Source organism: Cyclobacterium qasimii M12-11B (assembly GCF_000427295.1).
Classification (GTDB): Bacteria; Bacteroidota; Bacteroidia; order Cytophagales; family Cyclobacteriaceae; genus Cyclobacterium; species Cyclobacterium qasimii.
Map to the genome: position 1 here is coordinate 57,672 of NZ_ATNM01000191.1, position 57,671 is coordinate 115,342.

General features: G+C 39.5%; 40 protein-coding genes (2 of these 40 cut by a window edge). 9 read left to right on the forward strand and 31 right to left on the reverse strand.

Features of this window, described 5'->3' with window-relative positions; all coding sequences use genetic code 11:
* Positions 1–298, forward strand: the 3' end of a protein-coding gene (locus ADICYQ_RS23000; protein ID WP_020889272.1) for a lactonase family protein. Its footprint begins 788 nt before the window's first position; the window shows 298 of its 1,086 coding nt (coding positions 789–1,086); its start codon lies off the left edge, out of view; the stop codon is at positions 296–298.
* 161 nt (positions 299–459) lie between these two features.
* Here ADICYQ_RS23000 and ADICYQ_RS23005 read toward each other — a convergent pair whose 3' ends face one another.
* Together ADICYQ_RS23005 and ADICYQ_RS23010 are read right to left on the reverse strand one after the other, a co-directional pair.
* Positions 460–1,617, reverse strand: coding sequence for a sialidase family protein (locus ADICYQ_RS23005; protein ID WP_020889273.1), 1,158 nt, complete (start codon positions 1,615–1,617; stop codon positions 460–462).
* Positions 1,618–1,804: 187 nt separating this feature from the next.
* On the reverse strand, positions 1,805–4,618 hold the full coding sequence (locus tag ADICYQ_RS23010) for a M16 family metallopeptidase (RefSeq protein WP_020889274.1): 2,814 nt from the start codon (positions 4,616–4,618) through the stop codon (positions 1,805–1,807).
* A 270-nt stretch (positions 4,619–4,888) separates the two neighbouring features.
* On the opposite strand from ADICYQ_RS23010, the gene ADICYQ_RS23015 reads away from it, so the two are divergent.
* Positions 4,889–6,091: a DUF6807 domain-containing protein gene (locus ADICYQ_RS23015; protein WP_020889275.1), complete on the forward strand. Its 1,203-nt coding sequence runs from the start codon at positions 4,889–4,891 to the stop codon at positions 6,089–6,091.
* Positions 6,092–6,203: 112 nt separating this feature from the next.
* Here the strand turns inward: ADICYQ_RS23015 and ADICYQ_RS23020 are convergent, their stop codons facing one another.
* From ADICYQ_RS23020 to ADICYQ_RS23080, 14 genes are all read right to left on the reverse strand, one after another.
* Positions 6,204–8,558 carry a TonB-dependent receptor gene (locus tag ADICYQ_RS23020; protein WP_020889276.1) on the reverse strand — a complete coding sequence of 785 codons (2,355 nt, stop codon included), beginning with the start codon at positions 8,556–8,558 and terminating at the stop codon, positions 6,204–6,206.
* A gap of 200 nt (positions 8,559–8,758) precedes the next feature.
* A complete protein-coding gene (locus ADICYQ_RS23025) occupies positions 8,759–9,826 on the reverse strand; it encodes a glycoside hydrolase family protein (protein WP_040417847.1) in 1,068 nt (355 codons plus the stop codon).
* Between the two features lie 172 nt (positions 9,827–9,998).
* Complete coding sequence (locus ADICYQ_RS23030) at positions 9,999–10,334, reverse strand: tRNA-binding protein (RefSeq protein ID WP_020889279.1); 336 nt, start codon at positions 10,332–10,334, stop codon at positions 9,999–10,001.
* Positions 10,335–10,422: 88 nt separating this feature from the next.
* Positions 10,423–11,163, reverse strand: coding sequence for a rhamnogalacturonan acetylesterase (locus ADICYQ_RS23035; protein WP_020889280.1), 741 nt, complete (start codon positions 11,161–11,163; stop codon positions 10,423–10,425).
* A 269-nt stretch (positions 11,164–11,432) separates the two neighbouring features.
* Positions 11,433–11,879 (reverse strand): YceI family protein, encoded by a 447-nt coding sequence (locus tag ADICYQ_RS23040; RefSeq protein WP_152520519.1) that lies wholly within the window; start codon positions 11,877–11,879, stop codon positions 11,433–11,435.
* A 107-nt stretch (positions 11,880–11,986) separates the two neighbouring features.
* Positions 11,987–13,273 (reverse strand): hypothetical protein, encoded by a 1,287-nt coding sequence (locus ADICYQ_RS23045; RefSeq protein WP_020889282.1) that lies wholly within the window; start codon positions 13,271–13,273, stop codon positions 11,987–11,989.
* A gap of 19 nt (positions 13,274–13,292) precedes the next feature.
* Positions 13,293–13,526, reverse strand: a complete 234-nt coding sequence (locus ADICYQ_RS30510; protein WP_081652423.1) for a YceI family protein — start codon at positions 13,524–13,526, stop codon at positions 13,293–13,295.
* Complete coding sequence (locus ADICYQ_RS23055) at positions 13,450–13,872, reverse strand: hypothetical protein (protein ID WP_020889284.1); 423 nt, start codon at positions 13,870–13,872, stop codon at positions 13,450–13,452. The genes ADICYQ_RS30510 and ADICYQ_RS23055 overlap by 77 nt, the downstream gene beginning before the upstream one ends.
* Before the next feature lie 474 nt (positions 13,873–14,346).
* Positions 14,347–15,882 carry a sulfatase gene (locus ADICYQ_RS23060; RefSeq protein WP_051160334.1) on the reverse strand — a complete coding sequence of 512 codons (1,536 nt, stop codon included), beginning with the start codon at positions 15,880–15,882 and terminating at the stop codon, positions 14,347–14,349.
* Between the two features lie 86 nt (positions 15,883–15,968).
* Positions 15,969–16,763 (reverse strand): DUF1961 family protein, encoded by a 795-nt coding sequence (locus ADICYQ_RS23065; RefSeq protein ID WP_020889286.1) that lies wholly within the window; start codon positions 16,761–16,763, stop codon positions 15,969–15,971.
* 23 nt (positions 16,764–16,786) lie between these two features.
* The gene (locus ADICYQ_RS29125; protein ID WP_020889287.1) at positions 16,787–17,191 is read right to left on the reverse strand and encodes an amidohydrolase family protein; all 405 of its coding nucleotides are present in this window, start codon (positions 17,189–17,191) and stop codon (positions 16,787–16,789) included.
* The gene (locus ADICYQ_RS23070) at positions 17,188–18,465 is read right to left on the reverse strand and encodes an N-acyl-D-amino-acid deacylase family protein (RefSeq protein ID WP_020889288.1); all 1,278 of its coding nucleotides are present in this window, start codon (positions 18,463–18,465) and stop codon (positions 17,188–17,190) included. Before ADICYQ_RS23070 ends, ADICYQ_RS29125 begins: the two co-directional genes overlap by 4 nt.
* Before the next feature lie 225 nt (positions 18,466–18,690).
* The gene (locus ADICYQ_RS23075) at positions 18,691–20,871 is read right to left on the reverse strand and encodes an acylase (RefSeq protein ID WP_020889290.1); all 2,181 of its coding nucleotides are present in this window, start codon (positions 20,869–20,871) and stop codon (positions 18,691–18,693) included.
* Between the two features lie 747 nt (positions 20,872–21,618).
* Positions 21,619–22,332: a 3-keto-disaccharide hydrolase gene (locus ADICYQ_RS23080; protein WP_051160335.1), complete on the reverse strand. Its 714-nt coding sequence runs from the start codon at positions 22,330–22,332 to the stop codon at positions 21,619–21,621.
* A 135-nt stretch (positions 22,333–22,467) separates the two neighbouring features.
* Between ADICYQ_RS23080 and ADICYQ_RS27495 the strand changes: the two genes are divergently transcribed.
* A complete protein-coding gene (locus tag ADICYQ_RS27495; protein ID WP_020889293.1) occupies positions 22,468–22,632 on the forward strand; it encodes a hypothetical protein in 165 nt (54 codons plus the stop codon).
* A gap of 57 nt (positions 22,633–22,689) precedes the next feature.
* On the opposite strand, the gene ADICYQ_RS23085 is transcribed toward ADICYQ_RS27495, so the two are convergent.
* Positions 22,690–23,580 (reverse strand): endonuclease/exonuclease/phosphatase family protein, encoded by an 891-nt coding sequence (locus ADICYQ_RS23085; RefSeq protein ID WP_020889294.1) that lies wholly within the window; start codon positions 23,578–23,580, stop codon positions 22,690–22,692.
* 454 nt (positions 23,581–24,034) lie between these two features.
* A complete protein-coding gene (locus tag ADICYQ_RS23090) occupies positions 24,035–25,591 on the reverse strand; it encodes a neutral/alkaline non-lysosomal ceramidase N-terminal domain-containing protein (RefSeq protein WP_040417849.1) in 1,557 nt (518 codons plus the stop codon).
* A 407-nt stretch (positions 25,592–25,998) separates the two neighbouring features.
* On the opposite strand from ADICYQ_RS23090, the gene ADICYQ_RS23095 reads away from it, so the two are divergent.
* Positions 25,999–27,039 carry a carbon-nitrogen hydrolase family protein gene (locus tag ADICYQ_RS23095; protein ID WP_020889296.1) on the forward strand — a complete coding sequence of 347 codons (1,041 nt, stop codon included), beginning with the start codon at positions 25,999–26,001 and terminating at the stop codon, positions 27,037–27,039.
* A 128-nt stretch (positions 27,040–27,167) separates the two neighbouring features.
* Here ADICYQ_RS23095 and ADICYQ_RS26390 read toward each other — a convergent pair whose 3' ends face one another.
* Positions 27,168–29,117 (reverse strand): sensor histidine kinase, encoded by a 1,950-nt coding sequence (locus ADICYQ_RS26390; protein WP_262485387.1) that lies wholly within the window; start codon positions 29,115–29,117, stop codon positions 27,168–27,170.
* An 879-nt stretch (positions 29,118–29,996) separates the two neighbouring features.
* Between ADICYQ_RS26390 and ADICYQ_RS23105 the strand changes: the two genes are divergently transcribed.
* Positions 29,997–31,028: a DUF4221 family protein gene (locus ADICYQ_RS23105; RefSeq protein WP_020889299.1), complete on the forward strand. Its 1,032-nt coding sequence runs from the start codon at positions 29,997–29,999 to the stop codon at positions 31,026–31,028.
* A gap of 123 nt (positions 31,029–31,151) precedes the next feature.
* On the opposite strand, the gene ADICYQ_RS23110 is transcribed toward ADICYQ_RS23105, so the two are convergent.
* Complete coding sequence (locus ADICYQ_RS23110) at positions 31,152–33,914, reverse strand: outer membrane beta-barrel protein (RefSeq protein WP_020889300.1); 2,763 nt, start codon at positions 33,912–33,914, stop codon at positions 31,152–31,154.
* 709 nt (positions 33,915–34,623) lie between these two features.
* Here ADICYQ_RS23110 and ADICYQ_RS23120 point away from each other — a divergent pair.
* From ADICYQ_RS23120 to ADICYQ_RS23140, 4 genes are all read left to right on the forward strand, one after another.
* A complete protein-coding gene (locus ADICYQ_RS23120) occupies positions 34,624–35,577 on the forward strand; it encodes an amidohydrolase family protein (RefSeq protein WP_020889302.1) in 954 nt (317 codons plus the stop codon).
* A gap of 794 nt (positions 35,578–36,371) precedes the next feature.
* Positions 36,372–36,725 (forward strand): hypothetical protein, encoded by a 354-nt coding sequence (locus ADICYQ_RS23125; RefSeq protein WP_040417851.1) that lies wholly within the window; start codon positions 36,372–36,374, stop codon positions 36,723–36,725.
* 463 nt (positions 36,726–37,188) lie between these two features.
* Positions 37,189–37,818, forward strand: coding sequence for an ATP-binding cassette domain-containing protein (locus tag ADICYQ_RS23130; protein ID WP_020889305.1), 630 nt, complete (start codon positions 37,189–37,191; stop codon positions 37,816–37,818).
* Positions 37,819–38,223: 405 nt separating this feature from the next.
* Positions 38,224–38,889, forward strand: a complete 666-nt coding sequence (locus ADICYQ_RS23140; RefSeq protein WP_020889306.1) for a hypothetical protein — start codon at positions 38,224–38,226, stop codon at positions 38,887–38,889.
* Between the two features lie 266 nt (positions 38,890–39,155).
* Here the strand turns inward: ADICYQ_RS23140 and ADICYQ_RS23145 are convergent, their stop codons facing one another.
* The 11 genes from ADICYQ_RS23145 to ADICYQ_RS23195 form a co-directional block, all read right to left on the reverse strand.
* Positions 39,156–39,707, reverse strand: coding sequence for a transposase (locus ADICYQ_RS23145; protein WP_020889307.1), 552 nt, complete (start codon positions 39,705–39,707; stop codon positions 39,156–39,158).
* A 180-nt stretch (positions 39,708–39,887) separates the two neighbouring features.
* Complete coding sequence (locus tag ADICYQ_RS23150; RefSeq protein WP_235114872.1) at positions 39,888–41,372, reverse strand: neutral/alkaline non-lysosomal ceramidase N-terminal domain-containing protein; 1,485 nt, start codon at positions 41,370–41,372, stop codon at positions 39,888–39,890.
* 67 nt (positions 41,373–41,439) lie between these two features.
* On the reverse strand, positions 41,440–42,354 hold the full coding sequence (locus ADICYQ_RS23155; RefSeq protein ID WP_020889310.1) for a TIM barrel protein: 915 nt from the start codon (positions 42,352–42,354) through the stop codon (positions 41,440–41,442).
* A 25-nt stretch (positions 42,355–42,379) separates the two neighbouring features.
* On the reverse strand, positions 42,380–43,228 hold the full coding sequence (locus tag ADICYQ_RS23160) for a sugar phosphate isomerase/epimerase family protein (RefSeq protein ID WP_020889311.1): 849 nt from the start codon (positions 43,226–43,228) through the stop codon (positions 42,380–42,382).
* A 36-nt stretch (positions 43,229–43,264) separates the two neighbouring features.
* Positions 43,265–46,291 carry a PVC-type heme-binding CxxCH protein gene (locus ADICYQ_RS23165; protein ID WP_020889312.1) on the reverse strand — a complete coding sequence of 1,009 codons (3,027 nt, stop codon included), beginning with the start codon at positions 46,289–46,291 and terminating at the stop codon, positions 43,265–43,267.
* Positions 46,292–46,342: 51 nt separating this feature from the next.
* Positions 46,343–47,842 carry a hypothetical protein gene (locus ADICYQ_RS23170; protein ID WP_040417936.1) on the reverse strand — a complete coding sequence of 500 codons (1,500 nt, stop codon included), beginning with the start codon at positions 47,840–47,842 and terminating at the stop codon, positions 46,343–46,345.
* Between the two features lie 14 nt (positions 47,843–47,856).
* On the reverse strand, positions 47,857–49,269 hold the full coding sequence (locus ADICYQ_RS23175) for a glycosyltransferase family protein (RefSeq protein WP_051160337.1): 1,413 nt from the start codon (positions 49,267–49,269) through the stop codon (positions 47,857–47,859).
* 117 nt (positions 49,270–49,386) lie between these two features.
* Positions 49,387–50,925: a hypothetical protein gene (locus ADICYQ_RS23180; protein WP_020889315.1), complete on the reverse strand. Its 1,539-nt coding sequence runs from the start codon at positions 50,923–50,925 to the stop codon at positions 49,387–49,389.
* 105 nt (positions 50,926–51,030) lie between these two features.
* Positions 51,031–52,620, reverse strand: a complete 1,590-nt coding sequence (locus ADICYQ_RS23185) for a hypothetical protein (RefSeq protein WP_020889316.1) — start codon at positions 52,618–52,620, stop codon at positions 51,031–51,033.
* A gap of 93 nt (positions 52,621–52,713) precedes the next feature.
* Positions 52,714–54,339 carry a RagB/SusD family nutrient uptake outer membrane protein gene (locus ADICYQ_RS23190; protein ID WP_040417854.1) on the reverse strand — a complete coding sequence of 542 codons (1,626 nt, stop codon included), beginning with the start codon at positions 54,337–54,339 and terminating at the stop codon, positions 52,714–52,716.
* A gap of 11 nt (positions 54,340–54,350) precedes the next feature.
* A protein-coding gene (locus ADICYQ_RS23195; RefSeq protein ID WP_081652425.1) for a SusC/RagA family TonB-linked outer membrane protein crosses the window boundary here: on the reverse strand, positions 54,351–57,671 show its 3' portion. 129 nt of this gene lie beyond the right edge of the window; 3,321 of the gene's 3,450 nt are visible here — the last part of the coding sequence; the start codon falls outside the window, past its right edge; its stop codon occupies positions 54,351–54,353.

Sequence of the window (57,671 nt, forward strand, 5' to 3'; positions counted from 1 at the left end):
TTTTTCTATGGATGGCCGATGGTTATATGCAAGTAATCGAGGACAGGACAATTTAGTCGTATACAAAGTAGATCAAGCTACAGGTTTGTTAGAAACCCAAGGGCATGTACCTACGGGAGGCATACATCCTAGAAATTTTAAAGTAGATGAAAAAGGGGCCTTGGTTTTTGTAGCCAATATGGAAACAGACAATTTAGCCATCTTCACCCTGGACAGCGATACTGGAATGCTTAAAGCTACCGGGAAAAACATTGAAATTCCCAGACCAGTATTTATTGATCAATTGTTTATAGAGTAATTCCATTTCACTAATTTCCATAATGCTGGAAAAAAAATTGGCTTTGATGGATGTTAGCTAACGAACGGTACTTATTAACCTCTTTTAATTCAGGTTAAAATATTAAAACCCCTCTCTGCCATTATGCGGAGAGGGGTTTTTGTTCTTTAGGTCTTTTTATCTTATCGCAAGTTATCCAAAGACAAACGAGCCAACACTAACTTTTCATAAGCATTCTCTTCTCCTTTTTCATACAAACATAGAAATTCGCCATTGGGCAAAGCTGCCAAAGCAGAATAAGCCGATGGGCCTGTATAGAGCACTTTGGATGCGGCCCAAGTCCTGCCGCTGTCCCTACTTAGCTTGATGGTCATGTTCTCTCTTTTTGTGCTTGCAGGATTGGAAAACAAAGCCAAATCACCAGTCCTATCCTCTGGCCAGGAATAACGTATGAAAGCAGCCTGACAGACCGGCTCAATTAAAGCGCTTGCCTCTACCGGATCAGACCAAGTAACTCCACCATCTCTGCTAACAGACAATGCCCTCCTATTTTTACCAAAATAAGACCGCATGTTCATTAATAGGGTACCATAACCATCTGCCATTTCTATCAGTTGACTTTCATTCATTTTAGGTTTGATCGATCCACCAAGTTCCCAGGTAGCTCCATGGTCATCACTAAAAATGACATGGGCTCCGTATTCAAAAGGCCCTCCTCTTACATTTCCATTAGGGTCATCATAACTGTGATTGGCAGGAATTACCAAACGCCCTTTATTCGGGCCATGCTTGATTTGTATTCCCATTCCCGGGCCAGTAGCGTACCAACCCCAGGTCGGATCCTTGGTGGTTTTGGTAATGTCTAATGCTTCGGACCAGCTGTCCCCATTATCAGTGGATTTCATCACAAAAACCCTGCGGGTATCCTTGCTTTTTTTGGCAATTATGTCTCCTTCATGGTCATCTCCCCTATTCCAGGTAAGCAATAAATGGACTTCTCCAGTGGTTTCATCAAGCACAGGGTTAGGGTTCCCACAAACAGTTTCCCCTTTATCCCAAATAACTTTCTGTTCTGACCAGGTAAGTCCTCCATCAGTGGATTTTTTCATTAAGACATCTATGTCTCCGGTGTCTGAACTTCCTGATTTTCTCCCCTCAACAAATGCCAGAACAGAACCGTCTGCCGCTACAAGAAGCGAAGGAATGCGATAGGTATGATAACCACCTTCACCTGCAACGAAGAGGTCTTGCTCCGTAGGTGTATTCAATTGTACATTCTCTTTCATCTGAGTAGCATCAGCGAAATAAAAAGAGATAAGCGTTATTAGAAAATTGATCATTGGGGTTTTGTAATGGTTAATTGTTAATTGTTAATGAAAAATTACGTTTTGATAAATCGAAATGCTTTTATGAGAAGGCCTTAGTCAGCTTACTTGATTTCACTGCCTTCGATAAGTTTATATTGCTGATAAATGTTACTATTCAACGTATTTCAGTTTGGGTTGAAGCATAATTATCTTGTTTCTATTACTCTTCGAAATTGGCTGGGTACCTGGTGATTTCCAATAGGTATGGCTTTTGCAAAAATTCATTGGCAACTTGTTTAACCTCTGTAGCAGTGACACCTAATACACGACCCTCTGCTCCTAATACCGTATTCAAAGGAAGTCCTCCATTGATGGCTGCATTTAACTGTCCGTGCCAAAAGCCATTGCGTTTTAGATTTTCTTCCAGGTCCAAACGCTTGGTTTCCCTGACCTTTTCTAAATCAGCCTCATCAGGACCTTCCTCCTGAATCTTTTGAATTTGCTCCCAAACAGCCGCTTTCAATTTATCTACTGACTCCGGTCCGCAAGGAAATGAAATGGAGAAGTTAAAGCGTTCTTCAGGAACCCTGCTTAAACTTCCTCTAGCGCCAACACCATATACACCACCGATTTCTTCCCTAAGGGTTTCGATCAATTTAATGGTAAGAATTTCTCCCAAATAAGAGAGTTGCTGGGATTTCTCTAAATCATAAGCCGTTTCACCACTGAAATATAGAATTACCTGACTTTTATCGTCAACTCCTACTTTTATGTTTTCTTTTCGATCCTGAGGTGGAGTTAAACCCAAATCGATAAAGTCTTCTTTTCCCGTGGAATCTCCAGGCAAACTACCTAAATATTGGGCTACCAAAGGAAGCATTTTCTCCCTATCAATATTGCCTGTAAACAGTACATTAAAGTCACCAGCATTGGCAAATCTTTCCTTATAGATTTTAAGACTTTTGCTAAGGTCTATGGAGTCCAATTGCCCAGCAGTATAAATACCTTTCCCCCTAGGATTGCCATTGCTGATTATTTCATTGACCCTTTTATTGAACTGAAAATCAGGATTTACACTCGCGCTTTCCAATTGATTTTTTTGATTCGCTAAAAACACCTCCCAAAGTGATTTGTCCATCCTTGGGGAAGTGAAATACAAATGAATCAGTTGTAGGGCCATTTCGAAATCTCCAGGTGTTGTGGCTCCCGAGATACTCTCCGAATAAGTACTAATATTAGGCGTAACCTGAACATTCTTACCCGCCAATACTTTTTTAAGTTGGGAAGGAGTAAAGTCACCTATGCCCATAATATTTATGGCTGATCCAGCATAATTCGCACTGTAATGATCCTCGAGGGAATACAAAGAGGTTCCTCCCTCACTGCTTGCAGAGAAAATTATTTCATCATTTTTAAAGTCTGTAGGCTTAAAATAAACCTTCATTCCATTGCCTAGCAACACCGTCGTCACATCTACCTCTTCATCGTGAGACACATTTACCACCTCACCGGATTTGGGTTTGGTCAGCATCAATTCTTCTCTTACCAGGTCTTCTTTATAAGGGGTCGTTTCAATTGCATCTGCATTTTCCAAGAGTGCCAACAGTTCAGCTTCAGGAGTCAAGGTTTCCTTATCTTTTTCTGGTGCGGTCACGATGAGAACAATGTTTTCTTTCCTGATCAGCTCCCTGGCTATGTCATTTACTTCTTCAAGGGTGATTTTTGGGATGATGTCCTGATAAAAATCATACCTGCTTTCCGGGCCATCAGCAAAGCTGTTGTTTAGGAAATGGGAAACATACCTACCTACCAAAGTCCTGGACTCCACTTTGTCCATTTCCTTAAATGATTTTTCCGAACTATTTAATAAGGAACGTTTGACCCTGTCCAGTTCACTCTGGGTAAAGCCATAGTCAACGACTCTTTGATTCTCTGTAAGAAAAGCCAGAAACCCATCTTTGAGTTTTCCTGGGCCTACAACACCTGATATGGTAAAGAAATCCAGGGGTCTCACAAGGTTACCATACCTGGCACCAGCAAAGATGAAGGGGGCATCGGGTTTTTGTCTGATCTCATCCAACCTTTGTGTGATCATTCCTCCAAACATCGTTCTAAGGATTCTGCCTTTATAATCTTTGTAGCTGTTAGATGGCCTGGCGTCCTGCTTGTAATAGAGCTGCACCTGTATGCCTGGTGCTTCCTCATCTGTAATTATTTTTACAAAGTTTTCTTTGTGTGTGGGTACATTGTAATACTCTCTTTTCCGAGCATTTAAAGGGTTTTTCAAATCTGAAAAGTAGCTTTTTATCAGTTCTTCTACCTTGTCAGGATCCACATCCCCTACCGCTACCACAGCCATGAGATCGGGTCGGTACCAGTCCTGATAAAACTGCCTGACCAAGGAATCTGCTGCGTTCCTAATAATATCCATTTCACCTATTGGCATGCGGTCAGCATAGCGACTTTGATGTAGCAGAACTGGCAAATAGGCATCCCTTAACCTTTGGTTTACTCCCTGACCAGTACGCCATTCCTCAACTACTATCCCTCGTTCTGCCTCTATATCATCTGAAGCCAATAACAGTCCTCCTGCCCAATCCCTCATTACCTGAAAGCCATTGTTTAGCTTTTCTTCCTCATCTGTGGGAATCGGCAACATATAAACCGTCTCATCAAAGCTTGTGTAGGCATTCAGGTCACTTCCAAAAGCAACTCCTATGGATTGTAAGTAACTAATAAGGTCATTTTTTTCAAAATGCTCAGATCCATTGAAGGCCATGTGTTCGAGAAAATGAGCAAGCCCCAACTGGTTATCATTTTCCTGCATTGCACCTGCTTTAATGGCCAGACGCAATTCTAATTTATTCTCAGGCTTGGGATTGTATTGAATGTAATATTCTAAGCCATTTTCTAATTGCCCGGTACGGACTTTCTCGTCTAATGGGACCAATTCATCGAGCGATTCCTGAGCATAACCAATCGGCTGAAGGAGGCACAATAAAAACAGTAGAAACAATGGCTTTAATATCTGCATCTGTATGAATTAAATTCAGTAAAGTTTAACCCGGATTATGCAATAGACAATCTATTACGTGCTGAAATCAGAATCTAAGAAGTTCAGGCAATTCTATTGTATAAACAGGGTTTTAAATTCTCCTAAATAACGTAAAAAACACCTTAATATCCATAAAAACCTGTTGCCATCCATAAAAACATATCTTTCCTGATCAATTTGTAGTAGGATAAATGTCTATTCCTAACGATATTGAATCTTCTAATTATCTTGATGTATTCAACTGAAAATATGACTTTTCGATTATTTCTACTGCCTGTAGTTCTCGTATGGATTACGGCCTGCTCCTCAGCTCCAATTTTAAATATTGAAATAAATGCGGATGGCATTGAAAGGGAAAACTATCCTTTGACCATCCCACTCGATACAGATTTGGCATTAGCGGGTGATTATTTACTCAAAAATGAAACCAGTGGTAAAAATTACCCCGCTCAAATACTTCCATCTGGGGACTTAATGGTTTTTATTGACCAAATGCCTGCCGACACCAAAGCTGTTTTTGGCCTGTCAAAAGCTACAGGTACAGAAAAGCATAAAATGGAAATAAATAAGACCGAAGAAGGCATAGAAATTTTATCCGGACAACAACCTGTTCTTTTTTACCAAACTGCCGTGGCCAACCCTCCAAACGGATTACCAGATTATTACAAGAGAAGTGGCATGATCCATCCTCTGTATAGTCCCAGTGGTCAAATACTCACTGATGCCTTCCCTGCAGGACATACCCATCACCACGCTATTTTCAATGCTTGGGTAAACACTCAATTTAAGGGCGAAAAAGTAGACTTCTGGAACCAACATTCCGAAACGGGTACAGCGGAACATGTAAGTTTGAATACAGCTGAGGCAGGATCTAGCGCCGCAATTATCGAAAGTCAATTGAGGCATTTAAGCCTAAAAGAAGGAGAAGTACTCGGTGAAAAATGGACCATTATGGTTTATCCGACCGATGATTATTTCCTATTTGACTTATCCTCTGAACAGACCAATACCAGTTCAGACACGCTATTTATATTGGAATACCATTATGGTGGAATGGGTTTTAGAGGAAGTAAGGAGTGGAATAAAGTAGACAGTGTTCACTTTAGCAATACCTGGAAAATCCTTACCTCTGAGGGATTTACAAATGAAGATGCCAATCATACCCATGCTTCTTGGGTTACTGCATCGGGTGAAGTTGACAATAATATTGGAGGTGTAACGGTATTTGGATTCCCTGATAACTTCAGGTATCCACAAGCCATTCGTGTTCACCCTACAATGCCTTACTGGGTTTATGCACCCATGGTGGATGGTGAATTTTACATCGCTCCCGGAGCCAGCTATAAAAGCAAGTTCAGGTATTATATACCCAATGGCAAGCCTAATCTGGAAACCATCGAAAAAATCGATATGAATTTAAAATCTCCTATTAAGGTAAAGGTATTGAAGTAGCTTTTTGGGGTTATCTGAATTGCCCAATTGACGCAAAATATGAATTTAACACCCCCTTTGTTGTTAACTGTAACGACAAAGGGGGGTATTAAAAAAGGCTGAATTAATCCCGTTAAAAATTGACCGTGTAACTCATTACTGGAAACATGGACAATTGTGGAATTTTATCGATTTCTTTTTTTACGTTGTTGTAGTAGTAATCAATCGTAGTATTGCTGTTGGTAAGGTTTTGAATATCCAACTTCATTTCATGACTTAGCTTTCGTTTATTGACACGATAACTTAATGCCAAATTAAGGTAGAATACATCTTTCGCTTTATTTCCCAGGTATTGACCTTCATTCTCGACTTGCTTTTCCTGTATTATAGATTCTTCTAAATCAATAGAGGTATACCTTCTACCTCCCAATAGGCTGACTCTTGAGTTTATTCCTATGGTTTTGTCATTGGAGTTTTTTTGGCCCACAGTAAATTCCTTTCCAAAGAGAAAATTACCTACATAATTCCCATTGTACCTCGAGTTTTTCCAACCACCAGCTATTGCTTTGTATTTCGAATCGTAGAGGGAAGTTGTGAGTAAGAAGTAAAATTGATTGCTAAAATATCGCTCTAGCGTAACCTCCAAACCAATATTCTTTCCCTCCCCTTCATTCACCATGGCCTTATCCACAAAATAATCATCCTGATTGATTAATGAATAAAGACTCCCAACTTTGTCCTCTACTGGGATATTATACAAATGCTGGTAGTAGGCTTCAACCTTTAAAAACAAGTTGCTATTCAATAAATTCTCATAGCCCAAGACATAGTGCGAAGCCTGCATCAGCTCCAAATGCTTGTTGGGCATAGAGAAATTTCCATTGGGTTGGTATACCAATGCATAATGATTGGGAAGAGAGGCCATTTTACTATGTAACCCAAAAGCTGCATTCACATTTTGTGTTTCATCCAATTGGTATTTCAGCGCTAATCTGGGCTCCATGTATACCTTTTCATTCAAACTGCTTTTAGAGACATGCACACCATTTACCGCAGTTAGAAGTGCTGAAATTCTCCATTTCCAGTTGAAATAACCCTCAGTAAAATCAGCAGCACCTTGATTTTCCTGGCCTTTCAAATATTGGTTTTGAGGAATGCTGAAATAGACATTTTCAAAATCAAAATTATTATGCGCGTACATTAGCCCTACCTGAAAATTGTGCTTGGAATTAATCTTATGGTGTAATGTGGACAATACCCTTGTCGTTTGATTGTTTAACCCAGCGTTATAAAATTCTTTTAATATTTCCGCTTCATAGGGCCTTTTTTCAATCAAATCACTTCCATTAAAACCGTAAGAAACAATTGATTTTAAGTAAGTATTGCCTCCCAAGGGAATAAAATGCTTGATCCCGGTAACAGCCAGTTGGCTGTATTGAGAACCATCTTCCAGGATGATGTCCTCGTCTTCCTCGTCCGTGGTGACAAAACCTATATTACTCGCTCCCCCTAATCCAAACAAGGTGAAGATTCCCGCTTTTTCCGTTGGGAAATAGAATTTAAAACTTAAGTCCTGGTACCTTGGAACACCCCCGAAATCCACTAGGCCAATATCATCCAACAAGGAAAGGGTGGAATAACGGTAGTTTATCAGGTAGCTGCTTTTGTTCTTTTTGCTGATGGGACCTTCTGCCGTAAAATCAAGCCCCAGAACTCCTAATGAGAAACTGTATTCTTGTTTTTCATCATTGCCTTTTCTGAGCTTCATGTCAAAAATACCTGATAAAGCATTGCCATATTGAGAAGCAAAGGCGCCTGAATAAAATTCTGAATTGGCCAACATTTGGCTATTCAGTGCATTGATAGGGCCACCTGTCAACCCTTCAATGGCAAAATGATTAGGGTTGGGGATTTCTATATCTTCCAATCTCCACTGTATAAAACGAGGGTTATTCCCTCTCACGATGATATCATTATTCCCAGAACCTTCATTGGTTATTCCAGCAAAAGAAGACACCAGGCGTGCGGGATCACTTATGGCTCCTGCATGCCGTTTTGATTCTTCAATGGAAAGTTGTTTGGTTGAACTTATTGCCATTTCATTGGTAGATTCCCCTCTTTTGTAAGCCCTTATTTCCACCTGGTCCAATTGCTGAAAAGATTCCTTCATCTCTATATTTAAGACAGTCTCCTTACCAGAAATCAACAAAATATTTGGAATCGTAACCCTTTCATAGCCCAGACTAGAAACTACCAAGGTTATACGTCCAACTGTTACATTCTCAATTTTAAAATTCCCATCAATGTCTGAGGTAACTCCAATTAATGGGTTAGAATTGTCAATCGTAATATTTGCAAAAGGAATGGCACTTTTGCTGTCCGTGTCTACAACCCTCCCTCGAATGGTTTGAAAAGGGCTTTGTGCAAAAATTGCATTGGCGAACAAAAAGGCGGTCAAAATAAATAAGCCAAATACTCCAGGTTTCATAAGATAAGTTTCTTTTGTTTATCTAATGACAACCGAATGCGTGTTCCCCCTTAGCAGGAGATTAAAAAAAATTGAAATTGGAAAATAATTTTAAAACCAAAATTTGTTCTAAACCAGTCAATCAGTACCACATTCCCTAAAAATTCGATTTAAAGTTAGATAAAGGACTTCAGGAGAATAGTGATAAGGCTACAAAAAAACTATTGCCTCTTTTGGTTTAGCTCTTTTGAAGTAGCCAAAGCAATTACCCTTCCTTCGCTACCTACTGCATTGTAAAAGTGATACACTACACCTTTCCATTTTATCACCCATGGCTTATGGGCATACTTTTTGTCGAAATCTTCTGAGGGCGCTATTAGGTCTTCGCCTTCCCAATCGGTCCAATTGATTAGATCGTAAGAGCAGGCAAACCTTTCGAAGGCACCAGGTTTCCAAAAGGCCCCAAAGTAAAACATGATATAGATATCATTGAACTTTGCAATTTGGGCATCTCCACAAATGCCATTGCCTCTTGTGATAACAGGATCATCACCAAAGCGCTGCCAAGACAACATATCATCAGAAACAGCCATCCCAATACTTTCATAGTTGGCAATATCGCCTTTGGCATTGTAATACATTACAAAAGGATGTCCTGTGTGCTTTTCATTGTCACGAATAACCAGGCTTTTGTATATCGTTTTGTTTTCAAACCAACGAACACCCTCATCCTCAGGGGATAAAAGTGGGGTATTGTTGGTATTCCACTCTTTTGAATCTATTAGTGAGTCGGTGTTTGCCATGCCGATTTTAAGGGTACCGGATTCATAACCAGTAGAATTACCTCCCAAATAGCTCATCCAGTATTGGCCCTGGTATTTTTCCACACTATAATCACCACCCCATTCCGTATTTACAAGCGAAACATAGCCAGCTTTCTGGTTCGCATCCCAGGTATCTTCCGTAAAAGACAATATTTTCCCTTTAGACTCCCATTGTATTAAATCCTGACTTTCAGCCAGCCATGTTTCATAACCCTGCCCATCAAATACAATATAGGTCATGTACCAAACTTCATCTTTGCGGAAAATGGTTGGCGAGTCAATCATTTTACTCGTATCCGGATGCTGAAATACCACCCCCTGTTTAAAAGGTGTTTTTACCTCTTCAAATATTTGCTCCATTACCTCCTTAGAAACTTCATTGTTGGAAGTAACTTCCTTTGGATTGCAACAGGTTAAGGATATGGCGGTAAGGGCAACAGCTAAAGATAAAAATAGAGACTTCATTCTAAAATATTATTTTTCGGTTTACTGATCTTTGGAAGATTAAGGAAGGATTGCGTCGGTATATCCTTTAGACAATTTAAAAGGCGGAATATAGGGCAAAAAACAGGGTTATCTACATCAACGTATCCGATCTTTTCATAATTTTACAATAGTGGCTATTATTTTTCTCACATTAACCAATCCTGGTACCATTCGGTACTGCACTTTCCGGCTGAATTAAGGTAACCTCTTTATGCTCACCAAGCCCACCCAATACCAGGCATTCACTCATCATATTGGCGATTTGTTTTGGTGGAAAGTTCATAACAGCAATCACCTGTCGGCCAATTAAATCAAGAGGCGTGTACAGTTTGGTTATTTGGGCTGAGGTTTTCTTTATCCCATGTTCACCAAAATCGATTGTTAATTTATAGGCTGAGTTTCTGGCTTCCTTAAAAGCTTCAGCTGAAAGGATAGTACCTACCCTCATTTCAACTTTTATAAAATCATCCCAAGATAATTCTTCCATTTAATAGTCTAAAGGTTATTGATTGTAACCATGCTTTTGAAACCACTGCCTAAAGGAACCCGATTATTGTATTTTCTGGACAACAAGACTACTTGTTAACCAAGTCTTTAACCAAAGGTATGCCCAATGCTTTCATTTCCTCTACAGCCAAACCTGCTATGGTGAAGGCTCCCAATTGAGATAAATGGGTATTGTCCTCTTTACCTTCTGGCCGATGCGGATAAATCCCAGATTCAAAGAATAAGTACAATTGTTTTGATTTTTCTGACCCCATACTTTCCATCAACTCTTTCGTTTTGGCCTCCATGTCTATAAAATACACACCTGTTTCATTGGCCACCTGCTTTACTCCTGTCAAGTAATCCCCATGGGAATCTCTCAAAGTGCCATTATCATTGAAAAGCCTGCGGACTATTGAAGTGCAGAGAATAGGAATACCACCCTTATCCTTCGTTTCATTTATGAATCTTTTAAGGTTATCTTGATAGGTATCAAAAGGTCCGGTATATCTTGCTGTATCTGATTTCTGGTCGTTGTGACCGAATTGTATGATCACATAATCTCCTTTCTGCACTTGAGTAATTACCTTTTCCCAAGACCCTTCGTCAATAAAACTTTTTGAACTCCTGCCATTTTTAGCATGGTTGTCGACCACTATTCCATCAGTGAAAAAATGGTTTAAAACCTGTCCCCAGCCATATTCTGGCAAGTTATGCTCAGGTTTGTTGGCCATGGTAGAATCCCCGATCATAAAGACATGGGTGGCACGAAAATGTTCAGTAGTAAATGCTAAACAGCATACTGCAAGAATTAGGACAAATGCTTTCATGGAGGTGGTTCGTTTAAACTGTGTTGGATTATCGATTGACTTCAGAAAATCTACATATGCAATGTCAAATCATTGTCACGTGAAATTACTCTAAAATCAGCCAATTTTTACAGTTTTCGGGCAGCTCTTTTGAAATAAAATGGTTTCATTCAAAAATCATAGGTGGCTTTCGCTTCGCTCAGCCATAGGGTAATTTAGAGCACTCTATTATGAGCTTTGGCCTAGATTGGTCGCCGGTATAATGAAATAGGTATAAAAGTTAATATCAATCAAGATGCCTCTAAATACAGGTTGATTTCCAATTCGATAGATTCTTCAATTTTTACAAGCCCACCCAAACGACTTGATGCATCCAGCCCTAATTCTTCTGTAGACAGGTATAAAGTACCTTGTAGCCCTTCTTTCAATTGGTGAAAAACAACCTTTTCCAGGACGATCTCTTTACCTGCCATTTGTAAATAAATATCCCCATAAATCTTCCGAGACCCTCTTCGCAGTTTATTTACTGAAACCAGACAGATGGGATACTCTTCGGCTTTCAGGGTTCTCTTAAAATCACTATTCAGTAAAAAATTTCCGCAACCAAATGCGCTAACTGGGATTTCAAAATCTAGTGAGGTAGTGTCAGGAGACTTGTTATCAAAAAAAAGCGTATCGCTCTCCGTTTGGCTTTCATAGCTACATTCAAAACTTCCTATGGATGTTTTTCCTTTCACAATGATTTCTGTTTGATCAATAATCAAGGTTTTTTTTCAAAAGCCCCGATCAGTAAAAAACAACAGCCAAGCAACAGTGCGATACGCATAGTATTGAAATCTATTTGTTAAAAACCTATTACTCCTTCAATCATTATTCCGTTAAATGAACCACCATTAAGGATGTCAGTTGGCGCAAAATCCTGGTAATTTTGATTGACATATTCCAGTTTGGCTAGAATGTTTTTGGTAATAAACCAACCACCACCAACTTGTACTCGGGAAATGCTAGGTTCCAATCCATCGGGCATTTCACCTCCTACTTGATTGTAGCGACCAGCCAGATAATAATTATCTGTAGACCCAAACCTGTAAACAGCATCAATGCCTACCTGATTCCAGGTTCTGTCTACACTTTCATTCGATGCTTTTCCTTTAGACTGTTCCAGAGTACCAAAAAGCTCCAATCCACGATAAGCTACAAAAGGATTCAAAACCATGGCGGTCACGTTGTCACGCATACCAGGGCTAAAACGACCTGAAGTTAAAGAATTGGACGTAGAAGCAAGGGTGTTTACCATTACTAGATAATAACGGGAGCCAGCCCTATCCCCTGCCCAAAGGGTGTTATTGACCGAACCAGCAGTGGTGTAAACGGAACCAGTCATTCTAAGTCGAAGGTCATTGTCCAATGTTTTGTCATAACCTAGTTTACCAATAAAGGAAGGTTTCCTTTTGCCTGGGTTGGTTATTCCTCCCTGAATTTCTCCTCCGGTCATGGAGGCCACCCCGATGAATCCATTGTTTTGATAAATCACTTCAGCACCTATTTCTGTGGCAAAAGCATCCATAATATAGTTTCCAACGAATGGGTTATAGAAGGCATTGCCATTGTCTGATCTCCTAAAGTGAGAATCTCCATAATTGACTTCCATATGCCCTACTTTGATTGTCACTTTTTCCATTATTTGGTCGAAAACCTGACTGTTTAGAAATGCAAGTTTATCAAACTGCAAATACCCACCTTTGACCCAAGTTTCGGGATGGTGTCTAGAAGAGAGATAAGTAATCAAATTCAGTCTAATTCCGTCTGCCAGTTCCACATCTATGTTTAGGTTAGCTGTAGCCAGGTTAAATCCCGTCCCTATGTCCATCAATTGATTGGTATTGACTCCGTTATCATCCAAAAATGGTGTCGCTGAATTTTCGTGACTTATGGATTGAAACTGTTGCGTAAATGCTCCTCCAATTCGTACCCTTAGACCATCAAAGGCAACGGAATCCGCTTTACCAGTTTCAAATACATTGATTCCCCTCTGATCATAAGCTCTCCAAAATTGCATGTCTTTTTGTTGGGCAAAACTGCTAAAGGACAATAAAATAGCTCCTGTCAGAAATAAAATACACTTTTTCATGATAGCAAAAATTAATGAGTTAATTAATTGGATTTAGTTTCATCTTAATATTGATCGTCATTTCATCACCCGTTTTGATGGTGCCAAATACCGCTGTTGGAGGATCCACCTTGAAATCGGTTAACTTTACATCAGCAGAACCTGAAAGAGAAATGCTTTCGCCCTCTGTTAAAATTTTAAGTAGAAAAGAAACTGTTTGGGTATTGCCAGCCAACTGGAGCCTTCCAGATACTTTCCAATCGTTCCCCCCCATCTTGATGGGCTTCTAACATATTAAAAGTTATTTCAGGATGGTCTTCTTCCTTCAAAGCATTATAGGCATTTTTGTCCATTGGCCCTTTACCACTTTTGAGCGACTTTACCGGCATGGTAATCTTAAAGGATTGAATAGCCGTCACCTTGCCCGCCGAAATTCTAAGTGATGCAGTTCCATTCGCTTCCGTGGAAATCATGTCCCAATCGTGAAGGGTAGAAGTCCCAGAAACTTTCATTTCAGGATCGGATGCAACTTTATAGGTCTGTTGTGAAAAAACCTGATTCCCATAAGTACTGAAAAGGACTAACAGGGAAAATATGGTCCATTTTACATGTTTATTCATAAGGGTTTGGTTTAGCTTTATTTAATAGAATCGGGTTTAAAAACATGATTATTTGATTGTTTTGATGGATCAAAGGTAAATCAGACCGTAAGAAAATCACATGACCTAAATCATCTTTTCATATGATATAATTTGTCAATTGAGTCGAGAATGGCTTCGACTCCGCTCAGCCACCGAAGTAGTACCTCGTGCACTTCTAGTACTATCCATTTACCTGGTGGGATGAAGCTTTTTTTGAGTGAATTATTGGTAAGAGAATTGGGCTTCGGCTCCGCTCAGCCACCGTGCATGGGTTGCTTTATAATTTTATAGCTGTTGATTTCGGCTGCGCTACTCCACTGGGATGAAAAATTTACCAAATGAGAAAAAAATAACGGAAATGTAAGTAATGAAACTACAAAAAACTGGATCTTTTATAGTGAGTGTTTATAACCAACCAAACTAATTAGCGCCAGATTACTTGGACATAAACGATTATTTCAGGTTCTTTAGGCCTGTCTGAGCATTATTTCTTGCCTCATCCAATTTTCTCCGCATGTCGGCTAAAACTTCAGCATATTTACCTTCTCCTACCAGGTTTTCGAATTCTTCTGGATCATTGGCATGATCGTATAGTTCTTCGTTATTCCCCAAAGCAGCTTCTCCCCACCGGGTATACCTCCACTTTTCATTTCGCAAACTTGCGCCATCATTGTAAATAGTATAAGCATGCCTTGCTTCAAGGGATGCATTATTTCCTTTAATCTGAGGCACCATGCTCTTTCCTTGAAGGATAGCCGGTTTTTCAGTAGAGAACCCAGCAAGGTCTACTAAAGTTGGATAAATATCCAGCAACTCAGTTATACCATCAGAACTGCTCCCATAGGCTTTTTCATATCCTTTACCAGGAACAGAAAAGATAACCGGAACCCTTATACTCCCCTCCCACAAGCTGGATTTTGACCAACATTCGTGTTCTCCCAAATTATAGCCATGGTCAGACATGAAAATAACAATGGTTTCATTTCTCAAATCCAGCCTATCCAAGGCATCCAATAACCTTCCAACCTGTTTGTCCATGAAGTTGACACTGGCCATATAGGCACTTATTGTCTTTTGCTGTTGTAGCTTATCCATGCCAAAAATCTTTTCATTTTGTCTTTTCAAAGCCTGCAAGGGAACATTGTCTCCAATTTTAACCGCCGGCAATACCACCTCATTGACAGGATAAGGAACAAAACTACTTTCGGGAGCAATAAGTGGCACATGTGGTCTAACAAATCCAACGGCTAGAAAAAAAGGTGCGTCTTTTTTAACCCTTTGTTTGTTGGTGCCACCTTGAGGAATTTTTCCCGCTCGGTTTTCCAAAACAGCAATGGCTTGACTGGCTGCCAAATAATCCGTCTGTGTTCCTTCCAGGCTATCGGGAATAATCATTTGAGCGAAATTAGAACCATAATGGAGGTTTTTGGGGGATAGCAGCTCCAACTTTCCTTGGCTCAAGGTTTCAGGTCCAAGTACATTGTAGGCATAATCCCAGGAATCAGGATCATCTCCCCCTACTGCACCTCTTTCTATTCCACCGGGAACCCCCATATGAAAAATCTTTGAAATTCTGGCGGTATAATAACCCCTTTCTCTAAAAAACCCCGCCATAGAAGGATGATCGGCCAAAGCTGGTGTCTCCTTTCTATAGCTGCCCAATTGATCATTGTTTCGCAATACACCATTTGTTTCCGGATACAAGCCACTCATCAGAGAAGCCCTGGATGGACCACACAGTGGAAACTGACTATAAGTCCTGGAAAACCTTACTCCTTCGGAAGCAAGCCGATCAAGATGAGGCGTGTGGTAATCCGTGTCCATATAAGGACCTATATTGGTATTCAGGTCATCTGAAATGATCACCAATATATTGGGCTGCTGGGCCTTTGCGATAAAGGAAATAGGAAAGAAAAGTGCCAAAATTAAACCATGAAAAATTAGGCTAATAATGCTCTTTCTAATGTTAACTGAAATGTTATGGCTCATTTTTATTTTTTTGGGCTTATCCAGAAATGGTCAAATTCGTGATGAAATGACTTAAAATTTAGGCATACGTTTTTTTTTAAAAGCACTTAATTAAGCTTCCAAACTTTAAAATTTTTATACCTGGCAGCTCGGGTATACATGTGACGTAAGCCAATTCTTCCAGAATCATTCAAAGGGAATAGGGATGCATCCCATTTGCAGATCAAATAATCAGAACTGTCATTTTTGTTTTGAATATGCATTTCAATGAAATTATTGTATTTAATAACCTCAATATGATAGGTTACGTCAGGTTTAAACAATCCTGTATTAAAATAATCGTCGGGCACATCTGTTCCTTTCAGCCCGTCTTTGTTGGGATTGTAACGTCGTAATCGAATATAATCGTTTTCGCCTGAATATTCATTAGCACCAAAAGCGGCATAACTTATATGATAAGTATTCATGTTATCAAAATACGTACGCATCGATGGCACCTTGCGTTTATCATTCCAAAGCGAAATATCACTCGGATAATCAGCATCGCCTTTGCCTTCCCCATGAAAATACAGGATGTTAACACATCTAGTAGTGGTGTCTGTCCGGGTATAATCGTATTCAATGGAGATATTTCCTTCAAAAGTTTGCTTGGTCCATAGCACTGTATGGCTTGAATCATTTCCATGTTCAGGGCCAGCAATAAGCTCCATTCCCTCTTTGCTGTTTATTACTTTGGATTGTAGCCCATCCAACATCCATTTTTGCTGCCAATTTTCCGTTCCGGAATCTTCGAACAAAAGCGTAGATTTTTCCCAGGGCGTTTCTTGCGAATTTTTATTATTGCATCCTAGAATAAAAAGGGTCAAAACAAAAATCAATAGATATGATTGCGTATTCTTCATTTTTTAGCTTTTGTTCTATGACACTATTTCATTGCCTTGTATCCCGGACCTTTTACTACCTGTCCTGGTAATGCCCCTGTATGTTCACCATTGTTGAGAACCTGCGTTCCATTGACAATAACGTGGACCATTCCTGTTGAATATTGCATTGGATTGTCGTAAGTGGCATGGTCCTGAATTTTCTTCGGATCAAAAATAGCCAAATCCGCATAAAAGCCTTCCTTGATTGCTCCACGCTTTTGGATTTTCAAATTTGTGGCCGGTAAGGTAGTGAGTTTGTACACTGCTTCCTCTAGAGATATCACTTTTTCATCACGGACATATTTGCCTAGAAGTCGTGCAAAATTACCATAAGCCCTGGGGTGGCTTCTTGATTTAAGAAAAACCCCTTCAGGAGCATAAGAGGCGGCATCGGAGCCAAAACTCATATAAGGCAATGCAATTTGTTTTTTACATTTTCTTCAGACATCATGAAATATACTGTCCCAACTCTACTGCCATCCTGAATGACCAGGTCCATGGCGGTTTCTACTGGAGAGGTATCGCGCATTTTTGCCACTTCTGCCAGTGACTTTCCAGTCAAATACTTTAAGCTATCGTTCTTAAAACCTATCAGAAGCATGTCCTCATAAGATTCAACCCCCATCATCAAACTTTCCCATTCATTGGTAGGCGTAACCATTTCTTCTTTTAGTCGTTCTCTAACTTTCGGGTCTTGTAATCTTTCTGCCCATTTCTCATAGCCTCCCTCCTGCACCCAAGGTGGCATAGCTGCATCCAGCCCAGTAGCTCCAGCTGTGTAGGTGTACATATCCGTTGTGATAGCAAGTCCAGCTTCTCTTGCTGAATCAATTTTGGAAACCACGGCGTCAAATTTATTCCAATTATTTTTTCCAGCCATCTTTAAGTGATAGACCTCTGCCCGAATATTGGCTTCATCAGCAATTTGAATCAATTCATTGAGGCTTTCCAAGAGTTGATTCCCTTCACTTCGGAGATGTGAGATGTACATGCCGTCGTATTGGGAAGCCACCTCACAGAGCGCTATTAATTCTTCAGTACTGGAATAAAAGGCCGGTGCATAAATGAGTGATGAACCAATGCCTAGTGCACCTTCTTCCATCCCCTTTTTAACCATGGCCTTCATGGCATCTAGTTCCTCTGTGGTTGGCGCTCGATTTTCATAACCTACAGTATGTATTCTTAATGTTGTCGCACCTAAAAACGAGGCCACATTTGTTGATATACCTTTTTCAACGATAAAGTCGAGGTACTCACTAAGAGAAGTCCAGCTAATAGGGTATTTAATATCGCCCTGCATTTCCTGTTCATCCTTTTTCATTTCCTCATTCCATGGACCCATAGAACTGCCTTCGCCAAAAACCTCCAGGGTCACGCCTTGTCTAATGTCACTTTGCGATTTCCCGTCTTCAATCAAGGCATCAACGGCCCAACTAAGCATATTGATAAATCCAGGAGCTACTGCCAGGCCTGTAGCATCAATTTCTAATTCACCTTTGGCTCCAGATAAATTTCCAATCGCCGAAATAGTGTCTGCTCTAATGCCAATATCACCTGTATAGGATGTTTCGTCGGAGCCATCCACTATTTCACCATTTTTGATTAGCACATCGAAGGATTCGGTAGGTGTACAGCCATTAAAAAGGAGGACACTTAATAAAATTTGAAGGAGCGGTTTCATATGCTTGCTTTTAAATAACTGATAACTAGCGCTAATTGCTACTTCTAAATATAAGGAAAATAATAAATCTAAACCTATCCTGCTTTTTCTTCAGGGGAAGTGATTTCATTTCATGATAAAAGGCCATTTGCCTATTACGGAATAAAGTAATCACATTATTCGGCCTTTGTTGGCTAAATAAACTTTTGAAGTTTAACCCTCCCTGTAAACATGGATCCTTTTGCCTTATCTACTGCCTGGGTGATAGGTTTCTTCAGCCCTTTTTTCCACATCTTCCCGGTAATAAGCAACCTCTTTGAAAGCACCATTGGCATACATTTCCGCCTGATCGTCAAAATGAAGAGATTGCGGGTTTCCGCTTTGACCTCCCGCCAATAAACTTTTTGCCCTTACCTTGTCTCCAAATTCAACTGCTGCAACAAAGCTGTTACCAGAAGATCCATAAAGTTTTTTCGTGTTTTCCTTTGCTGAGGCACCAAAAGAAGCCAATGCTCCCCAACGACCAGAGGCCAACCCTATAGGAAGACTGGCTTTATTGTCATCATAAGGCAAATCAATGGCTCCACTCAAGCGCTGAAAACGGTTGACTTCTCCCCAAGGAATGTTCCAGGCCCCAAAGTCTTCTTCAAGCTTAACAATTGCAGCTTCCATGGCTGATACCACTTCACTAGCATCATATTCCAGGGTTTTACCATTCTCTTGATTAAAGGGAATCAAGGCATCTGAGCTCCCTATGCTTTTGTTAAAGGACATGCCGAAAAAATGAGCCAGGGTCATGGCTACAGACTCCTCTCCGGTCTGGTAGTCCCAATCCCTAAAAACGGCAATGGCCGCTGTTAAATTTTCACTTGGGTCTTCCTCCTTTTCATAAGCCTTCAAGAGGATAGGAATCAAACGCTCAAAAGCAGGCAAATAAGGGTCATATCCCAAGGTTATCAATTCCTCCAAGGTTAAATTCTCAACCTCCGAAAGCAGATCCACGGCATGAATTCCGCGATAGTTTTCAGCATCTGGCGCCATGTAATAGGGATAATCTTCTTTTTTGGGACTGTAAGGGCCTGCTGCTGTAAAAGGCGTTGAATTGCAGTTTTGAATCCAGCCGGAAGCAGGGTTCAGCACAACGATACTTTCGTCTACTTCATGCAAACCTTGCCAGTCGGTAGCGGGATCGCTGCCATCAACAGGCCTGGAAAAATCAAAAGAAGGGTCTCTTTTGGGAATGAAATTTCCATGGAAATAGGCAATATTTCCTGAAGCATCTGCAAAAACAGTATTGTTGGAAGAATTGGTTCGAATGTCCATCATTTCCCTGAAAGCAGTGTAATCGCTTAATTTGGTTCGGGTAAAACTTTGAATCAAGGCATTGACAGGGTCCCAATTGATTTTAGTAGCTACCCACTTGTCGTCCAATTGATGGGTGACCGGTCCATGATGGGTTCTGTAAATGGTAAATGTTTTTTCTTGTAAACCTTCTGGACTCGTAAATTTTAAGGTAAGTGGGATTTCTTCTACAGCCCTCCATTCGTCTCCATAGGCATACTCCATACCATCTCCGACTTCTCGCACCTCTTCCATATACTCATCCATAAAATCCAGATGGGTAGAAGTGTGCATCCAGCCAGTTTTTTCATTGAAACCCTGATAGACAAAAAACTGACCCCAAGTAACAGCACCATAAGCATTCAGCCCTTCTTCACTAACCACATGAATTTCAGGTCGAAAATAGAAAGAAGTATGCGGATTGATCAGCAGAAGTGCATTTTCCGAAGCACTCAATTCAGGAGCAATGGCTATTCCATTCGATCCTTTAGGTTCATCATAGGGATCGGGATGAACCAAGCCATCCCCAAATTCCGAATAGGCAAGTCCTTTTTGCTCCTCGTAAAAGCTCCTGATCCGTTCCGTAGAAATTCTCTCAATATCTCCTCCTATAGATCCCTCACTAAAATACATCGGGAACCAAGGCTCGTAATGGGTCAATACTTTGGGTTTTACTTCCGGGTGACTGTATAAATAATAGTTAACCCCATCTGCAAATCCTTTACATAGCAACTGCAACCAACGTGGAGCTGCCTCGTAAGCAGCCTTTGCTTCTGCTTCAGTCATGTACAAGTTCGCTCTAAGATCGCTGTACAAGGCCTCCTCACCATCCAATTCAGCAAGCCGCCCTGTTGCCCATATATAGTTCTTTTCCACCCGTCGAAAATCATCTTCACACTGGGCATAAAGCATCCCAAAAACGGCATCAGCATCTGTTTTGGCATAAATATGGGGGATCCCATAATCATCCCTGATAATGGTCACTTGTTTCGCACGGGTTTCCCAACTCCTTACCTCATCGTCTACTGGTTCCTTACATGCCCAAACAAAAAGTAACAAAAAAGGCATTAAATAACGGTTTTTCATGCTTGGTGGTTTATAGTGAAGAAAAATCCCAGTTGGCTCACCCTTGGGTTTTAAAATATGGCTACCCAAAAGGAATTGCTTGTATACTTAATATTAATCAAAATTGCGTTTGCACACAAAAATTTTAACCGCAGACTATACAGATTTGGTTTTCATAAGGCGCCACAGGCTGATCAGGGTCAAGTAAATAAATACAATGATTAGCCTAGCTACTTTCAATTAATTTTATCGCGGCTTAATAATTCCAGTTTAAAAGATTTTTTCACCAATTTGTCATTCTCAATGAGTAAGTGACCGTATCTATTTATACTATTAACCTCTATGAATTTTTGATGCAAAATTAGGGACTAATTGTAAATGGAGCCTTAGTGTTTTGTAAAATGCATCGCTCCCATTGCTTTGTTAATTCTTAAAAATTTAATAAGAGATTTTATTTTAACCTCCTCATTTTCTTTATTTTGAACCTATCATAACAAACCTTCTGTTTCTTCCTGAATTATCTTAAAGCGAAGGTCCTAGCTCACGATGGAGACCTTAATAAAAAATGCCTTTCAAAAAAATACTTATAGATTGACGGTTGCAGAAAATACAGTATTTAGGGCAATGCTGTAGAATGCGCAGTATCGAATTCGTAACTGAGTGGTGCCAAAGTATACAGAATGTACTTGTAACAATTAAACCTAGAGAAGGCTTAATGTTATCAAACTGGTTGCGGATCGGAAGCCTAACTAAGGAAACAATTGCGGTTTATTGGTTTCCGCCCAGGTAAGGACTTCCATTTGATTTTACCAATGCTTCCATTAGTTCTGACTCGCTATATTCGCCTATTTCAATTTCCGGATTATGTATTAGTTTTATGGATTTGTATTTTACAAGTTGTGATGGCCCGGCGTGTACTTGTAATGCTATAAATCCGTCTAATTCTCCGTTGGGCTCTTGGTAGGCTACAGATAGGGTACCATTTATGGCTGTCCATATATTATTACCTACAGCGAGAATTTCATAAGAATTCCATTCATTCTTTTTAACTGCTGCTTCTCCTTTTCCTTCCCAGTGTAATTTTTCTCTACCACTTTCATGGTACAATCTCCCCCACACCCCTTCACCGATATCTGCTTGATACCCTAATGCTTCCTCGCCCATCTTTTGTGAACGAAATTGAATGCCTGCATTGGTGGTATTAGGAACCATTTTCACTAGAACTTTCAAATAAAAATCCTTCACTTTTTCTTCGTGCCATAGGAATTGATTATTGACTATTGAGTCTTTACCTTCCCCACCAACTATAGCACTATCCGAAACAGACCAATAACTCATGTCAGAAGAACTCCAACCGCTTAGGTCATGTCCATTAAACACGCTTACTACCCTCTGAGGATTATTTTGTGAACAAGAATTTAATACAAGTACAAATAGAAGAATGACTATTGGACTAAAAAAGCACTTTTTTAATAATTCCATATCAATGATTTGTTAAAATCCATTATTTCGGAATATACATAAAACAATTCAATAAAACATGAACAAAATTAGCTGATCATGCTCAAAAAAATAAGCGCAATTTACTGAGTGAAGTCAACTGGAATCGGAAGGTAATTGAACAAAGCCAAATGGTGGCTTAGTGGAGTCGAAGCCCAAGTCACACCTAAACCAGAAATCCAATATGGCGTTCCTAGTTACTATTCTCAAAAAAATAGTCAATGGAAAAACAAAAAAGTTGGTATTGTTGCTAAAAAAGGCAACAATACCAACTTGCATTAACTTCATCTCTTAATCTTCCAAAGTATTAAAACTCGGAATAATCCTTTCTAATTTTTACTATTTGATTAATTTAACCTTTGCCACTATTGGCCAATGGTCTGAAATAAATAGGTCCCCTTCAACAACCTTGTCCACTTGATGGGATTCTACTTCAAAATAATCGTTTACAAAAATATAGTCAATTGCATAGCCCTCCTTACTTTCCCAATCAGGCCTGAAACCGGTACTGGTTAACCCAGGTTCCGCAACAGGAGACTTAGAAATATAGGCCGAGTTCTCTAAGGAACTGAATTCTTTAAAGCTTTTTATTAAGTTTTCGTACAATGCATTACCCAAACTAGGGTGGTCTTTTCTAATATTAAAATCACCTGTTGCGACAACTGGAGCATCTCCGGCAATTTCCGAAATTTTCTTTGCCATTAATTCTGCACTTTTCATTCGGGCTTCCACACCTCTATGATCAAAATGGGTATTAAATGCATAAAATTTTTGTCCAGAAATTATGTCTTCAAATTGAGCCCAGGTAACTATTCTGGTAAGTGATGCATCCCAACTTTTACTACCAGGAATATCTGGGGTTTCTGATAACCAAAATTGAGAATGGTCGATTAGCTTAAACTTATTTTTATTATAAAATATGGGCGCATATTCTCCAGCGGTTTTATTGTCATTCCTTCCTGTACCTACAAAGGCATAATCAGAAAGCATTTCTTGAAGATCAAGTGTTTGGCTGTGAAGAACTTCTTGCATCCCTATTATGTCGGGTTTTTCTGAGGTTAAGTAAGATTTAACAATAGGGATTCGAGCTTGCCACCTATTGATTCCATCTTCAGGGTTATCATACCGGATATTGAAAGAAACAATTTTCATCGATAGCTCCTTAGAACTACAGGACAAAATAAAAACAATCGGCAAAAGCAACAATAAGGTTTTCAATAGGTTTTTCATTGGTGTTTATTAATTACATTCAAAGTAACAGTAAATTTCTAATTGGATAATAAGGGGAATGATTACATTTTTAAAATTAAAAATAAGTAGAGGTAAAATAACTACAGTAATGTTTTAAATTGGGCTATGCATATTTAAACAAATCGATAATATCCTTTATCAATACTAAATCATCCATGCATTGGGGTTCTGATTTTATTCTTTAAAGTTACAGAACTAAAATTAATTCAGCATTAAATTAATATTATGTAAAAACATCCTATAATAATAGCTGGTTTATCGGCTGAAATAAAGCAATTGTTGTCAGTCATTTCTTAATGAAACTGGGCATATAATATTCGTTAGCAAAAGCTAAATTACCCTAGTGAAAACATACTAATTTTAATCGTTTACACCTGAGTAATGGCATAAATCCACAATTATAGCCAATTGTTAATAGCTCTGTTCAATGCAATTAATCATAAAAAATATCGATTAAAAGCTTTTGAACCCCTTCAACCAAAAGCTCTCCACCACCAGGTGAAAAGCGGGCACTGTTTACTTCGTAACCACCCTCTAAAAAAGCCTTTCTATCCGGTACATAGCTAATGTTTCCATTTCCTGATTGCTCACAAACAATGGTATTGGTGAATGGTGATTTGAGCCTTATTGCCAAACTCAGTTCCACAAAGGCATCACCAGGAAATCCTACTAAAGCCAGTTCAGACCCAAATCCCATGACCTGTACTTCACTTAGAATGGCGTTCCCATCCTTCTTTAATGGCACTGTTGTGGTATACTGTTCTCTAGCGATTCTTTCCTTATTGACACTTTTTAAATCAATAATTCTCCATGCCTCCACTACGTCTCCGAAATTAGGTGGGGATGATTTACCAAACCTATCCAATATTCCCTCTGCCCAAATTACTTTCTGTTGGTCAATATTGGGTATGGGTATCGCTACTTCCATCCTAGCAACCTCAAGGGAATTGATTTCAAGCGGACGACGTGAGGACAGGGCTTTCATCACATCTGCTGCCAGAATAGTTCCAATCCTAGCTGACTCTTCATATTGCTCTAAGAAGGAATTGTTTTGTACGTCTATATGGTTTATGTTTCCTGAATTACCATTGGTATATACCGTTACCAATTCTTCTCCAAAGGACTTTTCCATCAGTTGGGAGACGACTCCAGGGAAATCAGCCGAAAATTGATTCCCTCCCACTATTGCCGGATGTAAGGCGAAATTCACCAATACTGCTAATGGCCTGTCATCCGTTGTCTCAAAAAGCACCACTGAGCCCAGAGGATCTACAGGCCCCATTGCGCGCTTGATGAGTGGGTTTAACCGCCCTGGATTTGTTCTAAAACTACCATCCTTCATTAAAAAGCGGCGGTTAAAATTTACTTTTTCTTCATAAAAACTCCCTATAGAGGCCTTTACGGGTTGTAGAGATGCCTCGGCCATTTGAATCGCTTTTAACAATTTCTCTGGAAGTTGTTTTAGGTACTCTAGACTCTTTTTTTCTGCTTCACCACCTATGTTTTTTAAAAATCGTGGATTCATTTGTGGTCCAGCATGGCAATGGGTAGCTGTCAGAATAAGGTTTTCAACCGGAATTTCTGTTTGGGTGGCTATTAATTCTCTGGTTTCAGCCACTAATCCATAAGGTAGGCTAATTAGATCCAAAGCAATAAATGCTGCCTTAACCCCGTCTACATCAAAAACCAAAGCTTTAGCAAAAAGATCATCATGGATTCCTTCTGATATATTCATCCCGTAGGAATTCCCCATGACACTGCCGATAGGAGGAGTTATCTTCAAAGATGCAGCGCCTACTTGTAAAGGAAATTCGGCTTCCAATGACTTTTGCTGGGTGACAGTAAAACCTTGCACTGAAAAACTACTTAGAAGAAACACAAAAGAGCAGAAATACTGCTTGCCGAAATGATTTATCTCGAAGGATAAAAAAGCCAATAATTTTCTGGAAAAGCATGTAAAACTCAATTTGTCAAAGATCAATTTATGCATGCCTTAAATAATTAAAGTTTTGATTTATGAAAGATTTCTAAAAGTTGAAGGAGAACTGATTCCTTAGAATTAACAATTCCATCCATCGATCCCCAATTAATAATTGGAATATACATTAAAATCACTAATAATCAATGGCTAAATTCATGGAAGTAAAACACCCTCATTTGGGAAGTTTAGTTGGATTTTAATCGGTAATGGAATTACAAACTCCAAAATAAAGGAAGCTGTATTCATAACTTACACCTAAATTAGGCAACGGAGCCAAAACCAAGGAACAAATCCCTAGGAAGGTGTACTTAATTAGGAAAAACTTTGTCCATTTCTATTAAGATTTAGAAAGCTTTGGTAAATTCCCTTCTCATATATGAATTCTAAAATCCGAGGCTAAACTACTCGCCAATTCCATGGATAAAAATGCTAATCCCCGTAGAAAATTTTTGAAGTCTGCAGCCTTGACTTCTGGCCTCAGCTCTATGGGTATATTGTCAGTTAATAGTCACCCCCTTCCCGACTCAGCCGTTCCAAAAAAACTACCACGTGAAGTTTGGGTCGCTGGCATCTCTCAAGAGGGTGTTTATGCGGATAAAGCTGAAGACATGTTGGACCGGATTTTCTCCCTAATGGACAAGGTGTTGGTGAACCAACCAGACATTATTTGTTTGCCCGAGGTTTTCCATACTGCCAACGTAACTAAAAAGTATACCCTAGCAGAAAAGTTAGCCTTTTCCAATACCGTACTAAGTAAAATGGCTGATTTCGCCAAATTGAACAACTGTTACTTGGTAGTTGCTGTAAATACGGAGGAAAAAGGTAAGATTTTTAATTCTGCCGTTTTATTGGACAGAGAAGGGGCTCGCGTTGGGGAGTACCGGAAAATTCACTTGACTGAAGATGAAATTAATAATGGACTTACCCCCGGTCCACTTGATGCTCCCGTGTTCCAGACGGATTTTGGAAAAGTTGGGATACAAATTTGCTTTGATGTAATGTGGGAAGATGGCTGGCAAAAACTGAAGGACAAACAAGCTGAAATTGTGTTTTGGCCATCCGCCTATGGAGGTGGTCAGAGTCTACAAGCAAAAGCTTTACAACACCGGTACGTCTTAGCCACTAGCACAAGAAAAGGAAGCGCCAAACTCTGGGACATTACGGGCCATGAATTGGCAAAAACCGGTTTCTGGGAGAAAAATTACTATTGTGCCCCTGTCAACTTAGAAAAAGCATTTTTACATACCTGGCCTTTTGTGAGGCACTTTGATAAAATCAAAGAAAAGTATGGACGAAAAATTCGGATCACCAATTTTCATGAGGAAGAGTGGTCTGTCATTGAGAGTCTTTCCCCAGAAGTCCTCATTTCAGCTATTCTGAAAGAGTTTAACCTAAAAACCTATGATCAACATAGGCATGATTCCGAAATGGCTCAAATCAAAGCCAGAAATACTTAATAATGGAAATTAAACCTAGGAGGAGAGTTTAGATGTCATCGGATGGTGGCTGAGCGGAGTCGAAGCCAAAGTGGTTTAATAACAGAAAAAACGCTCCCCTATTGGCCAGAAGCATTTCTTGAAATATTTTAGGATGGACTCTTTAAATTAAGTTCTAAGTTTTCATTGTTGGGCAGTGTAAAATAAAAAGTAGACCCTTTAAATCGTTCACTTTCCACCCAAATACTCCCCCCATGTTTTTCCACGAACTCTTTGCAGAGAATGAGGCCAAGACCAGTCCCTGTTTCATTGTTTGTGTCAGGAGTTGACACGCTTGAATCAATTCGAAATAATTTTTCAAGTCTATCAGTTGCTATTCCTACGCCTTCATCTTTCACGGTAACAAGAATATTTTCCCCATTTGTCTTTGCCGCAATCAAAACCCCTTTGCCTTCTTTGGTAAATTTAATTGCATTAGAAATCAAATTCCTGATAACAGTACTGATCATTTGCCTGTCAACAAAAACCTTCAATTCATCAGGCAAATCTATTTTGAGAGAGATTGATTTATGCTTAGAATTGGCATCAAAAAGCAGTTTATTTTCCTCAATCAGATCAACAAGATCAACTTCTTCAGGATTAAAGGTATCCCTTCCCGTTTGTGAACGCGCCCATTCTAACAGGTTTACTAATAAGTTCATTGCTTTCTGCGTCGACGTCTTAATATATCCTGCATATTCTTCTATCCCATCGTAGTCTTTTTCATTAATTTGTTCAATAAGCAATTGACTCAGTCCCATGATTGAGTTAAATGGGTTTTTAAGATCATGGGCAATAATCGAGAAGAATTTGTCTTTCTGGGCATTAAGGTCACGTAATTTCAATTCATTCTGCCGAACTGCTTCCGCCGCATTGTATCGTTCAGTTATGTCTTGAGTTACCCCAAACCATCGAATATCTCCATTTTCATAGCCTATCGGAATAGATTCAATCCTAAGCCAACGCAGTTCACCTTTTATGATAAATCGTCCTACCCAGCCAAAAGGTTTATGGTCACGTGCTGCTTCCTTATTTGCTGATATAAAGTGGTCTATGTCATCTTTATGAATTTTTTTATTCACATGAGCCACATCATCCATTACCTGGTCTGGACTGATATCGTGAATTTCACGCCATCGATCACTGACATATTCAAATTCCATGTGTAAATTTGCTCGAATCCAAAAAATATAGACGCCTACGGGAACCAAGGATACCAACCTATCAAAGCGTTCTAAACTTGAAGTAAGTGCCTGTTCAGAAAGTTTGCGCTCTGTAATGTTGCGGGTCCTGCAATACATTTCTAAATGCCCGGTTACTCTGCTTTTGACGAACCTACTTGTCATCTCCACCCAAACCGTAGTATTGTCTTTGCGTAAGAGCTCAATTTCTGTTTGATAATGATTGTCCTTTTCTGAGCCATTTTTATTGAAATTAACTATCGCTTTATTAACCTGATCATGGACAAACGAGAAGGTTGCTGAGGTAAACAAATTAGCGATGGGTTTCGATAAAATTTCTTCGGGTGCATAGCCCAAAAGTTGAATTATCGATGGACTCACATAGTCAATTAGCAATGTTTGGGTATCAATGCTCCATACTACTTCTTTCATGTTTTCGGTAAGGGTATGATACCTCCCTTGATTTTCAAGAAGTTCAATTTCAGCAATTTTACGTTGGGTTATTTCGCGTGAAACACCTATATAACCGATCTTTTCTCCTTGATCATTGAAACAAGCATTAATAGCTATTTCCACCCAAATGATATGCCCACTCTTATGGTTCTGTTTCACTTCTACAGTAACAGATCCATAACTCTTGTTTTTCACCTCATTCTTCAACTTCGCTATCGCCTCATAAAAATCTTCCTGAGAATCGAGAGATATGGTATCTTGAATTTTTTCATCCACTGCCTCTTCAGGCAATAGTCCTCGTAATTTACTTATGGATGGGCTAACATAAGTATAGCGGTAATTATTGTCCAGGGTCCAAATCACATCAGCGCTATTTTGCACCATCAAACGAAAGCTGTTTTCCTCTAAACCTTTTTCCTTAGGTATTCCGTTATTGTTTTCTTTCTAAAGAAATCCTTAATGCATCATTTGTCTTCTCTAATTTTTGAAGCTCCTTTATGAGTTCTTCTTTGGTTTTGTCTTTATAATTCAAAGTGATGCTTGTTATTTATGATGAGTTGCTTTCTTCTTTCCGAGGCAATTTTAAAAATGATTTTCCATCTAAAATTGTGTAATTCAACTGCCTCAAACCTATAACTTCCTTACCCAGTAAAGAATTAGTTAAAAGAATTTAAGTTATTTGAGAATATCATTAAGCTGTAACCTAAAGATAAACTGAGAAAGTATTTGAACCATTTACTCATTTAAAGTGACCAAATAGTTAGTATTATTCCATTAAAATACAAAATTAAGCTTTACCATGAGGTTTTTTCATGACGAAAATCAGTAATAACTAAAATTATTTGTTATTGTCTGGAAATGCAAAGATTAGAATGGTAAATAATTAGACGTTCAAATCTTTACCTCACAAAAATTGATTGATCCAAATGAAATCCGCTTTTAGCATTATAAAGGTAAATACATATATTTGTTATGTCTCCAAAAAACAACAATGGCTTGAGCTTTGGTAATAAAATTTTTCTTAGACAATTCGTTTGTCCCCACCGCAAAAAAACAAAAGATAAACTTTTAGAATTTATCTTATTCCTTAAGGAATTTTGTATTCCATTTGAAAAATTACAAAAACTAAATTAGACGGTTTGAGTAGGATTATTTATCTTCCTACCCTATTCACTTAAAACACTTTGGTATGCGTTTATTATTTGTTGGGATTGCTTTTGCCACTTTTTTCAGCTCCTGCAGCAAGAAAACCGAAAAGAAAATGAATTTTCAGATCAGCTTAGCTTTTCTCTGGACACAGTTTATGTGGATCCAGGAGATGAAATTCTTTACCTACAAGACAATCTGTACTATTCAGACCTTTCAGCAGACAAGAGTTACCTAATCAATTTCAATCCTAAGAATGTTATTGCAGAGCGCATCAATCTTGATGAATTAAAACTTGACAAAAAGATACCCTTTGAAAAAGAAGGGCCAAACAAAATACCAATTTATTTTACAGGATTCAGCATAAACAAAGAGGAACAGCTATTGGTATGGTCGTATCAATTTTATTCTATTTTTGATCAAGAAGCCAAAAAAGTAAAAGTCCTTGGACTAGAAGAAATAGCTGTTGATTATCTCAGCGATTTTGAAATACATCCGAAAACCTTTTTTGAAATCCCTGAACAGCCTGACCGGATATTGGGGGTTTGTATGCAATGGAATGACAACACTTATTTTATTTTAGATTTTGATCTGAAAAGCCTGGTTTATAAAAAAATAGACCTTCCTGAATTGAATAAATTCGATGAATACCATACAGAAATTATTGATGGTGGACAGAATACGGGAGGCTATGGCGTAAGCGTCTCCGCCATCGCCACACCTTGGAAAATCATTCTGACCAACAACTCTTTTAATGAGGTGCTTGTATATGATTTAAAAAAGGACAGCACCTATGTAAAAAGCTGGGATACAACACTATTAGGTTACCGAAAAAAATACACGCCCCAAAAAAGGGTAGAACATGGTTCTGAGGAAATGAATGAAGTTTTCAAAAAATTGAATAAGGAAATTAGTTACGGAAAGCTAATTTGGGATGAAAGCAAAAAGCGATTTTATCGGTTTTCTTCAAGTCAAAAATTTGGGGAGGAAGGAACCGACTACGACAAATACATTGCCACCGGAGCAGATGTTTACCTTAGTATTTTTGATGAAAACCTGAATATACTGGCCGAATCATTGGTTCCTCAATTAAATGCCCCGCCAAAAAAACATTTTGTCAAAGGTGGGAAGATCTGGATATTTGAAAACATAGAAGATGAAATGGCATTTGTTCGGATAGGAATAGAATAAGATTAAAATAATTCAAATTAACATGGCTTGATCAGAAACATTGCAACAAAATAATAGCACAAGCTAAAACGCTATCTGAGCGAAACCTCAGATAGCGAATTGGAAAATAACACTTGTGTTGGGTTAAGGCATAGCTCCTTGTCCAAAACTTCTTAAATTATAAGTCAATGACAACATGAAAAATTGTTGCAATACCTGGGTTCTCTCATTTTCAATGTAGACGTCGGTAACATTCCTGTTGATACTCGTGTTTTGGTTTAACAAATCAAAAACTGTCATTTTCAATTCGAACTTCTGACTAGGTGGGAACCTGTAACCCAAATCAGCATTCATCAACCAAACTGATTGGTCAAAATCCTCTCCCAAGCCAGTATACCACTGGTTGTTTACATTGGTGCTAACAAAAAATCCCCAAGCAAAATTCCAGTATAAATCCAGACTTGTACTTTGCGTATAATAGTTGTTATCCAGGCTTTCCTGCAAGCTACTTCTCACAATATTGTAATTCCCTCTGGTAGAAATATTAAAATCTAAATCTTCTCCTAAATTACTACTAATACCAACTCCCGGTCCCAGACCAATATTTCTATTAAAATTGGTCTGCCCGTTAATTATTCCTGGTTGATTGCTGAAGTTTGCCCTGGCACTCAGATCAAGGTTACTTTTAATGAATTTCAGAGGAAATCCAAAAGAAAAATAACTGCGAAGGTCCCAATATTTATCAAGGTTTTCAGGTCTACTCAACTGCCCACCTTGCCTTAGCAACACATCCCCTTGAATTAAGGTATCCTTAGTGGCAATATAAGTTGCATTTCCCAGGTAGTTAGACCTCACTGATCCCCCCATGTACATAAAAAATGACTTGGACGTTTCTGGATCTACATTTCTAATCCTGGTATACAGTCTATGTTCATACTCTTGCTCAAGTTCTGGATTACCAATTGATATTTGAATGGGGTTACTGTTGTCTATTACATCTTGTAGCTGTCTTACTGAAGGCGCATCAGTATCACCCCGATAGTACACTCTAATATTGGTATTTTCATTCATGTCATACATGAAAACCATTCTAGGGACAAAATTTTTAAAGGTCCTATTGGTGTTTTCAAATCCAGGAAATAAACGATCACTGTCTAAAATGGATACCTGGTAATCAAATGAAGAATAAACCCTGATTTTATCTTTGTTGTAACTGTACCCTAATCCTACTTCATGCTGTAAATAAGTGTTTTCAAATTCATTGGTTAAGGTGGAATCTAATTCAAATAGATTGGACTCCATTTCTCTTTGTGCTACCTCCTGTTTCGTTGTTCCAATATCATTTCCAACCTCATATTCGACTCTTAACTGAGAATAATCCCCAATAGGCTCAGTATATTCAACTTCTAATTCGTAATTGAAAGAATTTGCGCTGCTTAAGGAATTTTGGATTAAACTGTCCAAATTATTTGTCTGGAAATCCCGGTTTACAGACACCAATCTGGAATCACTATTGGAATCGCTCAAACGAGTATCGAACTGAGTAGACAGCGTTCTCCCCTCTTTATTGAATTTGTACCGGTAAATGAAGTCATTTAAAAAGCTGAAAGACTCATTTGTTGAGTTGGTGATATTTTGCGTATCATTAATCGGGGTATTCTGGCTAAAAAGGTTTTGAGCATTTAACCTGCTATTGGCCGATCCCTTTTCATACCTCAATCTAGGCCTCCAAATGATAGCATGTTTGTCAGCTATATCATAATCAAGCCTTAGATCTAAACGATGGTTTTGGTTATAATTTTCGTCATTTCTAATTTCATCATAAAATTGTAGACTGTCACTTGAGAGTATGTATTCACGTGATGAATTTTGATTAAGAAAATTGGTGCTTTCATTGAAAAAATAACTCCCTGTAATTTTCGCTTTACCCTCGTCAAACTTATCGGTGAAGTTAATTCCCACAGCATTGGTATTGGTCACGCCTGGTTGTTCACCTGTGGTAAGGGGATTGCTATTCCTTCCTCTTCCGCCTCTTCTATCGTCCCCTCCACCAAATGCACCTGTGAGGTCATCGGCTGAGAAATTTTGCTGATTGATATTGTTGCTTAGCCCCAAAATGGTCAGTCGCTGCGCACCATTAAAAAAATTAACACTCCCTCCTACCAAATAATTATTATCTGAACCATAGCCCGCAAACATTCTTCCAAATTCCCCTCCTCGTTTTTCTTTTTTGGTGATGATATTGATGGTTTTTATGGTTTCGCCATCATCAAAGCCTGTCAATTGGGCCTGAACACTAAGTTGATCTAAAAATTCTATTCTATCGATGATTTCAACAGGAAGGTTTTGCATGGCCATGGCTGGATCATCTCCAAAGAAAGGTTCCCCATCTACTAAGACCTGCCCAACTGTTTCCCCCTGGACTTCAATTGTATTCCCCTGCATTACTACACCTGGCATTTTCCGAATCAACTCCCCTGCACTTGCCTGAGGCCTGGTTTTAAATGCACTTGCATTTAAAGAAACAGTATCTCCTTTCATTTCCCCTGCTAGTGTAGCTGCTTCTATTTCATAAGCCTCCAACAAACTACCCTCTTCCACCATATCAAATGTCCCTAAATCGCTACCTGAAGGTGTCGCTATTGCCTTTTCAAAATCTTCAAATCCAATAAAGCTGATAGTTAGCACAAAGGATGAAACCTTGGGTTTAGCAAACTGAAATTGGCCTTTTTCATCTGTAAAAGTATTGGCCAAAGTGTCTCCTGCTGTATTTTTCACGAAAACATAAGCCCCAGGTAATGTCTCACTCGTCTCTTTATCCTGCACTTTCCCCCTAAGATTACTTTGTGACCTTAAATTTCCGTGTATAAAGAAAAGAATAAAAATAAATAATACAATTTTATTCATAATAACTTAGAATTAGTTGTAATAATCTATGTTTAAATCTAAAGGTTGGTATACAAACATACAAAAATCAACATAATTTTTAGTTAATTTTATATAAGTGGGATTGTAATTGATTAAACGGGAAATGGCCCTTATAAGATTAAAATTTCCGGTAAAATCAATGGTTAATTTTGATTTTTTAAAAAATACACTCTTTCCAATATTATTTTGACTCAAAAAAACCAGATGTCTAATTTTAGAATGATTGTGGAATTTGTAAGGGATAAGAAGAGGTAATTGCGAAATAAAACTAGATGGAGATTAGAAACATTTTCCACATCGAAACGTCGCCTTAGCGGAGATCAGAATCCATGATATATAGAAACAGAGGCTGGGAGCAGGTCGAAAATCATGATATAGAAACGTGATTGAGAGGAGATCGGAAACTATCATTTGAAGACACGGGGGCTGAGCGGAGCCGAAACCTTAGTTTCTGCATCCTAATTTGTTAACCATAAATATACTATTGCAAATTACCCCAAAACAGGAACGTTAGGTTCCAGAAACGGTACAAAAACCCAGTAGTAGGATTATTTAACCACAACAAAACACTTTTTATACAAACACTTCAAATATACCAGTATAAAAACAACCGTCTTATCTCGATTTCTTTGCATTTATGTAAAAATGTCCTTTAATTCAATATTGATTTACACTGACACTATCAACTATGCAAAGAAGGGATTTGATTAAAAAGCTTGCGCTTTTGCCATTAATGGGAAGCCTGGGATTTAAAGAAACGCTATTAACTTCAAATCTGGATAAAGCGCAAAAAAGTCGTTTAATCATCGATACCCATGTAGAAACCTGGAATTTTGATGATCGATTCCCCTTTAAGCATCCTGAAAACCCCAACTTAAAAGTGTCCATAGAGGCACCTATAGAAAATCAGATCAAACAAATGGCGGACTTTGGGCTTCGGTATGGCGTTTTAATAAATCCTCGTTATTATGGCTGGGACAATTCCTATATGGCCAACTGTCTGAAAACCTATCCCAACCATTTTGTAGCGCATGGTTTACTTAATCCCGAAGACCCTAAAATTGTTGATAACTTAAAGTATTGGGTAAAGGAACATGGATTTCAGGGAATGCGGTTCAGTCCCATATATGATCCAAAATCAACCTGGCTGAATTCACCGGAGCATTATCCATTATGGAAAGAAGCAGAAAAATTGGGTGTGGTATTCAACTACTACATTCTGCCACATCAAATGCCAATGTTGGAAGACATGGCAGAAAGATTTCCCGGGGTAAAAATCGTAATTGATCATGCTGGAAAACCAGACTTGAAAGCTGCGGATTGTTGGGAAGAGTTTAGAAAGATGTTCCGTTTAAAACGATTCCCTCAGGTTTGGATAAGTAATTCTGAACCCTATGAGATGTCTGAAATCAAAAAATACCCTTATGAGGATACCTTACCCTTTTACAAGGCCATTTATGAGGAATTCGGTCCAGAACAACTTATTTGGGGCACAGGCTATCCCTTTCCACGATGGGAATTACCTATGGATCAAGAATTGGAATTTGTAGACAAATACTGCTCCTTTTACACGGAACATGACAGAGAATTACTTCTTGGGAAAAATGCCCTGAAAATATGGAAATTTCCAAATAGGGCTTGATGCAGCACAAAGCAATAGTGAATACTTAATGTCTTCTTCAATGTTTATCATTTCAGATTAAATCGGATTTTCTCGCAGAGTTCATGATGCTTTATTTACTCCTTCTTTTGGAAAATTGGTTGTATTCTACACACTAAGTGTAATTAGCGGCCTGGGCCAACCTTGCTTATATGATCTAATCTTCTTACCGGTGACTGAGCCAAGCTGAAGTAAGTAGAGTCAAAGCCCTAGTCCACGGATTATGAACAATCACCATTGGTATTGGAATGGCAAATTACACCTGGATGGGGCCATTGATGTAAAACGAAACAGTGGCTGAGCGGAGCTGAAGCCTTAGCTTCCAAATGTTAAATCGTTTTACTATTTAACATTTAACTACAAAACGAATACAACATAAATAAATCATTGCAAGTCACACTAAGGAAGGGGGGCATGAAATTGCCTTTTTTCACCTGGTTTTACAATAAGGTTAAATAAACCCTATACAATTAAGATGACGAAGTAGAAACAAAGACTGAATACCGCAAACCAAAAATATAACTTTAATAAAATCAAATACACATTTAAATAAAAAAACCACCAAAATATAAAAATAATATAACAAATCGAATGTACAATATTGATTAAATATCAATTAATAAATAGACTTCCTCACTTTCATGTATCACCTGTCACAAATATTAAAAACCGTTCCTATCATTAATTTATTTTCACAAACACTTAACTTGAGCTTTTAAATTACAATTACTAATTTAGTAAGATCAAAAAAATAATACACCCTTAAATTTAATGAAATGAATAATTTTAAGAAAATGTTTTATCTTTCAGCTTTAATACTTACGTCTTCCATATATCTATCGGGATGTGGGTCTAGCGATGATGATGAACCTTCAGGATGTAACAGTCTTAACTGGTCAACTGAACTTAGTACTGAAATTACGGCCTTAACAACAGCTTTTACCACCTTTGGGCAAAACCCAACCCAAGCCAATTGTAACAACTACCGACAATCCATTGTTAATTATATAAATGCATTGCGACCCTATGGGAATTGTCAGGCCTTGTCAGGCCAATCAAAAGATGAATGGCAAAAACTAATAGATGATTATGAAGATAATTTAGGAGCTATGGATTGCTCAGAAATTTAACAAAGTAAGATTCATTACTTGACATAAAGGATTTGATCTAAAAGAAATATACCACTTCTGGTTTAATACTTTAGGATCGAATCCTTTTATATTTATTTTTGACCTATAACCATTAAAATTTCATTGGTTTTAAATTCTCCAAATGATATCATTCTATAAACTCTGGAGTAATTAAAAAATTTACAGTCATTTAATATGGTATGTTTTGCATTCAAATAATCAATAGAGGAAGGAAATTTAACCTGAATCATTATCTACAAATATAAAGCATACCTATAAATTTGATTATTTTATGAAATTTCCAATTTTATTTATTGGTTGTATTTTTATTAAATAACTTTTTACCATTGTTTTAACCCTAACAGGACACATGAGTTATTATACGCTATAACCCCTTTTCATTTTTAACCATTCTGAACTCCTGCAGTAAGCCAATTTAAAGGTTTTTAATTACCTTCATTAAATGCTAGTGGTTCAAAATTTCCTTAAAAAATACCCAACAGGATTTCAGTTAGAAATTGATTCCTTTAAACTGAAAAAAGGTATCCATATGATTCAGGGTGAAAATGGCGCAGGCAAATCTACCCTTTTTAAAGCAATAGCAGGTTTACATACCTTTGAGGGAAAAATACTTTTAGAGCATTTAGATCTTAAAAAAGCCCCCTTAAAATTTAGAAAAAAAGTGAATTATGCCGAGGCTGAACCGGTTTATCCGGAATTTCTGAATTTAAATGAACTCATCCTATTTGTTGCCAAAGCAAAAGGAGCCTCAAGGGATCAAATTGAACATTTGAAATCGGTCTTTGGCGTAACTGACTTTATGGCAACCCCTGTTGCAACCTATTCATCTGGGATGCTTAAAAAGGCGTCTTTACTGTTGGCATTTCTAGGCAATCCAAAATTGATCATCCTAGATGAACCATTCACTACCATTGATAGGGCCTCTCAGGAGAATCTAATTGATCTGATAAAGTTTCAAATGTCAGTGGGGGTTAATTTTTTGATCTCCTCCCACCAAACCGAATTCATAAATAGGGTTCCTTTCGACTCTGTGCATACCATTTCTAATGGAAGGATTCATGAGCAACTATGAAATATATATTTATAAAGGCTTTTGTCACCCCATTTTACAAGGCTTTTTTTGGTTTCTTTGTTGTAGTCTTTATTGTTTTGGGGCTTTTAATGGAAGCTCCCCAGCATGTCAAGATTGGTGAAAGGATCTTACAACATCCCATTGCTTTCGCTACCTTGCTTTTGCTATTTCTAAGTTATGGCTGGCTCCAATACCGCTTCCATATTAAATTAATCCAAGAACCTAAATACCAAGTATTTCATCAATTGGCACTTTTTAATGCCAAAGATTTTTCCAGGTATCATTTGTTAGTCTGGGTGTATAACCACTTGTTACTGCTTTTTTATGCCTCCTTTTTAACTTATTTGTCATTAGAAAACGGGTACTGGTTTCAACCATTAATCCTCTGGTTTTTTGCTAGGTGTTATGTTTTTCGCCCATAAGGACTTATTGTTTTCCATGCTTTCGCGGGCATTACCTGATCAAAAATTCATTCAATTAAAGCCTTTTGGATTAAAATCCATCCCTCTAAAGAGAGCCTACTGGTTGATCGTACATCTAAAGGAAAACAGACCTCTTCTCCTGTTGGCATCCAAGATCTTCCTATTGATTTTACTTCAACTGTTCTTTTATTCCTATACAACAGATACCTATGACGAAAGGTGGTTACAATTTGGGATGCTCTGTGCTGTATTTATCAACTTCCCCATTTGGTTGGAGAAAAAAGAATTTGAACAAGGTAAATTAGGCTATTTTCTTAATCTACCTCGTCCTTTCCTTAGAAAGGCCTGGCTTCACTTTTACAGTACCCTTCAAATCCTCGCCCCTGAACTTTTGTATTTGTTGATTCATTTTCCAGACCTTTCAGATGTTAGGCAGGTTCTTTCATTGTTACTACTGCTCATATCCTTGAACCTCGGCTTATATGCATTGATCAATGCTACAAAAGCAAGTGCTTACTTGCCCAGAAATGCCGTCATAAGTTTCTTTTCACTTTTTTTTCTGATCATTTTCGGTTTTCCTGTACTGCTAATTTCAGGCCTAGGATTGGCCGCTTTCCTAGTATCCATTCGTTCCAATTATAACCAATGATCATTAATGGCGGAGCAGAAATCAAAAGGTGACTGAGCGGAGTCGAAGTCAGCAGAGCCAAACAGCTATATTAGGAATTTCAGTCGGATGGTCATGGGTAATGGAATTGCAAATTCCAAAAGATAAGAAGGTGTAATTACAAATTACACCTGGATGGGCGAAACAGAAACGGTGGCTGAGCGGAGCCGAAGCCTTAGTTACCGCATCGTAACTGGTTACCCATAAATATAGAATTGCAAATTATCCCTAGACAGGAATTTCCGTGTTCATTTCAAATAAAATTTATCACCCGTCCATTTGACTGGGTTATTTTTAATGTATTCAGATATATTTTGAAATGCTTTTTCATCGCGGATGATGTGTTCATAATAATTGCGTTGCCATAATTTTCCCTTAAACCCCAACAAACCAATTTGTCTGGTAACAGATGATTTATATCCTCGGACCATTGCCCCAATATTATTTGATGGTGATTGTAGGGGTGTTTTCAAAACACCCCTACAATCATTCAATTCTTTGGGTTCGGGCGAATGCGATTCGCCCGTAACGAATATTTCGATGATGCCGTGGATGTGGTTTGGCATAATTACAAATTCTCCCAATTCGACATTTGGGCGAATTTTGGGTGTATTTAACCATTCATTATGTGCGATTTTACCATATTCATTCAATTTCATTTTGCCATTTTCAACCTCTCCAAAACGACAAATCCTGTCCTGACAACAAATTGTGATAAAATACAATCCTGCTTGCCCATAATCGTATCCCTTCAACCGGATAGACCTACGATGGTGGATATTTGGGTTGTATTTACTCATGAAAATCAAATATTATCCAAACTACAAATTATTTTCAAAAAAATCTCAACCCCAACAAACCAAAAAAACTTCACCACAAAGAGATAATCCCTCTGTGATGAAGTCCTTTTAACCATTAATAAATGGCCTAATATTTAAATCTAAAAAGCCAATTAATACATTTGGCTTTTATTAGAATCCTTATTTCAAATCATCAAACAGATCCAATAGTTGTGCGATAATCTTGTCGGAAGCAACTTCTTCTACACGATTGGTGGACAACCAGGTTTCGTAACCGCCCATTTTATGTTGGGCAGGAGTTGGCAAGTAACCAAATAGGCCATTGGCCAGGGCTATGGTAAAATGGTCTTTCATTGGGCTTTTTTCCTTCAATTCTAAGCCGATCTCAACAAAGGTTTCAAAAGGAATGGCACCAATACTCAAGTCACCAATTTTAAAACCTTGGATGATTACATCAATATCATCTGGAAAAGTTTCCATCTGCTTGATTCTTGCCGCATATGTTTTTTCAAGGCTATGTCTTCCTTTTACTGACTCTGGCCTTGCATTTACTTCTTCCACAAATTTGGCCAGTTCTGGACTTGGTCTACGCACCTTCAAATTTAAACTTGCTTGCCGGGCTCCCAATTGAACCCAGTCCTGATAATTGATATCATTGTAACCTTTCATCACTGCGTTGGCAACATCATCTGCCACCACCTTCATCTTACCGTAAGGAGGGTGCTTTACATTAGGACCACGGAAGTTAATATTGTTTATGTCACCTGAAGTACCATTTGACATCATGGCCACAAAGCCAGGATTTTGACGGTCTGCACCAAGTAACTCTTGCATTTTGTCAGCAAACATACCAAAATAATCGGCAGATATTTCTCCTTTAGGAACGCCTCCCACATAATGTAGGGAGTAATTGGCAAGAAGCGCCAAAGGCCTTCCATCAATTGCTTGTATGGATAGGTAAGACACTTCCGGATCAGTAGGTCCAGCAGGTTCCAAAAGGTCAGGGTTGCCTACGCCAGGATTCATTTTGGCAATATCAGTACCACCCAAAGGATTTGGTATAGCGGTACCTGGTTTCATTTTCCACCTTCTGTTGAATACATGTTGGGGTACATCCACGGATCCCCAGCCAATTCTGGCAGGTTCCAGGTTTCTTAAGGCTATCTGAACTCCATCTGCAATTCTACTTGCCATAAAGGCTTGGTATTCATCCAATGGATCTCCTTTATGCCATTCTCTCCCTTTATTACCTACTCCACGGGCACTTGTGGCTGAGTGCGTATGGGTAGAAGCGATCAATACATGTGATGCAGGAATGCCAGTAGCATCCTCGATGGATTGCTTGGCAACATCAAATACCTCCTGGTCTACGCCAACATTATCGACAGTTACCAGTACCAGTTTTGTTTCGCCATCGTCAAGGACAATGCTCCGCGCATAAAGCTCGTCATGAACATATTCTGCTTCAGGGGAATTCCAGTTGCCAATGATTGGCCCACCTAATTTTGGCGTAATATTGCTTTTGTGCGCTCCTGCCTGGAAAAACCTGTTGTTCCCTTGAGAGAAAGCAGGAATACAAACAAGGTAGGCCAAAAGCACCATACAAATGGTCATTCCATGTAGTCTTATGTCCTTGGCGGACAGACTATTTTTTTTTGATAACATCTTTTTCATAGCTTATGTAAATAATATAATCGGATTATGCAATAGACTTACTTTTGTGTAATTGGGTTTAAGATGGGTCAACTTGTTTATAGGCTTCCAAAACAGCTAAATCGCCAGCTTTTCCTGGCATACTGGAACTATGTTCCAGACCTAAAAAGCCCCGGTAACCTTTGTCCCAAATGTGTTGCAATAAATTTTTATAATTGATCTCTCCAGACATGGGTTCAAAACGACCAGGTGTATCCCCTATCTGAAAATAGGCAATTTGATCCCAGGCATAATCTATGCTTGGCATTAAGTTCCCTTCCTGGATCTGCACATGGTAGACGTCACAAAGTAATTTTACACTAGGGCTATCTACAGCCTTGGCCATGGAGTAAGACTGAGGCAGAGAATGCAGGAACATCCCTGGATGGTTTATTTTATGGTTCATGGTTTCCATTACCATCACCAAACCATGAGGTTCATAGATTTCAGCGACCCGCTTTAAAAGTTCCGTGGCATTGGCCTGTTGAAAATCCCAGGGCAATTTAGGATCAGCCATTCCCAATACATTGTGAATAAATTTGGTATTCATTCGCTTGGCTACTTCTACAGAAGCCCTGACCTCCTTAAGCACATTGTCTCTGATGCTTTCATCCCTTCCCGCAAAAGTCACCTGCTTGAAATCCATTGTTCCTACAAACTGACCGAAATCCATCCCCAATTTTTGGAGTGTGTTGCTGATCTTGTTTTGTTCCTCCAATGGACGTCTCTGCAAAAAGGTACATTCCCAAGCGTGAAACCCATTGTCATGCCCCCACCTTATCTGATCCTCCGGCGCCTTTCCAGCAACGTCAGCAAACAGCCCAAAATCGGGTGAAAATTTCATATTAAATGGGCTGGCCTTTGCTATTGCCTCTCTCCCTAATGGCAAACTTAGCCCCGCAAAAGTAGCGGCACCTGCAACAAGACTATTCTTAAAAAAAGTTCTCCGTTTCATAGTATTGGTTTATTTGGGGTTTAAATCAAGGAGTCAGGTTTCCAAAATACTTGACAGCATGGTTGACATCTTCAAGATTATCCTCCATTTTGTGTTCACACTCTGCATAAATCTCACCATCAAACTGCTGTCTTTTAAGCTCTTTGACCACTCCTTCGAAATCAATGATTCCTTCTCCTACCATCACATCATTGGCAGATTGCTTGGCAGCATCCAGGTCCTTGAGGTGAAGGCTGATCAAATGTCCTTCAAGTTTTTTAAGGCTTTCTATTGGGTTTAGCCCACTTCTGGTCCAATGTCCCAAATCTCCACATGCTCCGAAGTTGGGGTGGTTTTTAATGGCCGAAAGTACAGAATCCGGATGCCAGTAAATACTACCGGCTTCTTTGGAATGCTGGTGTAAGGCGATCTTGATCTTATACTCTCCGGCAAGCTGGTCAACCATGTCCCAATGCTCTCTTTTGGGTTCCGCTACCAGGTATTCGATTTTTAAGGACTTAGCCAGTTCAAAAGCTTTTTGCCAACTTTCCTTGTCTTTTGCTTTTCCCACGTACATGGATTTCATTTTCAATCCATTGGTTTTCAATAGCTTTCTAACCGCCTTTGCATCTGAAGGGCTGAGGTCTGACATGGTTTTGTCACCAAAGTCTTCACCCAACTTATGAAAATCAAAGCCTTCAACGTATTTCACTCCGGTAGTTTTCGCTTTTTCCAAAGTGATGGGAAAAGGAAACCTATTGAAGGAATACAAGGCTACTCCAATGTTCCAATCACTTTTATTGACTGACAATTCATGTGTGGGACTTTTTACCATACTTGCCAAACCAAGCAACAGTACTGGCAAAGCAATAAACACCCAATATTTTTTTAACATAGTCTTCTCTTTTGCTATTGATGTATGAAATTTTCTTTATTCTGAATTTCTAATAAAGGCCATCAAGTCAGCAATCTTTTGCTGATCAAGCTGTCCTGCTAAGCCGGGCATAAGGGACATATTCATTCCCTTTATGGCTTCAATATCTTGCCTGTTAATTGTTTTTTCAACTCCTGGAGAAGTTCTAAGACTGATCGCAGCAGAAGTTTCATTCATGATCATTCCCTGGATTATTTCGCCATCCTTAAGTGTCACTTCCCATAAATCAAAGCCAGGCGCTATTGATAAATTGGGGTCCAAAATATTGGCCATAAGGTCTTTTGGATGCCAGTTGTGCAAGGTGCCTAGATCAGGCCCGAAGGCTACACCGTTCTTACCTCTAAATTGATGGCAAAGGGCGCAATTTTCTATGTACACTGATTTTCCAGCAATAGGATCGCCATTTATCTCTAAGGCCTTTTGATAGTTTTTATTGATCTCCTCACCTTCATCTTTGGTCAGAAGTTCCCTGGCCAAATTACGCGTTGGCTCATCTCCATTGTTCATTAGCTGTACCCTCATTTTCCAGCCTATTGCTTCGGTTGGTATTTTCCCAGATTGTATGGCGGCTAACAATAATTTAACGCGTTCTATATCACTCATAAAGGTAGATAAGGCTACATCTCTAATCTCATGAGTTAATGAACTCCATTTCGTGAGCACGTATTCCGGTACTTCTGTACCCTTTATGTCACCAAGTGCTTGCATGGCAGCTATCTGGAGGATTATTGGTTCTGAGGTAGCAATCATGCCTTTCAATTGCTCCGCATAAGGGGCCACATCTCCTTCTGGAAGAAACCTAAGAACCTCTGCTCTCCTACTCTCCGAAATGGATTGGTCTGTGGCGATGGCCATTGCTTTGTCCATGCTGGATTTCAGTAAGGCTTCGTCCTTAAAGTCCATGGTTTTGATTAGGTTCAAGGCAGACTTTCTTAGATTGGCATCCGGGTGCTCAAAAAAGGCTAGAACTATTTTATCCAGGTAAATTGAAAGCGCTTCTTCATTCTTTTCATTCCGTTTAATCCCATCAGCTATTCCGTCCAGGACAGGGGCTTCCCAGCCCTTTCCACCAGATAAACTGAGGGCAGATTGAAGCAATTTTTCTGCTTCTCCCTCATTTTCATTGGCTGTAATCATGGCTGTTAATCTGCGAATCAAACTTCCATAGGCTGGAACATCTTTGTCAAATCGCTTGAGTACAGTTTGTAGCAATGGTGTATTTTTGGAAGAAGATGCAGACAATGCTGCAATTTGTACCCATTCATCTGACAAGTCTTGGAACAACAATTCTTCAGCTACTTGAGCCGCTTCAGGCGTCTCAATAAACCCTAATGTACAGAGCAGTTGAAACCTTACCCTGGCATTTGGATCCGATTTTAATTTAAGCAATGCATCAATTAATTCACTGGATTCACTCAGGTGCATTTCTGCTAGCTTGATCGCATTTTCTCTAACGCCCGCTTCAGGGTCATTTAAGGCTTGAATGATTAGGTCGGTGCTGAGCCCTTTTAAACCTTCTAGAGTCCATAAAGCGTGTAAACGTCCTTCGGCTGAATCTTGATTTTTAGCCATTTTTTCCAAATCTGGAATTACTTCCTGATTTTGCGCAGTAACAAGTAGTCGCTGTGCATTGTTTCTCCACCAGTTGTTTTTACTGGCAAGGTGTTGGACCCATTCCTGAGGGCTTTCATCTCCGAAAGTCAAGCCTGATGTCCAATCTGCTTTCCCTGTTCCTTCAGGAGTAATTCTGTAAATTCTCCCCATGCCTACACCATCAGAAAGTCCACCTTCAGCTACAGCTTCGTCAGACATCCACTCAGGATGCTCAATGATCCTGCGGTAATAATCCAGCACGTACAAAGCCCCATCAGGCCCTATATACATGTTTACTGGTCTGGACCAGGAATCTTTGGAAGCCAAAAACTCCTTATTATCGCTTAATCTTTCAGCAACGAAAGTGGCTCCTTTTTCCTTTAAAATATCCACATGCACCAGGTTGCTTACAGATTCGGCAACAAAGACTGCATTGTCAAACGGGGCTGGGAAAGCACCACCCAGGTAAGCCGTCAAACCACTAGAAGAAGTCGTCAGCCCAACCGGAGTAAAAAGCTGACGATCTGGGTTGGTGGTTATTTGAAAAACTTCTGTTTCCTTACCATGGTCAGAAATGGATTCACTCGCATTGGAGACTAGTAATCCTGGATTCCTGGAAAGGTAATGGGCTGCAATGACTTCGTGGTAAATATGGTTTTGATTGTGGGTCAATAAATACCTGCCCCAACGGTCATAGGTATGGCCAAATTGAGAACGGGTGGAAGCCAATTCTGCCACTTGAATGTCTGGTCTGAATCGAACAGAATGTCCATTGGCATTTTTAGGCAATTCGGTACTTCCTGGACTATTAGGGAAAACAATGGTAGTACCTTTGTCCCCGAATTCCTCCTCATATTTTCTCGTACCTATGTGTCCAAGGTGGGACAAATGAATCCAGTTGTCCAACCCATATACCGGATTGTTGACATTTACATGGGGATTTGAAAGAGAAAACCCAGTCATTATGACCTCCCTAATATCTGCTACTCCATCTCCATCAGTATCTTCCAAATACAACACATCCGGAGCATCTGTAATCAACACCCCTTTTTTCCATCTTAAGATACCATTTGGCAAAACCAGGTTGTCAGCGAAAATTGTGCTTTTATCCATTACCCCATCATCATCTGAATCTGACAGCAATACGATCCGGCCAGTACCACTTTTATCTATAGGGTAACCGGGCATTTCTACTACATATAACCTCCCAAACTCGTCAATTTCCATGTCCACCGGATCACTAACCAGAGGCTCATTGGCAATTAATTCCATTTGAAAGCCTGGTGCAAGTTCGAATGAGGCAATGCCATCTTCGGGGGCAACCGATCCATCCGTAGAAGGCCCATTACTATTTCCTCCACAGGCTTGTAAAAAGCAAATGGCAGAGAGGTATAAAAAAATGAGATGGTAACTATATCTTGTGTTTTTCATTGTATTATTTGACTAAAATCTCCATTGTTACTGTTTAATCTACAATTGGAGTTACAATTTTTTCTTTAAGCGAACGGCATTCTCCTCGTCCCAAAACCTATCAATAATCGCCAGGGTTCTATCCACCAAAACCTGTCCGCCTTCAGCCCCTACCACATTGCTTTGACAAACGGCACTGTACCCTCCACCTGCAATGGCTTTTTCTGTAGGCAAGTAAGTTCCTGGACCTGCTAATTGAACAACAAAAGTTTGTAAAGCCTTGCTCCTGGCCTGAATACGAATCCCGTAATCAGTAAACAACTCAAATTGATTGGTGGCGATTGCTGCATCGCCAATTCGCAACACGTGAATCTCTGAACTGTAGGTAGCTTCAGGGTTTTTCTGCTGTGCTTTATACCTTTTCAAAACATCTCCAAACCAAGTCATCTTGGCATAAAGCAAAGTCGCTTTGTTGGGATCTACAGCTATTTGTTCCTGGCAATCTTTTACTACCTTTTCTGATTCTATGTATTCTTCCTTGGTAATGATTCGCATAGGAAGTTCCAGGTTTTCCATTTCGTGATGAAAAACTACATTGCTATGACGGTCATTTTTTACAATTTCATAGGTGTTTTCCACAGCCCTTATGATTCGTTCAGCGATGTCATCCATTCGGGTCTTTTGGGCAAGTTCCTGCATTCTGGCCAATCCAGCTTTACGGTACATACTGTGTGGAGATTGGTCACCTGCTGCTCCAATCCAACCTAAAACACTTACTTTCTGTCCAAAACGACTTTTTAATTTCTCTCTTACTGGATGCCAATAGTCAGCATTGACAGTGGTCTTGTGTTCAAACTCCTGCGCAGGACAGGCCACGTCCACACTCATTGCCAACAACTCATCCGCCTCGTTCCAAAAGAACAAAGCATTCATGTCATGGTCTTCATAGCCTTCAAGGTTTTGAAACTCGTCCTTGTTGGTATTTCCATACATTACACTTGTGCCATCTTTGTAAACTGTTCGTCGATTGTATCCAACGGCGGCACGTTCCATTCCCCAGGTTACACTTCCTTTGCTACGGTTTGCCCAAGCATCCTCAATGCCATCGGCTACACTTCTAACAAACAATGCGCGGTAATCCTTGACCTTGGTTACCCCTTCTTCTGGAATCGGATAGATAAAAGAGGACTCTTCCAAATCATCTTCCAAGACTGGAGCGGTATGGGTATGTGTTGCGCTAACGATGATTTTATTTACATTGAAGCCAGGGATTCGTTTGGCTACCTCATCTCTAAGTTCCTGCCGCAAACGGGCGGAAATATACACCAGGTCACAAGAAACAAATACTGCGGTATCCAAACCAGTTTGACCATCTCTTGATTCGATGGCCACTATTCCAGCATACAGAGGGGTATCGGCCGTTTCTGCAATTCTCATGTGAAACTGTCCCATTAGCGCCACTGGTAATTTAGGACTAATGTCTGCTGTAGCTGCTCCCAGGTATAAATCATTGGCCTGTAATGGCACGTTTAACCAAAAGGTCAATGCCAGTAACATACATAATCTCACCATAATATTATTGTTTATCATTTAACTTCTTTGTCCCATAATTGATCAATTACTTCCACTGTTCGGTCTACCAAAACCTGTCCTCCGACAGGCCCTACTATATTGCTGTGGATAATTGCACTGTAAGCCCCACCATTAACGGCACGCTGTGTCGGTAGATAAGAACCCCAGTCAGAGCTGCCTGTAAGTTGTATTACGAAGGTTTGTAAGGCTTTGCTTCTGGCCATCATCCGTATGCCAAAATCCGAAAACAATTCAAATTCATTGGTGCAAATGGCAATGTCTCCCAACCTGATCACATGCAGGTCCATAGGATACATTGGTTTAGGGTTATCCAATTGCTTTTCGTATCGTTTCACTGTTCTTTCCTGCCAATTCATCATTCGATAAAGCGCGTCAGCAGCCTTCGGATCCTCAGCAATTTGTTCTTTTGCATTTGTTACAAAAGCTTTGGCTTCCAAATAGTTTTTTTCAGTTACCCACCTTTCTGGTAAAGGCAATTCCTCCACCTGATGCTTAAATACCAGCTCTGAATGCCTTTCTGTAGCTACAGCATCATAAGATTCGTCTACTGCTAAGATTATTCGTCTGGCCAGTTCTTCAGTTCTGCTTAGGTTTCTTAGGTTACGCATCCTATCATCAGCCTCCTTGCGGTACCTGATATGCGGAGTAATGTCTCCAGCAGCCGCAGCCCAGCCCAATACATTGACGTCTTTCCCATATTTTTCTTTAATGCCCTCTCTTACTGGATGCCAATAATCTGCGTTGACAGCATAACGTCCCTCTACTTCCTGAGATGGACTTGCTACCCCTACTACTATTGAAATAAGCTTATTCTGATCATTCCAAAAAAACAAAGTGTTGACATCATGGTCTTCAGAACCTTCTAAACTTCTGAATTCAGGTAAATTTGTTTTACTGCTCATCCCTGAAGTACCATCAGCATAAACAATCCGTCTATTATAACCTGCAACGGCATAACTCATGCCCCAGGCCACAGATCCTGGTGATCGGTCATGATAGGCGCCAACTATTGCCGCAGAGATTTTTTCAACGAAAAATTTCCGATAATCCTTGACCTGAGTAACCCCTGTTTTGGGAATTAAATATTCACCATCTAAAGCCAAAACAGGTGCGGTATGGGTATGCGTAGCGTTAAGGAATATTTTGTTTTCGTCTATATCCGGCAATTGCTTTTTCACTGCTTGCCTCACCAGCGCAACCAAATCAGTGGGGATATAAAGGGCGTCACATGAAACCATAATGGCCAGATCACCTTCTGCCCCTCTGGTTTCTAAAACCATAACAGTAGCAATCAAAGGGGTTTCGGCAATTTCAGCAATCCTCAGATGGAACTGCCCCGTAACTGCTACAGGCAATTGTGGGGTAATGTCTACCGTACGAGACCCTATATATAGCTGCGAAGCCATAACAGGAGCAGCTAGAAAAAGGGTTATACAGGTGACTGTTGCTATTTTTTTAAAATTTTCTTTACCATTTTACAGCAATTCAATTGTGAAGCATCTTAATCCCAATGAGTTGGTCAATTATTCTGGCCAAAGTTTATTGATCATTGCTACAGACCAGTTCACTAAAATCTGTCCTCCTTCGGGGCCTACTTCATTGCTCTCCACGATTGCAGAATAATGTCCGCCACGAACGGCTTCTTTTGTCGGTAGATAATTACCTGGTCCCACCAATTGGAGCACAAAGGTCTGCATGGCATTGCTTCTGGCCTTCATTTGTATACCGTATTCAGTAAATAGCTCAAAAGGATTGGTACAGATCACCACATCACCAATTCGCAAAGCGTGAAGCTCCACTGGATACATGGGTTGTGGATTTGATTTCTGAATTTCATAACGGTCCACTACTTTACTGTACCAGACAATTCTACGACTGAAGATTTGAGCGCTCTCGGCATCTTTCATGTCTTCAGCCCTCATTTTAAGGGCATGGTTGTATTCTGTTTCAGTCACTACTCGCATTGGTAGCTCAATATTGTTCACCTCATGCTTTATAACAGGAGCTTCATGCTTGTCAATTTTTACCGTTTCATAGGTTTCATCTACTGCACGTATAATTCTTCCAGCGATCTCATTGAGATGGTATTCATTTCTGAAATTTACCTCACCAGAATGTTCAGCAAAATCAGGACTCTTGTTTTCATTGCGCAAAGCGATCATTCTCCATTCTGCAAATTCATCATATCTGGGTCTAGGCGTTTGGTCACCTGCTGCCCCTATCCAGCCTGCCACTACCAATTGCTGGCCGTATTTTTCCTTTAGGCCTTCACGTACCGGGTGCCAATAATCTGCATTTACGGTGGACCTATTTTCCACTATTTGTGCTGGGCTTGGTACATTGATACAAGTGGCTACAAAATCTCCTTTTTGGTTCCAAAAAAACAAGGATTGAATGGCTTGGTCTTCAAAGCCTTCGACTTTAATAAAATTTGCTTCATGGGTACCTCCATACATTTTAGCTGTACCATCTTCATAGACAGCCCTTCTATTGTAGGCTACTTTTGCATGGCTAATGCCCCAAGAAACACTACCTGGTTCACGCTGATTATAAGTAGTAACTATGGTTTTAGCTACCCGATCTGATACAAATTTCAAGTAATCCTTTACCTGTGTAACTCCTTCAGGGATATTGTATCGATTGTCTCTCACAACACCACCCGTGTGGGTATGGGTGGCGTTTATAATAATTTTTTTTGTATCCAAAGCAGGCAGGCTTTCTTTCACCTGATTTTGGATCATTTCTTTTAATTCTGTGGGTATGGTGACCATATCACAGGAAACCAATACTGTCGTGTTCTCCCCCTTTGATTCCAAAACAATGACATTGGCTGTCAAAGGAGTTTCTGCAACTTCCGCTATACGAACTGTCATCTGACCATCTACCGCTACAGGTAGCTTCGGGGTAATGTCTACAGTGGCTGCACCAACGTACAAATCCTGAGCAAAAACGCTATTTGGTAGTAACTGTAAAGCCGCAAATACAGTGAAAAATGAAATGGCTAAAAATAGGTTTTTCTTAATTTTTGAAACTCTAAAATTGATATGCGTTTGTTTTTCCATAATGATAAATTAATGATTTATTTTATTTATCAGGTCCGTTTTTATACAAAGCCTTGGTTTATATCCATGGCTGAAACTTTTCTGATTAAAGTGGTAATACTGAGGTTACCACATGGTATTAATTATTGACAGTGTTTCCTCCACTAATTCATCCCCTCCTTTTGGGCCCATAAGGGTACTTGCTGGAACAGCTCCATAAGCACCGCCTTCGATGGAACGCTTGGTTGGAAGGTAAGAACCTGACCCTGTTAGCTGAACAATGAAAGTTTGAATGGCTGGGCTCTGTGCTTTCATTTGCATTCCATAATCAAGGTAAAGTTCAAAAGGGTTTGTTGCAAAAACAGCATCACCAATCCTTACCACATGAACTTCTATGGGCATTTTAGGCTGGACTTTTTCCAGCTCATACCTTTCAGACACCACTAAGCCTCTTCTTAGTTTGCTGTAGCTAATGGTAATGTCCTTGTACCACCTTGGGGTTTCAATCATGGCTGGATTGTCGCGCACCTCAGCTTTTAATTTGTCATATTCAGCCTGCCAAGTTTTGGCCTCCTTAGTGGCCTCAGCTACGTCCTCTTCGCTAAGCAGTCGTCTGGAGAGGGGTACTAATTTCATTTCATGTTTGAACTCAGGCTGCCAATCTATATTGGCCTTCATTACAGGAAATAAATCTGTAACCTCATCTACTATTTGCTTAGCAATATACTTACGGTGAGCATTACTTCCTCTTCCAGTCCCTTCCTCAGCAAAACCCAAGAGTTTTTGCATGCGTTCTTCGGCTTTTGAACCGACCATTACATGAGGGGATTGATCTCCTGCTGAACTGGCTTGCGCCAAAACATATACTGAGTCACCCAAACTTTTTCTCAAAGCCACTTTGGTGTCATGCCAAAAGTCTGCTGATAATTCGTAAGAATGTTCGCTTACCTGTGAGGGAGAGGCAATATTGATAATGATACCGGTCAATTGTTTATTTATGTCCCAGAAATACATCAGGTTTAAGCTATGGTCTTCATAGCCTTCAATATGACTAAATTCAGGTGAATTGGTATTGCCATACATGCGGGATTTACCATGCTTGAGCGCCTGTAGCCTATTTAATCCAACGACTGCATGTCCAAGCCCCAGGCTCATTCCTCCTGGTTTTCTTTTTCCCCAGGCGCTAATAACTCCTTCAGCTATTTTATCTGCTGCAAAGGGTATATAATCTGAAGGGGACATTGCTGGCTTGCCATCCGCCATCTGTTCCAGGCTTACCCCGTAAATATCTTCTACAGATGCAGTTGATGCTACATAAGGAGCCGCATGGGTATGGGTAGCATTAACTATTATTTGCTCTGGCAAGATAGAAGGGATCGCTTTGATCACTCTATTTCTTATTTCATCTCTCAAATTAGCTGTAGCCCTCATCCCATCACTGATTCCTACCAAGTCGCAACTTATCCAAATCGTTTTCTCAGAATTTGTCCCTTCTCCCGACTCTAATGCCAGAATAGTGGCTGTGACAGGATCCATTACCCCTTCAGATAGTCTTGCATGAAATTGACCTGCAACCAGTACAGGCATATCAGGAGTAATGTCGGCTGTAGACCATCCCACTTTTAGGTTATCTTCATTTTCAGATTGGGTATAACCCTGGAAGGATATAACAGATAAAAAAAGCAGGGTGAAGAATTGATGTTTTAAGAAAATCATTTTAGGCTTGGTTAATTTCAAAGAACAGTGTAGCAACAACTGAAATAGCTATTGCCACACTGTTTTATTATTCTTATTTAAATTAATCTCTTCTTACTCCCAACCCGGATTTTGAGTAAGTTGAGGATTTAATGAAAGCTCCTGAACAGGAATAGGATACATATACAATTTATCATCCCATGTTCTGGTATTGCCAGGATAAATCACCCTGTATTCACCTGTTTCCGGATCCGTAGCCCCTACATAAGTCAAAGGGTTCTCTATGAGTTTACCGGCTTTCCACCTGACAAGGTCTTCCCATCTTGTACCCTCTCCGGCAGTTTCAATCCTTCTCTCTCTACGGATCTCATTGATTAGAGGCGTCACAGGAACTTCCCAATTTGGCCAATTAGGATCTTCAAAACCTACATCAACCATTAAATGAGGCATCCCAACTCTGTCCCTAAGAAGATTGATGCTATTGTCCAATACTTCCTGCGTAGCTTCTCCAAGTTCAGCTTTGGCTTCTGCATAGGTAACCAACACTTTACCATACCTATAGGTAAACACATCAATAGTGGTTTGATTTTGCAACCTGTCCACTTCGTAAGGGGAGTATCCTTTTGTGATGTAATAACTTGTGGTCACATAGTTATTGTCAAATTCAGGCATGGTTCGGTAATCAACGCTTCCATCAGAGTAAATTCTATAGGGGCGATCTGGAACATAGATAGACTGTTTCATCCTAGGATCCCTGTCTACAAACTCATCCTCAAAATTTTCATCCCCTTGATATAAAGGACTTAAGGCTATTGGAAGCCCATCTTTACTCAAATAGGACTGTACAAAGTCTTTAGTGTAACCTGTATGTGGCTCACCTAATGACCTTACATTATTATGCATGCGAATGCCTTCGATAAACCTTTGGAAAAAGATGACTTCAGAATTTCCGGTGAGATTCTGCTGAACAAAGAGGTCAAAATAATCTTGTTCTGGGTTACCTGTAGAATAAAGGCTAAATTTACCAGAATTAATCACTTCTTCAGCAGCCTCAGCCGCTTCAGCCAAAATCACTTCATGGTCTCCTAAACCATGGTACTTTCTAAAAGTACCCTCAAAAAGGCAGGCATCCGCTTTGAAAGCCAAGGCGACATATTTGGTCAACCTGTTTTCGCCAGAATCTTCGGGAAGGTTTGCGATTGCAAAGTCCAAATCCATCAGCATATTTTCAAATACTACCTTTCTGGAATCCCTGGCTTTGACCAAGCCTTCAGAATCTGTTTGCAAATCCTCTTCATACCATGGAACATCTCCAAAACGTTCGATCATTTTTTGGTAATAAAAGGATTTGAAAAACCTTATCTCACCTTCATACCTTAGGACCAGGGCATCTTTTTCCATATCACCTATTCTAGCCAAGGCATAATTGCAACGTCTAATCGGTTGCCAATCACTTTTGCCCCATCCTCCGCCAGTAGCAGGTATAACATATTCACCCCAGAGGTAAGAATTCCTATCACCAGGTGCATTGTTATCAGATTTATCATCAATTCTCCAATTGACCTGAGGGTCTCTCAAGTCAATGTAAAATTGATTGGCGTAAAGCTCAAGATCTGTGGAGGTGCTCCAAAACTGGGCATCACTAATTTGATCCAGGGGATACCTCTCCAAATATTCATCGTTACAAGCAGTAGTTACTACGAGTAATAAAACAGAAATATATATAGTTATCTTTTTCACGATAGTATTATTTAGAAATTGATATTAGCACCTAAAGAAAATGAACGGTAAATTGGGTAGTATTGGGCCCCATTCATTTCCGGGTCAGATAAATTCTTGTACTCGTGAATGCCAGTTACTTCCCAGATATTATTTCCTGAAACATACACTCTAACCATTTCCATTTTGGCCCTTTGGGTCAAAGCCTTAGGAAGTGTGTAACCCAAAGTCAACTGCTTCAGCCTCAAGTAAGATGCATTTTGCAAAAACCTGGTTTGTACAGCAGTAACATCAGACCCACCTGAGACCATTGGTCTTGGGAAGTAAGCATCTGGATTTTCAGGTGTCCAAAAATCAGAGAGCAATTTATTGTGCGCATTCCACTCACTCGTATAACCACCAAGCCAGAAGTTATTGCTCAACCACACATCCCGTTTGGCCACGCCTTGGAAAAAGATGTCGAGATCAAAATTCTTCCACTGAAGATCTGTCTTCACACCAAAACTGTATCTTGGTGTATTGTTACCTATAATGGATCTGTCACCAGGATTATCTAAGGTGCCATTGCCAGGAGAGATCTTCCCGTCATTGTCAAGATCAGCAAATAGAAGATCACCTGCTTTTCTTTCTAAACCTACCAGATTACTGTGATCCAGTTCTTGGGCTTCTGCATCTGTTTGAGCAATTCCTGTGGTGGTATAGCCCCAAATTTCTCCTATTTGCATGCCTTCATAATAATCAGAAATTAATCCTACAGGGTTACTAAACCTGGTAATCTCTGAAGTATAATCTGAGAAAATTAGATTCACACCCCACCTTAAGTCACTGCTTTGTTGTCTCCATCCTACTGTAAGGTCCCAGCCTGTTGTTTTTAAATCAGCTGCATTTTCTCTTGGCTCACTTTCAGCTAATACAGCCGGCAGTGTTTGAGACCTCGTCAGCATATTTTTTGTATCCCTGCGATATACATCAAAAGACGCATTCAATCGGTTTTGATAAAGGGTGAAATCCATACCAAAGTTTCTCTGTGTAACAGTCTCCCAAGTTAAAGTGGGACTTACCAAACCTGGAGCGTAAACGGTTAATGGCCTATCGTCATTTAACAAGTAGTTGATGGTTCCAGCACTAAACGTTGCTATATAAGGGTAATTTCCTGGGACATTTTGATTTCCAAGATTACCATATGAAAGCCTTACTTTCATCATGTCAAAAGTGCTATCCAGGTTACCAAAGAATTCTTCGTTATCAATTCTCCATCCTAAAGAAAGGGAAGGGAAGAAAGCAAACCTATCGGCTTTTGGAAATTTGGAAGAGCCATCATATCGCCCATTAAATTCCAAAAGGTACCTACCATCATAATTATAATTAAAACGGGTAAAAGCACCTCTTATCGCGTATTGTGAAGCTGCATCACCCACATAACGTTCTCCATAAGCCAAATTCATGAATGGTATAGATTCAACGGTTAAGTTTTCTCTTTTCGAATAGAAATACCTGGAATCAAGGTTTTCCTGATTAAAACCACCCATGATTTTAATGTCGTGCTTACCAAAGGTATTCGCATAATCTGCATACGCATTGAGCACATAGTATTTATCATTGTAATTACTCTTAGTTACTTGGCTTGGATTGGTAAAAGGGTAATAACCGCTAACAGAACCATCTACGAAATACATTGGCAATTTTTTATAATAATCCTCTTCTTCAGTATTCTTAATATTGGACGTATATTCAAAATTGATCGTGGTATTTTTTATAGGAGTAAGTTGTAAGGAGCCTGTTAGCCAAGTATCTTGAATTTCTCTTTTCCTATGCCCTGCTTCTCTGTAAAACTGCACCGTATTAGGAACAGAGCCATTTGAAGCATAATTGCCATCAGGAAAATAAACTGGCCAATTGCCCCATTGGTGCCATTGGAAAGGGCTGTTTCCTTCAGGGAAATGATTGGTGGAATTATTGGGAGGGAAAATATGGTTGCTATTGTTCATGGATATTTTTGTTCCAATTTTAGCCCAATCCGTAATCTTATAATTCAGATTCGTCATGAAATTGTAACGCTTATATTTCTCATCAAACTGCTTATTTATCCCTTCCTGATACAGGTAATTTAGCGATGTATAGTAATCAAACCTATCGTCTCCTCCAGTAATACTGGCGGTATATTGACTCATAGGATAACTGTCTCTCATTAATTCTTTGGCCCAGTTGGTGTTGCCACTCATCAACCAAATATTTGAATTTTGTGGATCTGGAAAGGCTGAAGGTTGGGTGGGATCATTATAATGTGCAATGATCTTGTCTTGATAAACGTCTGTAAATTGGTAATAAGGCACACCGTTTCTAGCAATGTTAGCCGTGTTCATGTAATTCATTCGCTCCAAGGCGTCCATTCCCTCGAATTGAACAACCGGTGTATTTACTGCAGTATTGAAAGAAAGTGAAATGGAGGGCTTGTCACTTTTACTTCCTGATTTTGTTGTAATCAAAATAACCCCGTAGGCTGCTCTTGCACCATAGATAGCGGCTGAAGCAGCATCTTTTAGTACAGATATACTTTCGATGTCATTGGGGTTAATCAGGTTTACATCCATTGGCACATTGTTTACCAAAATAAGTGGTGAGCCACCATTTATAGAAGTAAATCCACGAACATTAAAAGTAGCTCCACCGCCTGGGGTTCCTGTATTTTGAGTGATATTCAGGTTGGAGATTTGTCCTTGAAGGCCTTGACCAATATTGGTGATGGGTCGATTTTCAAGTACTTCTTTACTCACACTGGAAACGGCTCCAGTAAGGTTTTCTTTCTTCTGTGTACCAAAGCCTGTAACGACTACCTCGTCCAGGGCACCAATTTCTTCTTCCAGGGTAATATTGATAATTGTTTGTTGGCCTACCACTATACGCTGGGACTGAAAACCTATAAAGGAATATACCAATGTGGATCCTTCAGGAACAGTAAGGGAATAATTTCCATCAATGTCCGAGGCAGTTCCTATGGTTGTACCCGGAATAGCGATAGTAACTCCAGGTAGAGGTTCTCCTGTTTGGTCTACTACTTTACCAGTAACTTGTACATCGGCAAGCTCTGCAATGCCCACCCTTTCGGTCCTTGTTTCCCGTGGGTTGGTACGGACATGAATATTGCCATTCACCTGCGTGAAACTCAGTTGTGTTTGTCTTGCAACATTTTCAAGCACTTTGTAAACCGAAATATTTTCCTGACTGATGGAAATTCTTTGGTTTAGCATGATCTTATCATCATTGTAGGTAAACTTAAAATCAGTTTTTGATTCTATGTTTTTGAAAAACCGTAACAATGTCTTTTCTTTTAAATCAAGTGACACCTTGACCTC

Bases quoted from the DNA above. Each gene is read 5' to 3' on its own strand.
- ADICYQ_RS23175 (WP_051160337.1), bottom strand. From the start codon at position 49,269: ATGGCTTCGCAGCTATATATAGGGTCTCGTACGGTAGACATTACCCCA.
- ADICYQ_RS23005 (WP_020889273.1), bottom strand. From the start codon at position 1,617: ATGATCAATTTTCTAATAACGCTTATCTCTTTTTATTTCGCTGATGCT.
- ADICYQ_RS23110 (WP_020889300.1), bottom strand. From the start codon at position 33,914: ATGAATAAAATTGTATTATTTATTTTTATTCTTTTCTTTATACACGGA.
- ADICYQ_RS23170 (WP_040417936.1), bottom strand. From the start codon at position 47,842: ATGGTGAGATTATGTATGTTACTGGCATTGACCTTTTGGTTAAACGTG.
- ADICYQ_RS30510 (WP_081652423.1), bottom strand. From the start codon at position 13,526: ATGGGGGGGAACGATTGGAAAGTATCTGGAAGGCTCCAGTTGGCTGGC.
- ADICYQ_RS29125 (WP_020889287.1), bottom strand. From the start codon at position 17,191: ATGAGTTTTGGCTCCGATGCCGCCTCTTATGCTCCTGAAGGGGTTTTT.
- ADICYQ_RS23035 (WP_020889280.1), bottom strand. From the start codon at position 11,163: ATGAAAGCATTTGTCCTAATTCTTGCAGTATGCTGTTTAGCATTTACT.
- ADICYQ_RS23095 (WP_020889296.1), top strand. From the start codon at position 25,999: ATGGATAAAAATGCTAATCCCCGTAGAAAATTTTTGAAGTCTGCAGCC.
- ADICYQ_RS23010 (WP_020889274.1), bottom strand. From the start codon at position 4,618: ATGCAGATATTAAAGCCATTGTTTCTACTGTTTTTATTGTGCCTCCTT.
- ADICYQ_RS23055 (WP_020889284.1), bottom strand. From the start codon at position 13,872: ATGAATAAACATGTAAAATGGACCATATTTTCCCTGTTAGTCCTTTTC.
- ADICYQ_RS23155 (WP_020889310.1), bottom strand. From the start codon at position 42,354: ATGAAACGGAGAACTTTTTTTAAGAATAGTCTTGTTGCAGGTGCCGCT.
- ADICYQ_RS23020 (WP_020889276.1), bottom strand. From the start codon at position 8,558: ATGAAACCTGGAGTATTTGGCTTATTTATTTTGACCGCCTTTTTGTTC.
- ADICYQ_RS23165 (WP_020889312.1), bottom strand. From the start codon at position 46,291: ATGAAAAACACAAGATATAGTTACCATCTCATTTTTTTATACCTCTCT.
- ADICYQ_RS23025 (WP_040417847.1), bottom strand. From the start codon at position 9,826: ATGAAGTCTCTATTTTTATCTTTAGCTGTTGCCCTTACCGCCATATCC.
- ADICYQ_RS23085 (WP_020889294.1), bottom strand. From the start codon at position 23,580: ATGAAAAACCTATTGAAAACCTTATTGTTGCTTTTGCCGATTGTTTTT.
- ADICYQ_RS23150 (WP_235114872.1), bottom strand. From the start codon at position 41,372: ATGTTATCAAAAAAAAATAGTCTGTCCGCCAAGGACATAAGACTACAT.
- ADICYQ_RS23045 (WP_020889282.1), bottom strand. From the start codon at position 13,273: ATGAAAAAGTGTATTTTATTTCTGACAGGAGCTATTTTATTGTCCTTT.
- ADICYQ_RS23180 (WP_020889315.1), bottom strand. From the start codon at position 50,925: ATGGAAAAACAAACGCATATCAATTTTAGAGTTTCAAAAATTAAGAAA.
- ADICYQ_RS23030 (WP_020889279.1), bottom strand. From the start codon at position 10,334: ATGGAAGAATTATCTTGGGATGATTTTATAAAAGTTGAAATGAGGGTA.
- ADICYQ_RS23090 (WP_040417849.1), bottom strand. From the start codon at position 25,591: ATGCATAAATTGATCTTTGACAAATTGAGTTTTACATGCTTTTCCAGA.
- ADICYQ_RS23140 (WP_020889306.1), top strand. From the start codon at position 38,224: ATGTTTTTCGCCCATAAGGACTTATTGTTTTCCATGCTTTCGCGGGCA.
- ADICYQ_RS23075 (WP_020889290.1), bottom strand. From the start codon at position 20,871: ATGAAAAACCGTTATTTAATGCCTTTTTTGTTACTTTTTGTTTGGGCA.
- ADICYQ_RS23070 (WP_020889288.1), bottom strand. From the start codon at position 18,465: ATGAAACCGCTCCTTCAAATTTTATTAAGTGTCCTCCTTTTTAATGGC.
- ADICYQ_RS23145 (WP_020889307.1), bottom strand. From the start codon at position 39,707: ATGAGTAAATACAACCCAAATATCCACCATCGTAGGTCTATCCGGTTG.
- ADICYQ_RS23120 (WP_020889302.1), top strand. From the start codon at position 34,624: ATGCAAAGAAGGGATTTGATTAAAAAGCTTGCGCTTTTGCCATTAATG.
- ADICYQ_RS23060 (WP_051160334.1), bottom strand. From the start codon at position 15,882: ATGAGCCATAACATTTCAGTTAACATTAGAAAGAGCATTATTAGCCTA.
- ADICYQ_RS23185 (WP_020889316.1), bottom strand. From the start codon at position 52,620: ATGATTTTCTTAAAACATCAATTCTTCACCCTGCTTTTTTTATCTGTT.
- ADICYQ_RS23125 (WP_040417851.1), top strand. From the start codon at position 36,372: ATGAATAATTTTAAGAAAATGTTTTATCTTTCAGCTTTAATACTTACG.
- ADICYQ_RS23065 (WP_020889286.1), bottom strand. From the start codon at position 16,763: ATGAAGAATACGCAATCATATCTATTGATTTTTGTTTTGACCCTTTTT.
- ADICYQ_RS23130 (WP_020889305.1), top strand. From the start codon at position 37,189: ATGCTAGTGGTTCAAAATTTCCTTAAAAAATACCCAACAGGATTTCAG.
- ADICYQ_RS23015 (WP_020889275.1), top strand. From the start codon at position 4,889: ATGACTTTTCGATTATTTCTACTGCCTGTAGTTCTCGTATGGATTACG.
- ADICYQ_RS23160 (WP_020889311.1), bottom strand. From the start codon at position 43,228: ATGTTAAAAAAATATTGGGTGTTTATTGCTTTGCCAGTACTGTTGCTT.
- ADICYQ_RS23080 (WP_051160335.1), bottom strand. From the start codon at position 22,332: ATGGAATTATTAAAAAAGTGCTTTTTTAGTCCAATAGTCATTCTTCTA.